The sequence below is a fragment of the Haloarcula marina genome, from assembly GCF_024218775.1.
In the GTDB taxonomy this organism is placed as follows: domain Archaea; phylum Halobacteriota; class Halobacteria; order Halobacteriales; family Haloarculaceae; genus Haloarcula; species Haloarcula marina.
The window spans coordinates 1,757,544-1,811,919 of record NZ_CP100404.1 but is presented as its reverse complement, the minus strand read 5'-3'; the positions used below and the strand labels follow the sequence as shown (position 1 = coordinate 1,811,919).

Here is a 54,376-nt window from a genome sequence, read left to right as displayed (position 1 = left end):
GGCCTCCTGTTCTACGAGGGCATCGCGAACCTCGTCGTGAACGCGCAGTACATCGTCTCGCTGTACGTCGTCGGCCTGTTCGGTATCATCCTGCTGGAGACCTACACGAGCGGCGTCAGCACGGCCGGATTCGTCCGACCGACGCTCGAACACGCCGAGTCGCCGACCGGTGACGACGCGTTCGACATGGTCGACGCCGAAGTTCGCGAGGAGACAATCGTCCGCAAGCCGGACAGGACGGTCGCCGTCGTCACGCAGGGCGTCTTCCCGTTCCTCGCTCGCGTGTTCGGCAAGAGTGCCGAGTTGAAGAACGTCGAGCAACTCCGGACTCGCGTTCCGGTCAGCGGAAAGTGGGATGAGATGTTCCTCGTCGACCCTGAGTCCCCGGAACTGCTGTTCTACGAGAAAGAGGGCTGGACGCTCGACTGGCCGCCACTGGACCGTGTTCACGCTGGGGAGTGGCTGGCTATCGGTGGCGCGGTCATGCTGGCCGCGGCGTCGGTCTACACTGGCGTCGCCTCGGCGGTAGCCATGACTGCCGTCACAGGCGGCGGTCTCCTCGTGTGGCTGGCGACCCCGACCGACGGGAAAGCCGCCGTCCGACCCGCGCCGGTTCACCTTCGGACGGCGTTCGCGACGATGCTCCAGTACGCGGAGGACGTGGACGACGCCAAGCGGTTCGACGAACTGAAACAGAAACTCGACGGCGAGCGGATGCGCAAACAGCGCGACGTGGACCGCGAAGTCGCGGCCCACGACCGTACGCTCGTCGAGGGGATGTACGACCCCGACGAGAAAGTCCCGGCCGCCGACCTCGATGCCGAGACCGACGACGAAGTCACCGAGGGGAAACGGGACACGCCGCTCTCTAACGGCGAGGTGGCCGACGATGACTGACGCCGCCCCAAAGCCGTACCGTCCGGCACTCGTCACCCTCACTGAGGACGTTCGCGAACTCACGACGGAACTCCAGCACGGACTTCGCTCGGAAAAGCGCGTGCTGACGTGGTTGCAGGAGATGACCATCCGGACGCTCGGACGGTTGGACACGCGCGTCTACTCGGACATGACGCGCCAGTTCCGCGGGTCCCAAGGCGTCCTGCTGGCCGCGCTCGTCGTCCCGAGCAAGCGCCGGGGCGAGATGACCGACCTCGACGAGCGGAGGGCCGAGCAACTCCGAGAGTGGTTTCTCGCTCACTACATCCACCCTGCCCACCGGAACTCGTTTCGGCGACTCCGAGGTGATGCAACGGAGTACATCGACGCCGCCGACGACGAGGACGCTCACGAAGCCACACGGCAACGCTTAGTCGCGATGCGGCCCGCTATCTCCGAACTCGAAGAGTGGCAACAGCGGGCGCTCGGGTCGCTTCTCGACGGGTTCGAGGAGCGCGCGGAAATCCTCGACTGGGGCCACGACGTGCTCCTCGCCACACACGGCGAACTCGGCAAAGAGTGGGTGACGCGCGTCTATCGCGAACAGTCCACCGTCGAGATTCTGACCGGCGAGTCCGAGAAAGATGCACAGGCACGCCGCCTCTTCGCGGCGCACTACCTTCTGCCGACGTTCCGGCGTGGCGTCCGTGTTCTGAGCGGCCGCGCCAAGGAAAGCCCCGACGTGGGGCAGACAGACGATACGGAGGCTCCGGACTGGTGAGACGATGAGTACGATAATCGACCCCAAAGCCGATACGCAGGCGAAGATACGCGAACAGCTACGAGAAGCCACTGAGCCACACGAGAAGTCGTGTCAGGCGCTCGGCAACGTCGAAGCGCCGAACCACAACGACGGCGAGGAGTTGCACCGACACTTCTCGATACCGCCGCTGCACAAGTACCTCGCGGCCGCCGAGCGGAACGACGCCGCGGTCGCGAAGTTCCCGCGGGCGTTCGTCGACGCGATCGTTCACACCGACGAACGCGACCTCGAACTTCTCGATGCGCTGGCGGGGAAGGTCGACTACGACTTTCGCGACCCGAACCCGTCCCACGAGGCACTTGAGAGATACCCGCGCTACCGAGCGAAAACGCTGGAGTGGATAGCCGACGACCCCGACCGCGTTCGAGACATACGCGCGGTGAAAGGCACGGACTTGTTCGTCCACGGCGAACCCGGCGGCGGCAAGAGTACGCTAGCGCTGTCGCAGGTTCTCTGGCGGATGGAAAACAACAACGAGACCTGCATTTGGGCGGAGTCAGTCGACGAGTCCGGTACGAACGAGCGGACTGAGTGGCTGGCGTTCGCGCCGTTCGCGACGCTCGCGATACCGGAAGGCATGGACACGCGTGTCCGTATCGTGCCCGAGGATGTGACCGTCGACGAGTTCGAGGTCCGCCCGGAGGCCATCGCCCGCGACGTGGTTCGCTACGAGTCCATACAGGACCTCGTCGGCCAGTTGATGCCGGGGCAGTTCTACGTCGTCTTTCCCGACCCGTTGCATCGGGGGTGTCGGGAGGTCTCGAAGTTCAACTACTTCGACTACCGCGAAGTGACGCCGGTCGACGAGGACGGGCCGAACCAGCCGACCGACGCCGACCAGTGGTGGTTTGCGTTCGTCGCCCACCGCATCTCGGGCGACACGTTTCCGCATCCGACGTTCATCAACTTCGACGAGGCCGGGAACCTGCTCGACCCCGACGCCGAGAAGGACGTTCACGAGCACTACGACAAACTCCGCTGGTTCCGGAACAAGTACGCCGACGCTCGGAAGAAACGCGTCTCGTTCGGCTATCAGGCCCACGCACTCTCTGAGGTCCACCAGTTCGGCCGACAGAAAATCCGCTGGCGGCTCACGATGAACGGGAACAAGCCGCCCATCGGCCGGACGCTTCCTGGCGACCGCTCGTGTCCGCTGAAGTCCGACCTCACCTCAGACATGGATGCGGGCGAGGGCGTCATCTGGAAAGCGCCGCACTTCGCGCCCATCAAGTGGCCGAATCTGAAGGCACAGGCGAAACTCGACGCCGAGGTCAGCATCGACTTTCGCAATTGGCAGGAGGCGGTCGGCGGTGTCTGAAACGAAGCTCATTCGCTCAGAAAAATTTAAAAAATCTGAGCGGATTCGGCCACGGGGTCGCTTCGACGAATCGGGGTCGAGCGACCGCCTCGCGCCGGTCGAGATTTCGCCTTCACACGCGCGCGTGCTTCAGATAGGACACGAGGGGGTCCCCCCGCGCGGACACACGCAGTTCTGCGGAGGTGCGCCCGCGTGATAGTCGTCTACGAACTCGTCCGTGCGGCCGCCGAGGTGGTCGCGCCGTTCGTCGGCGTCGAGGGCGCACTCGTCTCGGCACTGGCGGCGACCGCTGTCGGCCTCTACTACGCGAGAGAGGCCGCGGGCCTGCTGGTCGTCGTCGCTCGCTGGCTCCGTATCGCCTCGTTCGTCGTCGGCGCTGTCGCGGTCGTGCTGGCCGTCGGGACGTACGTCGGCGTCGTCGACCTCTCGGGCGGCTCGCTGGTCGCACAGGCACTCAACCAGATTTCGGAGGTAGTTCACTAGTGAGACAACCACTTCAAACTGCGAAAGTCGCACTGTTAGCCGCCCTACTGGTTGCATCCACGGTCCCCATGGCCGTCGGTGCGCCGACTGGTGGAGATTCCTTAGAGAGTTTCGAGGACTCGGTTAGCTGGTATTCCACGCCCGGCGGCAGATATGACGTAAACTCCGCTCCAGCGACGGAAGGGTCTGATTCGCTCCACTGGCAATATGACACCACTTCAGATAGTGGTGTACTCAATCTCCCACAGGGTCAATACACATCTGTCTCATACGATGTGTATTTCAAGAGCTTAGGCCCGTATGTGAACGGTATCGGGCAGTTCGGAGATACTTCGTCGGCAGACGATATAGCCGGACTCTCGAAAGATGGCGGTGTTATCTATTTCCAGAACGAGCAAAGTTACGAATCTGCTACATTTAATCCTGAAATGGACAAATGGTACACAATTCGGATAGCAAATATTGATTATACGAACAACACGGCAGATTACCAGATATGGGCGCACGATGGAGAATTGTTGTTTGAAGAAACGAGCAAGCCCTTTACGTTGAATCAAATCACGTCGTTGCAAACGGCGGGTCCCGTGGAAGCCGAGTACTTCTTAGATAACATCCGGGCGGAGACAGAGACGAAAAGCGAGGTCTCGGGCCGTGTCCTCGACGAGACCGGCGACCCACTCTCCGGCGTCAACGTCTCAACCGGGACCGGCGTCTCGACGACGACGAACGCGACGGGCTACTACTCGCTGTCGTTGAACGACGGTAATTACACGATTACGGCCGACTCCTCGGAGTACGGCAAAGCGTCGACGGACATCGAGGTTGCCGGGAGCGCCGCCTCGGGCGTCGACTTCTCGTACGGCTACGAGATGGCGTTCACACTGGAAGACCGGACGAACGCGACCATATTCGAGGACGAGGACCCGCGCCTGACTGTCTACGGAGAGGACGGAACACTGACGACGAGCTCGTTCAACCACAACGGCCGGGCGTTCGTCGGCATGGTCGACGGTCGCACCTACAACCTCACAGTGACGAGCGATTATCCGGCGGTGTGGGACACGTACGGTTTCATCGCCGTCGAGTCCATCCGCGAGGGGCCGCTCGTCATGGAGTCCGACCTGTGGGACGAGACGACCAGTCTCGGAACGCCAGCCGCGCCGACCGCGACCGGCGAGACGACCCCGACGCTCGACGAGCGGTTAGACGTGCGGTTCGCCGAACTCGAAGAGGACGACGGAACGTCGGTCACTGTCCGGTCTCCGGAGCCGGTCACCCGTGTCAACTACACGATTCGCGACGAGAACGGCACGGCGCTGTTCAACCAGACGCGCGAGTTCGACGAAGCGACGCGGTACTATCAGGCGCTCTTGAACGACAGCGTGACGAGCAACGCCTCGGATGTGGACGACTCGATGATGACGTACTCGGGCGAGTACGCGAACGGGTCGACGTTCAACGGGACGACGGACCTCTCGGCGTCGTTCGGGACTGGCGGAGCGTTCGGCGGCCCGACCGGGTCGGGTGGCGGGGCGTCGACGGGCGGCGTCGTGCTGTTGGCGGGCGGCGCGGCGGTCGCGGCGTATCGCTACCGGCGACCGCTCATCAACGCGGCGTCGAGTGCGGTCGGGAGGCTCTCGGGATGAGCGGGCCGTCGACGTGCCGCTCGTCGCCTGCGTACGATGTGCCTCAATGTCCGAACGCTGGTGTCCGGCGTGTGGACGTCTGAGAGACTGATATTGAGCAACCGTTGGCGTACTATCGAAGTTGCCAGAAAGTCTTGTCACCGTCGGCGAAAACTGAAAATTCGAATGTCCAATATAGCTTTCCACTTTGAGGGACTTCGTAGGCGATTCTTCCACGGCGGGACTCCCCATCAGGAATTGGTGAACCTTGTGAGAAGTCACGGTCTAGCTGTGAGGTGGCAGAAAGGCTTTGTGAGTAGTTGAAGCCCTGATCGTCTTTCGCGCCCATCTGAAGGAGTGTTGAAACAGACTGCTCTTCGCCGGTTTCGTTTGTAACAGAAATGTCAATGATAGCAAACGTGTTCCCGTCTTCTGCGTTTGCACCGAATTCTCCCCCAACCTGTGTAGAGTATTCCACGCCGTTGACCGTCGTAGTTGTTCCCTGGAATTCGATAGCGTCGCCGATGCCGTATATCTGGACCTGAAGATTCTGCGTTAGGTCATCAATTGGTGAATCTTCCTGAGAGAGATCAATGAAGACTTGCTCAAAATTGGTGAACGAGAACACTTCGAAATCGAATAGAAGTCTGAGTCCAGAGGATTCCTTTGGTACTTCGAACACAACATCCCCACGTGAGACTTCTCCAGGTGCTAACTGACCGTTCTGAAATGAGCTACCGGTAACAGCCAAAGTCGGATCATAGTTGAAATCCTCGTTGTCACTTAGTGTAGTCTGGAGGAAGCCGCTGAAATCTGCAAAGCGGTCACTGGTCGTATTCTTCACGGCAAGCCGAATAACTACGAAAGTGTTACCGGGGTCTGCCTGCTGAAACTCTCCTATTTCTGTCGTACGAGACACGTTTCGCACGACCATGCTGAGCCTCTCGCCCTCAACAACTTCTCCAATGATTGCTTCCGCGGTTGCTGGCTCCGATTCCTGTGTCGCTGTTTCAGTTCCCTCCTCTGTCGCTGTACTAGTCTCTTCCTCGGCCGTGCTATCAGTCTCTCTCGGCGTATCGGTACTCACCTGTTGAGGCTCACTATTGTCACTGCTGCAACCAGCGAGCAAGGTCATTCCTGCACCCAACAAACCAAGCAGATTCCTCCGTCTCATTATGACCTCTACAAATGCAATCCACTAAACATTTTACACTGTCATTATCTCTAGGTAGATCCAGTACAAATCCAGATGGAATCACATGGGCCGGTATTCAGAATGGGGTGTTTGAAAGGTAAGTAAGTGTAATCTGGAGTTCTGCAATAGCAGCTGTAGAATTCAAGATCCGGTAGTATTGCGGTCCGTGGTGCGTTGCGGGTGCGGCCCGACCAAAGGGAGGGGCGCGTATTTGGATTGTGTACCGTTCGGTACACTACCTAAGGGTGCCTTGCCCACCAGGTGCGAAAGAGAACGCGACGGCCGCCGCTGGCGGGGTGGGCGACCGGGAAAATTACGGCCCGTAACCGGCTGGAACGCGATTGGTATATTAACTAAACCGACCGCTGGACAGTGATGCCTCTCTGTTGGAGCCGCTTACCAGATGGGTCGGTCCACGTTGTGCTTACCGAGGAACCGCCCGTCGACGACGACGCGGCGGTCGCGTCGAACATCTCCATCGAGACCTTTCCAGTCGATGAGCGCGTCCTCGAAGCGGTCGGTCGGCAGTGGCGACGCCTCCGCGGCGTCGAGGCCGGAGCGGAGTATCTTCAGGATATCCTGTAGACTGACCGGTTTTCGTAGCTCCATCTCCAGTGGGTCGCTCGTCGAGTGGATAACGATACCGTGGCGGTTCGCCCACCGTTCGAGCGCCGACGGTTCGCCGTCATCGCGGCGAGAGAACGGCGAGGCACGGTCGGCGACGCGGCGGAGTGCGTCGGTCGTCGCGTCTTTCGTGGCCTGCCAGCGCTCGGCGACCTCGCGAATCTGGTCGCGAACGATACCGTCGCGGAATCGGACCATGCCGTTGTCGACCTCGATGATGTCACCGAACTTCTCGGCCGCGCGATACACCGTCGACGCCGATTTCCCGGCGTCCTCGGCAACCGCTTGATAGTGGCGACCGCCGCCGTCGGTCATCGCGACCAGGACGTCCCACGCGCCTTCCGTCGTCTCCGGACCAGCGAGTTGGTCGAGCGCATCGGCCCGTTCCTGCTGTTCGAGGTCAGGCATCGGGTTCGGATACACGTCGACAGCGTCGTCGGCCTCAACCGGTTCGAAATACGGGTCCTCGACCCACACGTCAGACTCCGGCGAGAAGTCGACGCCCGCCCAGTGGAGCGCGTTCACGATCGTTTGGCGGAACTCCGCAACCGCCGACTCGTAGCCCTGCCACTGAATCGCGGACTCGCCATTTGGGTAGTAGTCAGACCAGTACTGACATTCGATTTTGTGGTGATAGAGCGGGTCGTCACCCGTGTCCTCTGACCGAACCCATTTCGGTTGATACGCCTTCAGCCGCTTCGCGAGCGTCTGGTCGGGGAGAAGCCGCTGCCAGTTATTTGGTGACAGCGCGACAGCTTCATAGTGGGCTTTCACCTTCTCGTGGTCCCACTTGTGCTCGCCGCGACCGCGACCGTTCGAGAACTGCGCGAGGTGTTCGAGTACGCCGCCTTTCCCGCCGATACGCCCGGTCGCGACCTCGCGGAGGATGCGTCCGTACAGTTCGAGTGCGTAGATAGACGACCACTCGTGAGCGTCGACGAAGTATCCCGCGTCGATAGAGAGGTGCGACGCGAGCGACTGGAGCAACCCAAGCACCTGGAACTGCGAGAGATTCGTCGATTCGACCTGAACGCGGATGGATTCGGGGCACTGCGTCGGCATCCCACCGATGAGTTCGCCCGTCTCGACGTGCTTCGCTTCTGGAAACCCCGGTCGGAACGTGAAGTCCGCACCGAGTTCGTCGTTCTCGTCGTTCGCAGCATACACGCCGAGTTTGTACTCGTTCATCGCGCCGTCGAACGTGGCCGAAGGTGGGGTCTCTATCTTGCCGGTCCAATGCGTCGAGCGGACGACATCGTACTCCGTACCGTCGAACACGAACGTCTCCTCGCGGTCTTCGAGGTCGGGTTCGTACTGACTGACCACCGCCCAGTACGGAGAGAGACCACCCTCGTCGAACACAAGATTCGCACCGATGCGGTGTGGCTGGAGGTCGATGACCTCCTCGATGCTCGTCGAGACACCGGTCATCGCTCCTCACCGCCGTCGGTGGCATACTTGCCGAGCGTCGCGGTCTCTGTCTCCGGCGTCGTCTCATTCGTGTCGACACTGTCGGGCGACCACCCTTCCGTCAGCCGGGCACGCTCCTTCGCGTCACGTTCACGAAGGTCGGCGGCGGTCACGAACCCGTCGGCTTGACAGCATTCACAGGACTCGCGTGGTCCGAACGGGAGTCGGTCGGGACGCTCGCCCTGGAGGCGGAGTGTCTCCTCGCGCTGATCGAGGCGTTGCATAATCGCCGCCCGTGGCTGGTCGAGCGGGTTTCGGGCCTCGTCGGCGTAGCGCTCGTTCGCGAGTCGCTTCTCGACGGCACGCCACACTGTAATCCGTTCGAGACTGTCGATGCCGTTGATGAGTGAGAAGACGAGTTGCTTCCGCCCGGCGTTCCCCATGAGGTCGGCGTCCAACCAGCGGGCGGGGTCCTCGCCGACCTGTTCCAGGAGTTTTGGACAGCGCATCCGCTCGCGGCGGTCGCCTGCCTGCGTCGCCGACGGCATTACGCACCGTCACCTCCCCCACGAATCCCGGGGCATGGGAGTGACCGATATTCCTTTAGCGAGCGGCGGTGACACAGTTCGAGTAATGGTCCTCGACCTGCTCTTCCCGGCCCTGATTGGATTCGTCTTCGTGATGGCCGCCGCGTATGCTGGTACGCTCCGTGCGTTGGAGATATACTTCGACCCAGAGCAAGACAGCATCTTCCTCTCGGATGACTACGACGCACCGAATCGCCGATAACGACCATCTATCGCTCCCCTCCAAGGTCGTTGACCGCGCGAAACAGTCGTGCAGAGTCCTTCCCTGTCGAGCACTGTGGGCAGAGAGCCTCCGTCTCCAGTTCGCCCGTGTCGGGTTGGCTGGGCGGGAGGTAGCGCCTGCGCTTGTTCGTCGACGTCTCGTCCGCGCATCCGTCACATTCGAAGGTTTCCTGACCGCCGTCGGCGATGAGGCGTCCGTCGTTGAGGTCCAGAAGCTCGTGGAGTGAGCGGTCGCGGTTCAATCGCTCCCACTTGTAGCCGCCGTAGAGACAGCCGACGAACCACCCCAGGAAGACATAGACGAGGACGATACTGGCTGCCTCGCCGCCCGTCGGGTACAGCGTCATCGCGACACCTCTCGGTCAGCTAACATCGTGTCCAGCATCTACGCATCACCGCCCGTCGGCGAGTGCTGTCGGTCCCATTCGAACTGGTGGGCGACCTCTACCTCGTCGTTCAGCAGTCGCGAGGCGAGCGTCCGGTCGGGATTGTCGGTCCCGAACATGGATGTATCGGCCTCTTTCCCAGTGTCGACGCTCCGATGGAGTTTCCCACTCGAGAACCGGCCCAAGAGGAACGTCTCGACCCCAAACCTGGCGACGCTGTCCTCGCCGTTGGGGAAACACTGCCCGCAGTACTCGTGCCCGTCGACGCGGCGGGAGTCCGTTGAACAGGTGAGCCACTTCCCTTGCGTGAGACATGGCGTTTCGAGCGTCGGCGTCACTCTGACTCACCCCCGTCACGGGCGACACTCCGAGCGTCAGCGTCGGTGCGGACGATGTAGCTCGAAGAAACGCCAGCGGCGTCACGCTCTCGCGTCGCCGGGCTCGTGCAGTTGGGGCAACCGTGGAGGTCGCCGTCGTTGCCCTTCCGCGTGCGGTAATAGGTCGGCGAGACGTGTGCCCCGCAGTGGTCGCACGAGGGCATCAGGGCCGACACCTCCGGCCGTCGTCGGTTGCTGGACAGCGTTGCTCGTTGCCCTGTTCGATGACCTCGCCACAGAGGTCACAGATGAGTGGGAGCCCCGCTACAGAACGCTGATCGAGGCTCATTCAGCACACCCCCAAATAGGGGTAGAATCATCTCTGAAGCGGTGGGGAGAAAGCGGCAGAACGTGCCGCTTTACTTTTATACGGTATGGGGTCGGAGGGATTTGAACCCCCGATCGGCTGATATCTCCGTCCTGTGCCTCGGAACTCCAGAGGGTCATCGTCGCGAACCGATGATCAGTCGGTCGCTCAGTATATCAGCCCTTGGAGTTTCGTCCCAGGCACGTGGCCTCTGGAGTCAGCCGCCTTCCCGGACTAGGCCACGACCCCGCACTCCGGCGTAAGCCGAGTTGCATTAAAGGGATTTCGATTGCCGGACGGCGGTTACTCCCGGTCGGTGTCTGACCAGTCACACTCTTGGCACTTGTAGCCAGTGACGAACTCCAGCGCGGAGGGCATGTAGCCGACGGAGATGACGTTCTCGCCGCATTCAGGGCAGTCCATCTCGGCGTCGGTTATCGGTTCTGCGTCCATCACGCTCTCGCCTTCGATGAGTTCGGCGAGGCTCTGAGGGGTTTGCATCCGCCCTTGCACTACGCGGTTGTCGGCCATACAGGAGTGCGTCGCGTGAGACGCCTAAACGTTGCCCCTTAGCGTCAGAGCCACGGGGCGCGTTCCTCGTCGGGGTCGTACTCGACGGTTGCGCCGTCGTCGGTTCGCTCGTCGGCCGCGACGCCCTGTGAAGCCCCGCCGTCGGCGAACGCCGCGGTCAGGTCCACGGCGTCGGGGTGGTACTCGGTGTGGCGCTCGCGGGCGTTGTCAGGGTCGAACGAGAGGAGGCCGGTGACGGCGAGGACGGCCAGCGCGACGGGGGCCGTCGTGGGCATCAGGCCGAGAACGGAGAGGGCGAGGATGCCCAGCGCGACGGCGCTCCCGAAGCGGAAGCGGTCGATGTCGACAGCGTTACGGAGCCACGGGCTTGCGAGGGCGACCACGAGGGCGAAGGCGACGCCGATACCCGCCGTCGCCGCGGCGCGGGCCAGCGTCGCGGGTTCGAGCGCGACGACGAAGGACGCGCCGCTCGGGTCCACGCTCGCGAGGAGGCCGAGGCCGACGATGATGGCCGGGCGTGGCAGTATCTCGCCGATGCGGGCGCTCGCGGTCTGGGCCGCGATGGCCATGATGACGATACCCGCAAAGCGCTCGAAGACGGCGAGGTCCACGACGCCCGCGATGGTCGGGGCGACGGCCGCTTCGAGGACGGCGATGGGAATCAGTCCAGCGCCGATGAGGAGGACGGTTCGGGCCTGTTCACGGGGGCCGCCCTCCATCTCGGCGAGGACGACGGCGACCATCGCGGACCCCCCGAAGACGAGTAGGCCCACTTCGAGCATGCCGGTCCACGTCGTCAGCGCCCCAGCGAGGACGAGGACGGGGAAGATACCGTCGACTAACGGGAGACCCATGACGGTCGCGAGCAGTCGCCCGCCGCGACCGACCTGTCGCTCGAAGTCGAGTGCTACCGGGTGTCTGGAGCTACTCATGTCCGGTTACGGACGGGGATACCCCTGTTCCCGACGGGTGGCTTCCGTGCCGTCTCGACGGCGTCCTGCCCGCGGGAAGGTCCACTTCCCGAAACCCACCGAAAATGTCTTCTGAGCCGCCGAGAAGCACGTCGCTTGCTGACCGGTGGCCGCGCTGGTAGGTTCGGGGTGGCGCATATCTATAACTATTCCTCATTGCAGTATAAACGTTGTGTGAGAATGGGGACCACACGCCGCGAACCGTGTGAATTCGGCGCATAAACTGGACGGGTGTCCCGCTGACCGTCGAAATTCCGGACACGCTGTGCCACCACACACCAGAGCGATGCCGTCTCGCAACGTTTTTGCCCGGCGGTCATGGACGACTTACATGGCGAACGATTCCGAGCCTTTCTCCGAGAAACTCCGCGTCCCGGAAGCGTTGACCTTCGACGACGTACTCCTGCGACCGAAGGAGTCGCGCGTCGAACCCGACGAGGCCGACACCGGCACACGCGTCTCGAAGAGCGTCAGTCTCAACGTCCCGGTGCTGACCGCGGCGATGGACACCGTCACCGAGAGCGACATGGCTATCGCGATGGCCCGGCAGGGCGGACTCGGCGTCCTCCACCGCAACATGGACGCCGAGGAGATGGCGGCCGAAATCGAGCGCGTCAAGCGCGCAGACGAACTCATCATCCGCGACGTCGTCACGGCCAGCCCCCAACAGACGGTCAAGGAAGTCGACGAGATGATGGAGCGCCGCGGCGTCTCCGGCGCGCCCGTCGTCGACGAGGAGAGCGGCGAAGTGCTGGGTATCATCTCGGGCACCGACATCCGGCCGTACCTCGAAGTCGGCGAGTCCGACGCCGTCACCGAGGCCATGACCGACGAAGTGGTCACGGCCCCCGAAGACGTGACGCCGCGGGAAGCGCTCGAACTGATGTACGACCACAAGATTGAGCGCGTCCCCATCGTCGACCAGGAGAACCGACTCGTCGGTCTCGTGACGATGAAGGGCGTCCTCCAGCGCCGCGAGTACGACGAGGCCGCCCGCGACGAGAACGGAAAGCTCCGGGTCGGGGCCGCCGTCGGCCCGTTCGAGGTGGGCCGTGCCCAGACCGCCGCCGACGCTGGCGCGGACATCCTGTTCATCGACTGCGCCCACGCGCACAACGCGAACGTCATCGACAGCGCCCGCGAAATCAAAGCCGAAGTCGACGCCGACGTGGTCGTCGGCAACATCGGCACCCGGGAGGCCGCCGAGGCCGTCGTCGACTTCGCCGACGGCGTGAAGGTCGGTATCGGTCCCGGCTCCATCTGTACCACGCGCGTCGTCACTGGCGCGGGGATGCCCCAGATTACGGCCGTCTCGCAGGTTGCCGACGTGGCGAGCCAACACGACGTGCCGGTCATCGCCGACGGCGGGATTCGGTACTCCGGCGACGCCATCAAGGCCATCGCCGCGGGGGCCGACGCGGTGATGCTCGGGTCGTACTTCGCCGGGACCGACGAAGCACCGGGTCGCGTCATCACCATGAACGGCAAGAAGTACAAGCAGTACCGCGGCATGGGGAGCGTCGGCGCGATGAACGAAGGCGGCGGCGAGCGCTACCTCAAGGAAGACGACGAGAACGAGGAGTACGTCCCCGAGGGCGTCGAGGCCGCGACGCCGTACAAGGGGTCGCTCGCCTCCGAACTCCACCAACTCGTCGGCGGGATGCAGTCCGGCATGGGCTACGTCGGCGCCGAGACGATTCCGGAGTTCAAGGAACGCGCCGAGTTCGTCCGCGTCTCCGCGGCGGGCCAGCAGGAGAGCCACCCGCACGACGTGATGATTACGGACGAAGCGCCGAACTACAGCCCCGAGAGCTAATCGCCGCCGCTCGGCGGGTCGCTCGGGATTCTCTCAGTCGTAGTAGTCGTCGTCCAGGGGCAGGTCCACGTCGACCTCCCGCACCGACTCGACCGGCGCGGCCAGCGCCAACGTCGTGCTACACTCGGGACACACCGTAGCGACTTCCACGACCAGTCGGCCGTCGTCGTCGTCGTGGATAGCGAGCACGTCGGCGTCCGAGGGATACAGGTACTCGGCCGACACGTCGTGCTCGTGGTCGCTGACGTACTCGTGGGACATACAGGGGAGTGTACTCTGCCCGACACATAGATAGTTTCGGGCGGTGGTCGGGCCCGGAACGCAAGATACTCCGCGCCGACCGGCCAACGACCCCCATGGAATCGTACGACTGCCGCGTCGGTGACGACGCCGAACTCGGCGACCTAGCGCGGCGCGTCCGCCGGACGGTGTTCATCGAGGAACAGGGCGTCCCGGAGGCGGTGGAGATGGACGATAAGGACGGCGTGGCCACGCACGTCGTCGTCACCGACGGCGAGACACCGGTGGCGACGGCCCGGTTTCGCCTCGTCGACGATGCGACGGCCAAGGTCGAACGGGTCGCGGTCCTCGCGGACTATCGCGGCGAGGGCCTCGGTGTGCGGGTGATGGAAACGGCGGAGGAACGCGCCCGAGAACGGGGGGCGACGAAAGCGAAACTCCACGGGCAGACGCACGTTCGCGGGTTCTACGAGTCACTGGGCTACGAAGTCGTCGGCGAGACGTTCGAAGAAGCGGGGATTCCGCACGTCGCGATGGCCAAGCAACTGGACCACTGAGGCCGCCGTTCACTTCCGAACGACGAGGGCGTAAACGGCGACCACGATGAGGCCGGGAATCAGGCCGATGAAGAACCCGAGCGCCGTCAGGACCGTCCAGATGATGGCGTTGTCGTCGCCGCGTCTCGTCGCGTCCTTGTACACCCAGTAGGTCGCGAGGATGGACCCCACGAGTATCGCGAGACCGATGACCAATACGACCAGTACGATGATGAGTTCGGCGCCGCCGGGCAACTGCAACAGTGGGAGGGCAGGCATAGTCGGCCGTTCACGAGGCGGGCATAAATCTGTTTCCCGGGAACGTGTCAGATATTGCTTCGATTATAACCACGGTTACTCGGTTTGAAACCGCTTCGCTACCCAGTAGCGTCCTCGTGGAAAACGGGCCGGAAGGGATTTGAACCCTCGACCGACGGCTTAAGAGGCCGTCGCTCTGCCAGACTGAGCTACCGGCCCAGCGAATGTTTCTTGCGGAGGGGTTTGTAAATACGTTTCCTTTCGAGCCGAGAAATTCGCGTGACGGTAGCACGACTGACACCCTGAATCGACGGTCGAGGGTAACTGAGGGGGTGTGCCGACCAGCCACGTCACGGGTTGTACAGACCGTACGGGAGACGGTGTGATATAAGTATATCGCACCCACAGACAAACCCAATGAGTGCAGCCAGCGGCATCACGATGGCCTCGATGTCGACGTACGCTATCTTGGGATGCGGGAGTGTGGGCCACGCCGTGGCCGAAGAACTGGTCGAGGAGGGCAAGGACGTGCTCATCCTCGACGCCGACGAGGGTCGCGTCGAAGCGTTGCGCGACCAGGACCTGAACGCCCAGCAAGCCGATATCTCCGAAGAACACGTCGTCGAGACGGTCAGCGAACGCGACGTGGTCCTCATCATGTCCCCGGACGTGAACGCGAACGCCGAAGCCGTTCGGAACATCCGGGCCGCCGGCGGCGACCAGTTCATCGTCGCTCGGGCGGACGACCCGGTATCGGCAGACGAACTGACTGACTTGGGGGCCGACGTGGTGATCAATCCCTCCGCGGTCATCGCCGACTCGGCGCTTCGCGCGCTGGAGACGGGCGAACTGGAGTACAAGGCCTCGCAGTTGAGCGACGTTATCGACGCCACGGAGGAGCGCATGGCTATCCTCATCCAGCGCTCGCCCGACCCAGACTCCATCGCGTCCGCGGCCGCGCTCCGGGCCATCGCCGATAGCCGGGACGTCGAGGCCGACATCATCTACGAGGGAGAAATCGGCCATCAGGAGAACCGCGCGTTCGTGAATCTGCTGGGTATCGAGCTGTCGGCGCGCGAATCAGTCGACCTCGACGACTACGATACGTTCGCCTTGGTCGACGTGGCCAAGGGCGGGGAACCGGTACTCGACCGTGTCGACGTCATCATCGACCACTACGAGCACGAACACGAACACGACGCGACGTTCTCGGACATCCGACCGAACGTCTCGGCCACCTCGACGATTCTCACGAAGTACATTCAGGAACTCGACCTCTCGCTCGACCAGACCGTCGCGACGGCGCTACTGTACGGCATTCGGGCCGAGACGCTGGACTTCAAGCGCGACACCACCCCGGCGGACCTGACCGCGGCGGCGTACCTCTATCCGTTCGCCGACCACGACACGCTGGAACAGGTCGAATCGCCGTCGATGAGTCCCGAGACGCTGGACGTTCTCGCCGAGGCCATCCGCAACCGGGAGGTACAGGGCAGTCACCTCGTTTCGAACGCCGGGTTCATTCGCGACCGGGACGCGCTCTCGCAGGCCGCCCAGCACCTCCTCAACCTCGAAGGCATCACGACGACGGCGGTGTTCGCTATCGCCGACGACACCATCTACCTCGCCGCCCGGTCGAAGGACATCCGCATGAACATCGGGAAGGTCCTCTCGGACGCCTTCGGCGGGATGGGCGAGACGGCCGGACACTCGACGGACGCGAGCGTAGAGATACCGCTCGGCATCTTCACCGGGTTGGAGACGAACGACGACAACCGGGATACGCTGTTAGAACTGACCGAAGAAGCCGTCAAACGGAAACTGTTCGAGGCGATGGGTGTCGACAGTTCCAGCGGCGAGAGTGCGAACGGGAACTAGGCCGGGACTTCTTCTTCGTCCTCGTCGGTCTCCGGGCGGCGCAGTCGCTCGACGATGTCGTTGACGATGACCACGTCGCCGACTGCCTGCACCCAGCGGTACGGGAGGATGACGCCGCGGGAGGACTGCACGTCCGCACCGAACAGTTCGCTGTTCAGTTGGTGGAGGGCGAGACCAGTGACGGATTGCTTGTCGAGGTCCAGTCGGATGTCCTCGACTTCGCCGACGAACACGCCGTTGTTCGAGTACACCTCTCGCCCGACGAGCGTGGTAATCTCCTGTGGAATACTCTCTTTATCCATACAGCAGTTCTTGGTGGGACGGGTCTTAAAGCTTCATTGCGCGTCAGACGCTGGTTTCAGCGGTCCGTCCCTCGTATCCTCGGTGGTCGACCGGAAAATTCTGCTACGGGAACACACGGGAGGCTTTTCAGCAGAGAATCCGTACCGTCGAGCGATGCCGGAGGTCACAGCGACCGTCGACGTGTCAGCGCCGCCAACCGTCGTCTGGGCAGTCCTGACCGACGTGGCCGCGTACCCGCAGTGGAACACGCTCCTCTCGGTCGACGGCGAGTACGCCGTCGGCGAACGCGTCTCGGCGCGGCTCTCGGTCCCCGGACTGCCGACCGTCTCTTTCGCCCCGGAAATCACGGTCGTCGACCCGAGGCGCGAACTCCGCTGGCGCTCCTCGCTGTTCGGCCACGACGCCGAACACAGTTTCCGCTTGGACGAACTCGCCGACGGGGGCACCCGCTTCGTCCAACACGAAGTCATCGACGGCCCGTTGGCAGGTCCGGTCGTCGGCGCGATGGAACGCCGGATACGCCGCGGGTTCGAACAGATGAACGTCGGCCTGCGGCGGCGGGCCGCCGAACTCGCTCGCGCCGAGTCCGGTCGTGTACGCCCATAGCACATCGACAGAGCGGTTAAGCGGAACGGTGGCGTACGTGGGGCCATGAACGAAACGAACGAATCAGACGAGCGAGAGGCGATTCGAGCGGCCAAACGAGAGCGACTCCTCGACGAATCGGGGAAGCCAACGACCCCCGTTCACGTCGAGAGTCCGGTCCATTTCGAGGAGATCGTGGCCGACGAGGAGGTGGTCCTCGTGGACTTCTACGCCGACTGGTGTGGCCCGTGTAAGATGCTGGAACCCACGATGGAGACGCTCGCCGCCGATACCGACGCCGTCGTCGCCAAGGTGGACGTGGACGCCCTCCAGTCGCTGGCCCAGCGGCACAACGTGCAGGGAGTTCCGACGCTGTTGCTGTACGTCGACGGCGAGGTGGCAGAACGGCGCGTCGGCGTCCAAGACGAGGGCACCCTTCGAACGCTCGTCGAGCAGGCCGCGAACTGATTCGCGTCGGCAGTCGAACCGATAACACGCCGAGGGCGGGGTTCCGAAAGAGATTTTATTCCGCTATCTCACCACCACAGATATGTGGGGGATTTCAGACAGACGACAGAAGCTCGCGGTGGTGTTCGGTATCGTCGTCGTGGACTTACTCGGATGGGGTATCGTCGTGCCGATACTGCCGCTGTACGCACAGCACTTCGGAGCGTCGGAGTTCGTGGCTGGCCTCCTGTTCACGTCCTACGCGGGCGCACAGTTCGTGTTCGCGCCGTTGCTGGGTCGTCTGAGCGACCAGTACGGGCGGCGGCCCGTCCTGTTGGTCTCAGTGGCCGGGAGCGTCGTCGCGTGGACGTTGTTCGGTCTGTCTTCCGTCTTCGGCGGCTTGCTACTCCTGTTCGCCTCGCGGATTCTCGCGGGTGTGATGGGTGGCAACATCGCCGCGGCGCAGGCCTACATCGCCGACATCATGCCACCGGAGAAACGGGCGAAAGGACTCGGTCTCATCGGCGCTGCCTTCGGCGTGGGCTTCCTCTTCGGCCCCAGCATCGGCGCAGTCACCTCCTCGCCAGCGGTGGTCGATGCCGTCGGCGGCCTCAGCGTGATTCCCGCGTTCGTGCCGATTAACGAGTTCTCGCTCCCGGGATTCGTCGCCGCGGTACTCAGTCTCGTGAACCTCCTTGTGGGCATCGTCATCCTTCCAGAGACGAACACGGGCCAGAACGAGAGTGGGGCGGAGACGACGCCCGAGACGGGCCGCCTGGCGGCTATCCGTCAGGCCCTCGGGACGCCGGTGCTGGGCGGCCTGCTGGTCGCCTATCTGCTCGTCTGGTTCGCGTTCGCCTCGCTGGAGTCGCAGTTCGTGCTCTTTACCGGCGACATCTACGGGTACGGAACGGCCACGAACGGCTACTTGTTCACGTACCTGGCGCTCGTCGCGACGGTCGTACAAGCGACCCTCGTCGGCCCGCTCAGCGACCGCGTCGGCGTCCGTCGGTTGGCGGCGCTCTGTCTCGCCGTGTTGGCCTGTTCGTTCGTCGCACTCCCGTTCAGTCGGACTATCGCGACCGTCACGCCGTCGCTGGCGGTTCCTCTCGTCGGGACGACGTTGTCGGCCGACCTCGTGGCACTTGGGGGCGTCCTCACTCCGATAGCAGCCAGTTACGGCCTGTCGAGCATCCTCTTGGAGACGCTCATCTCGGGCTATACTGACGAGGGCGCACAGGGCGGGATGTTCGGCGTCGTCCAGAGCACGAACGGTCTCTCCCGGACACTCGGCCCGGGAATCGCCGGTGGCCTGTACACCGGTGTCGCGTACTGGGCACCGTTCGTGGCTGGCGGTCTCGCGCTGGTCCCGGCCACCATCGTGCTCCTTCAGAGCGAGGCCGCGGTCGACAGCCACGCCGACGGCGCGACGCCGAGCGACTGACCCGGCTACCGTCGGTCGAGTTCTACGTCGACCGTCCGACGCAACACGTCGTAGGTTTGCTCGTCGAGTGCGTCGGCGACGACTGCGTAGACGCCGCGGAGGTTTCGCTCGCGTGCGAGGCCCATGGTGTGGTCCAGAAACCGAAGTACGCGCTCCTCTCGCGCGTACATCAAGAACACGTTGAGATTGTCGAACATGACCCAGCCACGGTCGGCCTCTAGGCCCTGCATCGCCGTCGAGAGACGCATGCTCAACCCCGTCAAGTCGTCGGGGACGAGGGGGTCACAGGTCCACATCGGGCCGTCGTAGGAAATGTCCGACCCGGAGATGGGGATGTGGCCCACCGAACGCGGGTCCCGGTCGAGTGTCGCGAGTTCGTCTTCGAGGTCCGCCGGGGCCGTCGAAGAGACGACCAGCAGTGAGTCCGCGCCGCTCTGCGGAAGTTCGCTCAACGGTGACTTCAGCGAACCCACGGAGAGAAGCGCCTGCTGGCCCGCTTCCAGTGCTATCGACGGTGCGGCACGCTGGCCGTCCTCGCGAGTCACTGTACGCCCGCCCCACGGTCACCGGTCGACGCGTTCGAATACCTCTGTCCAACCACCACTGCACCCATTTTCGTTCACCCTGTGGCAGCACTAGCGAACGGCCGGTAAATAGACTCTGGTACGTCTCACCGCAACACTCATTTTCGTCCTGCCAACAGTGAACGTATGCCATCGCTGGTCGTCCACTACGCGTTCGTCGGGTTGCTGGCGGCGACGCTACTGGGCGCGGCGTTCGACCGGCGCTCGCTGTTGCTCTCCCTCGTGGTCGTCACCATTCCCGACCTCGACGCGTTCATCGCGCTGTTCTCCCAGTACGGCCACCGGACCGCGACGACGAACCTTGTCATCCCGGCGATTGTCGCGGGGGGCCTCGCGGTGGACCTCTACGTCCGGGATGAGTCGTACATCCGCAGTCGATGGGGGGCGTACGGTGTGCGCGTCGCGTGGTTCTGCGTCCTCGTCTACGCCGTCGGCCACGTCCTGTTCGACGCCGTCGCTGGCGGTGCGAACCTCCTGTGGCCTATCCACGACGAGTTCTACGTCATCCGGGGCAAACTCGAACTGTCGACCCAGCGCGGCATCGTCCAGACGTTCGTCGAGTGGGAGACGGAGGCGGCCGCGAGCGGTGGCAGTGGCGGCGGTGCCAGTCCGTCGCTTCGCTCGCTCGGCAACACGAGTACCGTCCAGATGGACACCGGCGTCGACCCGACGCCGGGGCAGGCCGAACCGGAGAACGTCGACCGTATCTTCCCGGTAGCCCGGGGCGGGTGGCAACTGTTCCTCCTCGTCTTCGGAACGTTGGCGACGGCCGCCCGACTCGTGATGGGGTACGACCTGCCCGAGGAGTGACCCGCTTTCGACTCTTTCATGTAGGCGGTCGCCAACCGGATACGCATGGGATTCGCGGTCCACCGCCGACTCAGTGTCGCCGACTCGGTCACCCTCGTCAACGCCGTCGTCGGGTTCGTCGCCGGGGCCGTCGCCTTCGCCGACCTGGGACTGGCCGCGCGGCTACTGCTTCTGTCGGTCATCGTCGACGCCTTAGACGGCATCGTCGCCCGTAGCGGCGACAGCTCCGAGGTGGGGCCGCTGTTGGACTCGATTACGGACGTCATCTCCTTCGGCGCGACACCGAGCCTCTTCGTCTACGTCCTGTTGACCGGGGCGTTCGGCGACATCACGGGTAGCCCGCCGCTCGTCTACGTCGGCGTCGCCCTCGTCGCCTCGCTGTACGTCGTCTTCTCCATCGTCCGGACGGCGTTTTACTCGACGTACTTCGACGCTCCAGACGAGCGCCCCGGGATGCCGAACTCGCTCGGGGCGATTATCTTGGCGACCGGCTATCTCGCGGGCATCACCGACCCAGTAATCGTCGCCGCCGGAACGGCGCTTCTGGCGGCGGCGCAGGTGTCGCCCTTCGACTACCCAAAGCCCGGTCCCAAAACTGTCGTTCCGATGGGCGTCCTCGTGTTCGCCTCCGTCGTCGCGCCGACGGCGCTCGACAGGGCCGCCCCGCGACTGATGCTCGCCGTGGGACTCCTCTTTTTCGCGCTCGGGCCGCGGTACTATTGGCTCGACTGAACGGTCACAGGTCCGCGGTGTCGAGGAACGACCGGACCGCCTCGTTGAACGCGCCCGGCCGTTCCAGCATGGCGAGGTGGGCGGCCTCGGAAATGCGCTCGAACTCGGCGTTCGGAATCTCCGCTGCCAGTCGCTCGTGGTAGGACAGGGGGGTCAGCGTGTCGTACTCGCCACAGAGCGCCAGCGTCGGGACCGAAATCTCGCCGAGCCGGTCGGCCACGTCGTAGGTGTGGCAGGTGAGGAAGTCCCGGCGGGTGACCCGTTGCCCGGTCGCCCGCATCTGCTCGCGGGACCGTTCCTCGACACCGGGGTCCGCGTCGTGGAACAGGCGGTCCTCGCCGTGAAGGAAGTCGACGGCTCGCTCGAAGTCGGTCGCCAGCCACTCGCGTAGTCCCTCGAACACCGGGAGCGTGGGGCCGGTGCCCGTCAGGACGAGGGCCGACGGCACCCACGCCGTCTCCAGCGCGGTCCACAGGGCCACGGCCCCGCCCAGCGAGTTGCCGACGAGCACATCGGCGTCCGTCGCTCGGGCGACGGCGACCACGTCCGCGGCGTAGGCCGAGAGCGTCTCGGTGCCCGCTCCCGTCTCGATGTCGTCGGATTCGCCGTGCCCGCTCAGGTCCACGGCGGCGGCGGGATGGGTCGGACCACCCGGCGCGTACTGATTGCCCCACACGCGCCCCGTCCCGCCGCTCCCGTGAACGTACAGCGTGGCCGGGCCGTCGCCGTCGTCGACGGCTCTGTACGCGGTCGTCCGACCGTCGTGACCGACTGTCTCCATGCCACGCCGTTCGTGAGCGTAGTGAATAAAAGGGTGTGGCGCGAACGCAGAGGTGTGAACCGCTTTCAAGCAATTACGTCGGTACCCGCCACTGTATAGCGAATTTTAGCGATAGGTTTTTATACTTGTCGCACTTACTCTTGGTTAGCATGAACTCAAACCAACAGTTGTTCGACGAGGCGTCACTCCGCCGGTACGAGTACGAAGACAGCACCGTACTCGCGGCGGACGTGGGGTTCGTCGGCGACGCCTCCGTGGACGTCGTCGACGGCACCGTCATCGTCGTCGCGGGCGACGAGCAGTTCGAGCAGGAGGTGCCTGAATCCGCTGGCGCACGAGCGTTTATCAACAACGGGATTCTCACTATCGAACTGTCAGCAGCGGAGGGAGATAACTGATGAAACTCAACGTCAAACCACTCAAACAGAAGGACGCTGGGCGCGGATTGGCGGCAATCGACCGCGCCGCGATGGACCAGATGGACCTCGAAAACGGCGACTACATCGTCATCGAGGGCAAGCAGGGCAACCGGGCCGTCGCGCGCGTCTGGCCGGGCTACCCGGAGGACCAAGACCGCGGCATCGTCCGCATCGACGGGCAGTTGCGGCAAGAGGCCGGTGTCGGTATCGACGACAGCGTCACCGTCGAGAAGGCCGAAGTGAAACCGGCTACCGCCGTCACCGTCGCGCTTCCCCAGAACCTGCGCGTTCGCGGGAACGTCGGCCCGATGATTCGGAACAACCTGAGCGGACAGGCCGTCACGAAGGGACAGACCGTCCCCGTTAGCTTCGGTCTCGGCCCGCTCTCCTCGATGTCGGGACAGAAGATTCCGCTGAAAATCGCGGACACGAACCCCGGCGGGACCGTCGTCGTCACCGACTCGACGGAGATTCAGGTCAGCGAAAAGCCCGCCGAACAGATTCGCGGCGAGAGTGGCTCGGCCGACCGTGGCTCTCCCGACGTGACCTACGAGGACATCGGCGGCCTCGACAACGAACTCGAACAGGTCCGCGAGATGATCGAGTTGCCGATGCGCCACCCGGAACTGTTCCAGCAACTCGGCATCGAACCGCCGAAGGGCGTCCTCCTGCACGGCCCGCCGGGCACCGGGAAGACCCTGATGGCGAAGGCCGTCGCTAACGAAATCGACGCGCACTTCACCACCATCTCAGGGCCGGAGATCATGTCGAAGTACTACGGCGAGAGCGAGGAGCAACTCCGCGAGGTGTTCGACGAGGCCTCCGAGAACGCCCCCGCAATCGTCTTCATCGACGAAATCGACTCCATCGCCCCCAAGCGCGGCGAGACCCAAGGCGACGTGGAGCGCCGCGTCGTCGCCCAACTGCTCTCGCTGATGGACGGTCTCGAAGAGCGCGGACAGGTCATCGTCATCGGGGCGACCAACCGCGTCGACGCTATCGACCCCGCCCTCCGCCGGGGTGGCCGCTTCGACCGCGAAATCGAAATCGGCGTCCCGGACAAGGAGGGGCGAAAGGAAATCCTGCAGGTCCACACCCGCGGGATGCCCCTCTCCGAGAAAATCAACCTCGACAGCTACGCCGAGAACACCCACGGCTTCGTCGGGGCCGACCTCGCCTCCCTGACCAAGGAGAGTGCGATGAACGCGCTCCGGCGCATCCGCCCGGAACTCGACCTCGAATCCGAGGAGATTGACGCCGAAGTCCTCGAACGTCTGGAGATTACCGACGACGACATGAAGGACGCCATGAAGGGTATCGAACCCTCCGCGCTCCGGGAGGTGTTCGTCGAAGTTCCCGACGTGACGTGGGAGTCCGTTGGCGGCCTCGAAGACACGAAAGAGCGCCTCCGCGAGACCATCCAGTGGCCGCTGGAATACGGCGAGGTGTTCCAGTCGATGGACCTCGAAGCGGCCAAGGGGGTCCTGCTGTACGGCCCGCCCGGCACGGGGAAGACCCTGCTGGCGAAGGCCGTCGCCAACGAGGCCGACTCGAACTTCATCTCGGTGAAGGGGCCGGAACTGCTGAACAAGTTCGTCGGTGAGTCCGAGAAGGGCGTCCGCGAAGTGTTCAGCAAGGCCCGCGAGAACGCCCCGACCGTGGTGTTCTTCGACGAAATCGACTCCATCGCCACCGAACGCGGCGGCGGGCAGACCGACTCCGGCGTCGGTGAGCGCGTCGTCTCGCAACTACTGACGGAACTCGACGGCATCGAGGAGATGGAGGACGTTGTCGTCGTCGCCACGACCAACCGGCCGGACCTCATCGACAGCGCGCTGCTCCGCCCGGGTCGCCTCGACCGGCACGTCCACGTGCCTGTCCCCGACGAAGAGGCGCGCCGCGCAATCTTCGGCGTCCACACGCGCGAGAAACCGCTCGCGGACGGCGTGGACCTCGACAGCCTCGCCCGCCGGACTGAGGGCTACGTCGGCGCAGACATCGAGGCCGTCTGCCGCGAGGCGTCGATGGCCGCGACCCGCGAGTTCATCAACAGCGTGGACCCCGAGGACATCGACGAGTCGGTCGGCAACGTCCGCGTGACGATGGACCACTTCGAGCACGCACTCGGGGAAGTCGGCCCGAGCGTCACCGAAGACACCCGCGAACGCTACGCGGAAATCGAGAAGCGGTTCGACACCGCCGAACCGGACTTCGAAGAGGACAAAGTCAGCCGGACCTTCCAGTAAGGTCGGCCGCGGTTTTTCCGAGCGGTCCCCCCGCGGGCCAGTTATTTAACGACGGCGAGCGCATCGTGTCGCATGGCCGAATCGACGGAAGTCGCCTCCGCACACGCGAGCGAGGGGGAACACGACGAACACGACCACCGGAGTCGGTGGCCCCTCGTCGCGGCCGTCGGGGCCGCCGGACTGTATCTCGGCGCGGGCCTCTTCTTCATCGGTCGGGACCTCGTCCCGACGCTCTTGCCGACGTCACTCGTCGCCGCCGGGGCTATCGGCCTCGTCGTCGGCCTCGCTGGCTGGGCGAACGAGGCGTTCATCGCGGGCTATCGGCAGGCGGCCGGAACTGGAACCCGGGACCTGTACACGAACGCGATGGTTCTGTTCCTCGTGTCCGACGTGGCGACGTTCTCCGCCGGATTCGTCTACTACGCGTTCATCAGGGCTGGCGCGTGGCCGCCGGACCCGCTTCCCGGCCTCCTCGGGTCGCTCGTCGTCGTCAACACGGCGCTGTTGCTCGCCAGTAGCGTCACCATCCACTACGGCCACGAAGCGCTCGAAGATGGCGACCGGCGGAAGTTCCTGGGACTCCTCGGCGCGACGCTACTGCTCGGTGTCGTCTTCCTCGGCGGACAGGCCTACGAGTACTACGAACTCCTCGTCGAGTCCGGATTTACGCTTTCGAGCGGCGTCCTCGGGAGCGCCTTCTTCGGCCTGACGGGTCTGCACGGCCTCCACGTCTCACTGGGGGTCGTCCTCATCGCTATCGCGTTCGGCCGGGCGCTTCGGGGACACTACTCGCCCGAGCGCGACACGGCGATTCGGACCACCTCGCTGTACTGGCACTTCGTCGACGCCGTCTGGATACTCCTCGTGGTCGTCCTGTACGTCGGGTCCGCCGTCTGAGAACGCTTCAGCCGTCAGCCCGCGCTCCGCTCCAACTCGACCAGTTTCCGGTACAAGGGCGGCGTGAGGATGCCGACGAGGCCCAGCGCGATGGCGAACACGCCCAACGGGAACTGGAGCGCCGCGGCGTCGAAACACGGGTTCTCCGAGACGACGGTCACGTAGTGTCGCTGGTCCTCGTAGACGACGATAGAACCGTTGCGGAAGGCATCACCGTTCGGGAAGTCGCCGTCGACGTGGGCTTCGCCGATAGGGTCGTCGAGGGCCTCGGTGAACGCCGTTTGTTCGGCCTCTGAGAGGGCGTCGAACTGGAAGCGGCGAATCTGGGGCGTCACCTCGCCGAAGCGTCGCTCCGTCTCCGCGGGGCCTTCGACGGCGATAGTCGGGTCGCCGCAGTTGCTTATCTCCTGTTGGATGAGCGCGTAGCCACCGGGGACGGCCCCGCCGATGCCCATCGCCACGAGGAGGACGCCGAGGAACGGCGCGACGTACGTGAACAGGATGGACTCCTCTGCCATCTTACTGTCCCCCGCGTGCCCGCCGACGCGAGCGGAGATACTGGAAGGTCACCGTCAGACCGAGGCCATACGCCCAGTGGGCGACGAGGCTGAATCCGAGATACCCCACCAGTGCGAGTCCGGACTGACCGGTGTAGAAGGCGATGGCGAACCCCGAGAAGATGAGCGTCGAGAAGACGAGGCCCGTCTCGAAGAGGAGTCGGCCGGGCAGGTACTCCTGGAACGCGAGGAACAGGAGCGGCCACGTCACCGTCCCGCCGACGAGGAACAGACCGGCCCCGATGAGGGGGTCAGCGGGCAGGCCGACCAACTCGGCGATTTCGCCGAACGAGGCGGGGTCGAGGACGCCGACGACCACGGCCGTCCCGATGCCGCCGGTCATCAGCACCGTGCCGACGAACCCGCCGATGGCCGCCATCGAGGCGTTACGGTAGACGTTTTCGACGACGCTGCCGACGCCACCGAGCAGTCCCAGCGGTTCCAGTTCGGGCGCGTAGGGGCGTCGCGTGCTGTCGGGTTCTGCCGGTTCGAGGTCGTACTTGTCCACCATCCGCTCCTCGAACCACTGCCATTCTCGGGTGAACTGCTGGGTGGCCTTCAGTCCCCAGGGGTCCGTCGTCTGGACCACGTCGCCGCGCCAGTACGAGACGAGCATATTGTAGAGCCACAGCAGCGCGCTCAGACCGATGATGTACGCGCCGACGGTGGCGATTTGCTGGGCGAGTTGGTACTCGACGGGGTAGATGGCCTGACGGCGCGGGAGGCCGAGACCACCGACGACCAGCAGGGTCATGAACGTCACGAACGACCCGAAGACGATGAGCACCGCCTGAAACTTCGCCAGCCGCGTGTCGTACCAGCGGCCGGTGATGAGCGGGTACCAGTAGTAGCTCGCGGCGATCATCAGGAACGGGATGATGCCGACGACGATGAGGTGGAAGTGGCCGACGACGTAGTACGTGCCGTGGTACAGCACGTCGATGGGGACGACGGCGAGGAAGACGCCCGTGACGCCGCCGACGATGAACGTCGAGATGCCGCCCGTACAGAGGATGAAGGGCGCGGACATGTCGATGTCCCCGTCCCACATCGTCGTTATCCAGTTGAACACTTTGATGGCGCTCGGAACGGCGATAGCGATGGAGATAGCCATGAACGACGCCTTCAGCCGCGGGTCGACGCCCGAGACGAACATGTGGTGCGCCCAGACGCCGAACGAGAGGACGCCCAGTCCGAGCGTCGAGTAGACGACGAACTTATACCCGAACAGTTTCCGCCCGACGAACTTCGGGAGGAGCGTGCTCATCAATCCCGAAGCCGGGAGGAAGAGGATGTACACCTCGGGATGGCCCCAGAACCAGAACAGGTGTTGCCAGAGGATGGGGCCGCCCCCGCCCGTCGCGAAGAACGTCGTCCCGAGGTTCCTGTCCAAGAGGAGCATCACGAGGGCGCTTCCCAGGAGGGGGAACGCGAACAGCGCGAGGCCGCTGGTCACGAGCATGTTCCACGAGAAGATGTCCAGATTGGCCCACGTCACGTCCTCCGCGCGCTCGTAGGCGACGGTGGCGATGAAATTGATGGCGCCTACCGTCGTCGCGATACCCGAGAGATGGAGGCCCAACAGGAGCATGTCTATCTGCGGGTTCGGTTGCTGGACTGACAGCGGGGCGTAGAGTGTCCATCCGACGCTGACCTCGCGGACGGTGAGAAAAAAGCGGATGGCGTCTTCGGGGAAGACGAGGCTCAGCACCTGCCCGCCGACCTGCACCAACAGGCCCATCCGAACGAGCAGCAGCGCCGGTGGGAGCAACCAGAAACCGATGGCGTTCACCCGCGGAAACGCCATGTCGTCGGCCCCGATGAGCAGGGGGAGGACGTAGTTGCCGATACCGAAGAACACGGGGAGGACGAAGAAGATGAGCATCGTCAGCCCGTGGGTCGTAAAGAGGGCGTTGTACGTCTCCGGCGTCCAGATGTCCGCGGGCGGGGTGAGCAGTTCCGTGCGGAGCATCATCGCGTCGACGCCGCCCCACAGGCCCGCGACGGTTCCGAAGACGATGTAGAGGATACCGATGTCGCGGTGGTTCGTGGTCGTCAGCCAGCGATAGACCTCCGATTGGAGGCGCCCGATTTCGAACCGTATCTCCTCGCGGGTGGTGTAGCCGCCGTCGCTCTCCGGGCGAACGGTATGACGGCTGTAGAACCAGAGGGCGAGAATCGCAGTCGCAAGCAGGGCCAGTGCGGACCCTTCGACGACGGCCCGATTCATCGTTTCTCGGGGGTTGAGGCCACGACACTCGGCGACGACACGGTGGCGGTAGTCATTGCCAATCACTGGTAGTGCCATTCAAATAAAACTACGCGAGAATCGACACGCATCGGCCCGCAGTCCTTCCGTTGGCCAAATTATATGTGCCAGCCAGCAGAACCGAGTGACAATGCGTCACAGTCGCCGGTTCGCGTGGCTCTGTCTCTTCGCCGCCGGAGTCTGCCTGTTCGCGACGCCCGCCGCCGCCCAGTCGGTCAACCGGGCGGCCATCGACGACCTAAACGAGCAGTTGCTGTACGTCGCGTTACCGTTGACGTTGTTCGTCGAACTGACGCTCGTCTACGCCATCTATCGCTTCCGGAACAACGACCGACCGCGTCCCACCATCGACGACCCCGCGCTGGAGATTACGTGGACGGCGGCGACGGGCGCGATTCTGGTCTTCGTCGGCGTTTCGGCCTTCTTCGTCCTCTCGAACCCCTACATCTCACCGGCCGCGGCCGGGCCGACGGAACCCGGCGGCGAACTCGACGACGACATGGAAATCGAGGTATTGGCCTACCAGTGGGGCTGGGAGTTCCACTACCCCGACGCGAACGTGACTACCCAAACGCGACTGGTCATCCCGCGGGACACCGACGTGCGGTTTTCACTCCGGTCGACGGACGTGATTCACTCCTTTTACGTCCCGCAACTCGGTATCAAACAGGACATCTTCCCCGCACAGACCGCCGTCGCGCGAACGAACGCGACGCAGAACGGGACCTACCGCCTCTACTGCGCAGAGTTGTGCGGGTCGGGTCACAGTCGGATGCACGGCAGTGTCGTCGTCCTGAACCAGTCCGCCTACGATGACTGGGTGGCCGACCAGCGAGACAACGCCACGACGGCGGCACGTGTCGCACCGCCCGCCTGACCGGCCTCCCCGACAGCCTCGCCCGATTGGGTCGCCTATTCGAGGTAGCCGAGTTGCCGGAGGTGTTCGTCCGTGTCTACCTCGCGGTCGCGCTCGGGCGGTTCGAGCGTCGGTTCGAACGTCCCCTCGTCAGTCGCCGTCGTCTCGGCCCACGGGACGCGCCTGACCTCGGGCACGGGGACGGCGTACCGGTGCATGTACATCCCCCACTCGCCGTAGGCGTTGCCGTGGTCGGCGGAGAGGACGACTTTCTCCGCGTCGAGGTTCTCCAAGAGCAGTTCCACCTCGTCTAACACCCACCGGAGGTTGTCCAGATACGCCTCCCATACCTTCTCGTAGTCGCCGCCGTCTTTCAGGTAGTCGAAGGGCTTGCCCTCCCACGGTTCGAGTTCCTCGCGGCCCTCTCGAATCGCTCGCGCCGTGAAGGGGTGGTGTGGCTGTTCGTAGTGGACGACGAGGCGCCCGGGGTCGAACTCCCGGCCGACACTGATAGCTCGTTCGGTGACCGGACGCGGGAGCGTCAGTCCGACCGGCGGCGGGTCGGCGTACTTCCACGGTTGGTCGACGTACAGGAAGTCCTCGTGGTACAGCGTCTGCCAGTTCGTGTTCGAGATGCCGCGGCCGTTCTCGGGGAACTCCCGGTTCTTCATCACTCGCTCGGTGAACGCGTTCGCGGAGACCAGCGCCGTCTGCGCCACTTCGTCCCGGTGGCGCTCGGTGAACGTCTGCGCAATCCACTCGGCCGACGCGGACCCGACCGACCAGATGCTGTCGACGTCGCCGATGAAGTCGTACTCCGGCGCCACTTCTCGGAGCGCGTCCACGCGGCACGTATCGAGGATTACGAGCGCGTCCCACTCCCGTTCGTAGACGTTGGTGCCGACGGGGTAGCGCGAGAGAATAGACATCGCCGTCCCGACGTACTGGTAGTAGGCGCGTTGCAGTAGCGACATGACACGGAAACCTCTGCGAACAAAACGCATTGTTAGACGGAGTATGCGTCACGTAGCCTCTCCCTAGCCCTCTGCGATGTCGGTCACCGACGACGACCGGATGTCACAACCCACATTATCGCCAGCCCCCAAGATTCGGTATGTTCGACGTTCGCGACCGAGTCCCCGCGCTGACCGGCGTGCTGACCGTCGTCTCACTGGCGCTCGTCTTCGGTGCCGTCCTCGGCGCTATCCCCAGCGCAGCCATCCCGTCGGCCCCGGACGCCGTCCTCGCGGCGATACCCCACGCCAACGCGTTCATCAGCGCCACGGCCATCGGGACTATCGTCCTCGGCGTCCGCGCGATTCGCGACGGGAACGTCGCTCGCCACCGCCGACTGATGCTCGCGACGTTCGCGTTATTCGCGACGTTCCTCGTCCTCTATCTCTACCGGGTCACGCTCGTTGGGCCGACCGACTTCGCGGGACCGGCCGTCGTCGAGTCCTACGTGTACCTGCCGCTGTTGGCCGTCCACATCCTGCTGGCTGTCGTCGCCATCCCGGCGGTGTACTACGTCCTCTTGCTCGCGGCGACGTACCCCGTCGCCGAGTTGGCACAGACGAACCACCCCCGCGCCGGGAAACTCGCCGCGACGATGTGGCTCGTCTCCTTCTCGCTGGGTATCGTCGTCTACGCGATGCTGTATCTGGTGTGGTAAGGCCCCGGTTCCATTCCAGAGGGGTCGAGATTCGGCCACGCCTAACGCTGGTCACGACTCGCGTTCGCTCCCCGTTCGAAATAATCGAGGGCCGCGCTCGGCGCGCTAGTCGTCGGCGATGGTCGGTTCGCTACCGATTTGCGGGCGGGCCACGTCCCGGTCAGTCTCCTCGCCCTCGATGTCGTACGGATACTTCCCGGTGACACAGCCCAGACAGAGGTCGGCCTTGCTCGTCTCCAGCGTCTCGGCGATGGCGTCGATGGAGAGGTACGACAGGGAGTCCGCCTCTATCTCCTCGCAAATCCCCTCGACGGACTGGTCGCCCGCGATGAGTTCCTCGCGCGAGGCCATGTCGATGCCCATGTAACACGGGGCGACGATGGGCGGGGCGCCGATGCGGACGTTGACTTCCTCCGCGCCAGCGTCCTTGAGCAACTGGATGAGTTGCGTCGACGTGGTCCCGCGGACGATGGAGTCGTCGATGATGGTGACTTTCTTCCCCTCGATGGTCGACTTGATGGGGTTGAGTTTCAGGCGGACGGCGCGTTCGCGTTCGTCCTGGGTCGGCATGATGAACGTCCGGCCGACGTACCGGTTCTTCATCAGACCCTCGGCGAACTCGATGTCTGAGCCGTCGTCCTGTGCGGCCTCGGCGTATCCGGAGGCGAACGCGCGCCCGGAGTCGGGCACGGGCAGGACTACGTCGGACTCGACGCCGGACTCCTCCCAGAGTTTCCGGCCCAGTTCGCGCCGGACTTCGTACACCAGACTCTCGTCGATGGTGGAGTCGGGGCGCGCGAAGTAGACGTGTTCGAAGAAGCAGTGGGCCGTGTTCTCCTGTTCGATGAGTTGGTAGGTGTCGTATCCCGTCCCGTCGGGGTGGAGGACGACGAGTTCGCCCGGTTTCACGTCGCGGATGAGTTCGCCGTCGAGCGTGTCGATGGCGGCGGATTCGGACGTGAGGACGTAGCCGTCGTCCAGTTCGCCGATACACAGCGGGCGGTTCCCCTGCGGGTCCCGCACGCCCAGCACCGTCTCGTCGTGCATGATGGTCAGCGAGTACGACCCGTGGATGCGCTCCATCGTCCGCTTGACGGCGCGGACGAGGTCCTCCTCCAAGAGGTTGCGCGCCAGGTCGTGGGCGATGACTTCGGTGTCCCCGTCGGAGGTAAAGGCGTGGCCGAGGTCGGCCAGTTCGTCGCCGATTTCGTCGGCGTTGACGAGGTTCCCGTTGTGTGAGAGGCCGAGCGACCCGGACTTGAACGACACCGAGAACGGTTGCGCACAGCAGGCGTTGACGCTGCCCGCCGTCGGATACCGGACGTGGCCGATACCGTTCGACCCGTTCAGCGATTCGAGGTCGTCGTTGTCGAACGCGTCGCCGACGAGGCCCATCTCGACGTGGCTGTGCTGCTGGAAGCCGTCGTGGGTGACGATGCCAGCGGACTCTTGGCCGCGGTGCTGGAGAGCGTAAAGGGAGTAATAGAGGGGACGGGCGGCGTTACGGTCCTCGAGAGAGATGCCAACAACGCCGCACTTCTCGTGCATGGTTTGGTGTTATTCGCCTGCTTTCGACTGCCACTCGTAGTCTCGTCGTTTCGCCGATTTGCCGAAGCCACACGACGAACAGACCTTCTTCTTGGTGTGATACGACTTGTTGCCACACCGGCGACACTTCGTGTGTGTCGTGGTGTTCTTCTTACCCTGGCTCGGGGTTCCTGCACCAGTCATGGGTTAATCGAGACGACGTTATCCCCGCGTATAATCGTTGTGTCTTCGTCTTCCACGACGAGGTTCATGTGCTGGTCGTACCCGGTTAGCGTCCCTTCGAATATCTCGCCGCCCTTCAGTTGTACGGTGACTTCTTCGCCGAGCGAGGCTTCGAGAACGTCCAGCGGTCGTCCACTCATATTCGGTTGGGATAGTGACTGCCGCTTAAACGTACCGCTTGCGAGGCCCATTATTCACCATTCAGACAGCAGTACCGCCAGTCAGGCCGCGTCAGCGTCGGTCGAATCGGCGTCGTTGGGGTCGTCACCCCCCTCTTTCGCCGGGGGTTCCGGGGGGACGCCGACCGGGCGCGTCCGCGGTCTGTCGACCAGTTCCGGGACGACGATTTTCGCGAAGTGAAAGATCAGGACGAGCAACAGGGGCCCGAGAAAGAGGCCGTACCACCCGAAGAGGAGCGGGCCGATGATGTACGCAATCATCACGAGGCCGACGTGGAGGTTCCGGCCGGAGACGTACGGGCGGAGGAGGAGGTCCGGGATGAAGTCGATGAGGACGATGGTCGCGACGGTGAACGCGATGGGGAACCAGAGCGGGTCCCCCCTCAGCACCGCACGGCCGAACAGTCCCAGCGCGACGGGGACGTAGACGAGTTTCATCCCGACGACCGGAACGAGGCTCGCGGCCCCGGCGAGGACGCCGATGAGCGCCGGGTACGGAATGCCTTCGTTCGGCGCGAAGAGGTTCAACACGGTGTAGACGACGACGGCGACGACGACGATGAGGAGCGCGTTGAGGATGTTACCGAAGAAGACGCTCCCGAGGTCTTCGTCGACGGCGCGCGTGTACCTCGCGAGGACGCTCTGCCCGTTTCCGAACGTGTCTCGGAACCACTGGCTGAGGCGGGGACCGTCTCGGAGGAGGTAGAAGGCCAGCGCCAGCGAGAGGAAGAGATTGACGAGGAACGTCCCCACGAGCGGAACGTAGTCGAGCGTGCCCTGTGCGACTACCTGTCCCGCCGAGACGAGGTCCGGGTTCTGGAGGAGCATCTCGGGGTCCTGCACGACTGCCGAAATATCGAGATACGGGTCGATGCGGTCCGCGACGGGACCGAGGTCGACCGTCCGCTGGAGGCGACCAAGTTCCTGTCCCGCGATGGCGAACGTGTAGGCGACGAGGAGGACGATTGGGACGGCGAGCAACAGTAGCGCCGTCGTCGCGGCGATGCTCGGTCGCAGCCACCGGAACTTGTTCAGGCGTCGGTACGCCGGTCGGGTGACGTAGTACAGGAACAGGCCGAGGACGACCGTACCGACGTACTCGAACAGCACCCACGAGACGACGGCGGCCACGCCCGCCGCGACGACCCACCACGCCGCCCGCCCTCGCGAGACGGGAAAGTCCATATTACCGACCGACACACCCCGTTCTGTCTGGGGTAGTGGAGCGTGTCGAGGCTGACGGTCGGGCGGCGCGAGACATACGGAACTCGTGACCAGCGACGGGGTTCGTTATGACCCGGATACCAACGCCCAGTCAGTCGGTCGACCGGGTTAGACGTCGACTGCGAACGGGGCCGACTCCGAGGCGCGAACGGCGAACCCGGCCAGCAGTTCGGCCAGCGAATCGAGGTCCGCCGGGTCGATGACTTCGACCGGCGTGTGCATGTATCGGTTCGGTAAGCCGACGTTGACCGACGGAGTGCCGCCCCGGGAGGTGTAAAAGGCGTCGGCGTCGGTCCCGGTCCGGATGCCCGCCGCCTGCAACTGCACGTCGATTTCTGCCTCCTCGGCCGTCGCTCGCAGAGCGTCGACGACGACGGGGTGGTTGGCGCTCCCGCGCGCGACGACCGGCCCGCCGCCGAGTTCGATACCGTTCGAACGCTTCCCCGGGGCGTCCGGGGCGTCCGTCGCGTGGGTCACGTCGATGGCGACGGCCGCGTCCGGGTCGAGGTCGAACCCGACCATCTTCGCGCCCTGCAAGCCGATTTCCTCCTGGACCGTCGACACGGCGTGAACCGTCGCGTCCGTCCCGCGCTCGGCGGCCCGTCGGAGCGCCTCTGCGGCCGCCCAGATGCCGATTCGGTTGTCCATCCCGCGGGCCGCGATGCGGCCGTTTTCGAGGTCCGAGAGCGCCTGCTGAAACGTTATCGGGTCGCCGCGGTCGACCAGCGCTTCCAGTTCCTCGCCGTCCGCGGCACCCACGTCGACGTGCTGTTCGGCAATCTCGGGGACGCTCTCGTCGTCCTGGTCCCGGAGGTGGATGGCCGTCTGCCCGACGACGCCCGAGAGGGGGCCGTCGGCGGTGTGAACCGTGACGTGTTGGCCCCGCGAGACCGTCTTGTCCGACCCACCGATGCGCTCGATACGGAGGAAGCCGTCGTCGGTCAGGTCACGGACGATGAAGCCGATTTCGTCGCCGTGACCTGCTAACGCGACGGCGGTGTCGCCGCCGTGGACCGTCGCGACGGCGTTGCCGTACTCGTCGGTTCGGACCTCGTCGGCGAACTGCTCGACGTAGTCTATCCAGACCCGCTGGCTGTCGGCCTCGTAGCCCGAGGGAGCGGGCGTGGTCAACAGCGCTTCCAAGAACTCGCGTCGTCGCTCGTCCATACCGCCGCGTATGCCGTCCCCACTGATGAACTTCCGGGGTACTGGCAACCGAAAATTACGAAGGGAGGGCACGACGGAGGTGCGCCCCTGCGCCGACCGTCGGTCGGATACCGCCCCGGCACAACGGATAAGCGTTCGGAGAGAAAAGTATCAGCATGGCGAAATTCACACTGCTCGAACTGCACATGGATGGCGCGGAGTTCACGGCCAACGCCCCCGGGAGCGGCGCGGGTGCGGCCGATGGCGAATCGCTGGACGACGCCGCGGAGACTGGTAGCGCGGGCGGGAAGAAGGCGGGACTGCTCGCCCTCCTCGCGTTGCTTCTCGTCGTGGGCGGCGTCGTCGCCGCCAAGAAGCGACGAGGCGGGGGGTCGGACGACGACATCGAGATGTAGCAGACGGCGACGGGGTCGCGCCGATTCGAGGGGCGGTGAGGGGAGAAAACCTTTGCGTGCTGACCCCCTTCTCGGAGTATGGGACTGTATCACAGCGTCCGCGCCGTCGCGTCGGCCTCCGGCGACGGTCCGATAGATTGGACTGCCGTCGCAGAGGCCGCGAAGGCGTCGACGGACGCGGGCGACCTCGACGTGTCACCGGCCGAACGCGAGGGGTACGCCACCGACGTTCGGGACGCCCGAAACCGCGTCCGTGCGGTGGGCGAACTGGACTTCGACCTCCCCGAGACAGTCGAGATTCAGCACCGCCACCACTGGATAGACGCCAACGTCGCGACGTTCCGGCGGGTGATGGCCCCACTCGAACAGCAGGCGGAGTTCGTCCCCGGCGTCGCGCGCGTCGCGAACACCGGGTCGATGGCGTTCGCCCTGACCTTCCTCGCGAACAACGTCCTGGGGCAGTACGACCCGCTCCTCCTGGCCGAGAGCGACGACCACGCGCTGTACTTCGTGCGACCGAACATTCAGAAGGTCGCCCGGCAACTCGACGTCGACCACGACCGATTCCGCCGCTGGATAGCGTTCCACGAGGTGACCCACGCCGCCGAGTTCGGCGCGGCCCCGTGGCTCTCAGAGCACATGGAGACGACGATGGAAGACACCATCGAGCGCCTGAGCAACGGGAATCTGGACCGGTCGTCGCTCGGGAAACTCGACACCACGATGACTGCCGTGGAGGGGTACGCGGAACTCCTGATGGACCGCGCGTTCGACGACGAGTACGACGACTTGCGACGCAAAGTCGACGAGCGACGGCAGGGCCGCGGCCCGGTCGCCGAACTCGTCCGCCGCGTCCTCGGACTGGGGATGAAGCGCCAGCAGTACGAGCGCGGGAAGGCCTTCTTCGAGGCCGTCGCGGACGAACGGGGGGTCGCCGCCGCCGGACGAGTGTGGGACTCGCCGGAGACGCTGCCGACGGACGACGAGATAGATAATCCGAGCCTATGGATACAGCGCGTGGACCCCTAACCGGAACCCTCACTCGACTGAACCGACGATAACCGCACTTTTCGGACCGCGAATAGACTGTCCGTGTCCGCTGAAAGCCGTCAATAACCTTACCCACACTTCGAGTAGGCGGGTCCAGATGGGACTGCTCAGTCGCGACACACTCGGCGGTCAGGTCGACGGAGCGTTCGGGGCACCCGAATCCGCCCTCGACCTGCGGGTGTGCGAGTCGGTTCAGTCGGTCGGTCGCGAGCGGTGGAACGCGGTCGTGGAGCGGGCGAGCCGCGGGAGCGTCTTTCACCGCCACGAGTGGATACGGGCAGTCGAGTCCGGATTCGGCTACGACGCTTGCCACCTCCTCGTCGAGAAAGACGGGAACCTCATCGGCCTCTTTCCGAACGTCCTCGCACCCCTCGACGGTGCGGAACAGGCGCCGTTCCGACGGTTGACCTCGCTGGACCCCGGATTCGGCGGGCCAATCATCACCACCGACACCGACGCGGCGCTCCGAACGATGCTGTCGACTCTCGACGACCTCGTCGCGGGCCGGACAATCGTTCACGAGATACGCGCGCTCGACTCCAGTTACCTCCGCTATAACACCTTGCTCCAGTCCCACGGGTACGAACCGAACCGGCGGCGGTGCCGGTTCCTGCTTCACCTCTCGCGGGGCTACGACGACCTGCTCAGTCGGATGAGTCGGTCGCGGCGCAAAGGGGTCGAGAAGGGGCGCGATAACGACTGCGAGGTGTCCGAAACCGAGATTACCCGCGACAGTATCGAGCGGTTCTACCGGGCCTACGAGGACGTGATGGACCGGGTCGGAACGACCCCGTTCCCCTTCGAATTCTTCGAGGAACTGCTGGAGATGCGCGACCGGTTGCTACTCGTCACCGCGCGGGTCGACGGCGAGTACGCTGGCGGGGTGTTGGAGATACTCGACGACGAGCAGTCGTCCGTCCACGGCTATCTCGCCGCCATCCCGAAGCAGTATTACAAACACCACGCCTCGGAACTGCTCTACGACTACGTCGTGCGCTGGGGCATCGACCACGGTTACGACTACTACGACCTCGGGTCGACGAAACCCGACTACGACAGCGGCCAGTTCCAGTACAAGGAGGGATTCGGCGGACAGGTCGTGCCGACGCTGGTGTGGGAGCGCGGCGACGGGTCGGCGTGGGACCTGTTCCGACGCTGTCGCTCGCTGTACCTCAAGCATCTCGGTTGACGGCCCGCGTTACTTCGAGTCCGAGCGCCGACCATCGCCGTCGGTTGCTCGCTCGAACTCGTCGTCGCCGCTCCGACGGCGTCGGGTCCGCGCACCGGGTTTCGGTCCGCGGTCCAGCGTGTCGTCGTACGGCGTCTCGGCGATGCTGTCCGGGAACGTGTAGTGAGCGAGAAGGCCACCCACCGCCGTCGCGCCGAAGACGGCCACCGCCGCGACGAGGAGAGTGCCTCCGCCCCAGAGCGTGACCAGTCCCATCGACCCGCCGACCAACAGGGCGAAACCGATTTTCAACTGCACCAGAAACCGCTTGCGTTCGTCCGCGCTGATGGAGGGGCCGACCATCAGTCGCCACCCGATCCGTCGCTCGCGTATGTCGGTGTCATCGGCATCAGTAGAATCCTCGCTCGACGTCTTCGTCGATGATGTCCTCGAACTCCGCGTCGAGCAGTTCCTCGGCTTCCTCGAACGTCTCGGTCAACTCGTCCATCCGCTCGGGGCGGTCGTACTGGTCGAACTCCATCGGGCCGTACGCGGGTGAGTCGACCGCGTCTAGCACGTCTTCGAGCATCGCCCGCGGCGTCGTCGGCGCGTCGGCGTGCGTCTCGATGACGGTTTCGAGGTTCTTCGCTTTCTGTTCGGCGTCGTCCTCGTCTTCCGGTGCCTGCTGGACGCCGAACAGGCCGCTTCCCTCCGTGGGAAACAGCGGATCGATGTCCTCGTCGATGCGCCGTGCGACCTGTGACCCGACTCCCTGTACCTCGAAGGGGTTCTTCGCGTAGGTCTTCAGTTGGAAGACGCCCGCCGACGGATGCCCGATGTAGATGTCCTCGCCGATGCCGTTCGCGCGGTCGCCGCCGACAGCGCGCCACCCGCCGGGGTCGGCACCGCTGTGTATCACGTCCTCGACGATGTCCTGCCAGTCACGAACGCGCATAGTCGGTTCCTGCTTGGCGTCGGGTCAGAATGAAGGCATCGGTCTCCGCCATCTGCGGACCCCGTCGAGGTACCGCTCGACGGTGCGACGGGGAGCCGAACGCCTTTACACCGACGGCCGATGGAACCGGTATGGAGAGCGAGACCAACGTCCTCGGCGCCGAACTCGAAGGCTGTTCGATGGACCCCGTCACGGGGTTCATGCGCGACGGCTACTGCTACCCGCTGGCCCGAGATCCCGGGAGACACGAGATTTGCGCGGTGCTGACCGAGGAGTTCCTCCAGTTCAGCAAAGCACAGGGAAACGACCTCGTGACCCCGCGGCCGGAACTGAACTTCCCCGGCCTCGAACCGGGCGACCGCTGGTGTCTGTGCGTGCCGCGGTGGATAGAAGCCCGGGAAGCGGGGCACGCACCCCCGGTGGTCCTCGCCGCGACGAGCGAGGACGTCCTCGAAGACGTCTCGCTGGAGACGCTTCGGGAGTACAGTCACGAGAACTGAGAACCGCGTATCTCGACCGGCCTCACCGCCAGTCGACGAGGGCCGCCGACGCTGTCGTCGGCATGGAGAGCCACACGTCGTCCGCCGAGATGTCGGCGATAACGACCCGCTCCTCTCCGTCCGTGTCGTCGAGCGCCGTGACGACACGTCGACCCTGACCGACCGTACTGCCGAGCGACTGCGGTTCTACGCTCATACACTCCGTTTCGAAGGGGAGTAAATGAATGTATCGAAATGGGGTGCAGATGTAAACTATCGGAACTTGCGTGGAAAATTTCGACAACTATGGGTACTATTCTCCGATATTCTTAAACTTTCAGTCTTGACGATATGTGTTTTTTCCACGCGTATTTTATTGTATGATTCGTGGTTCACTGCGTGGTTCAGATGTCCCTTCTGCGAACGCACGTGTGCGGCGAGGGGCGCGCGCCGTCGTCGAATCACAGGTACCGACAGCGTTTTTCCCGGGCCGGTCGTGGGCAGTATCGTGCAACTTCGCGGCGTCGTCGTCGACGTGTCCGACCCGAAAACGGTCCAGACGCAGTACGGCGAGAGCGACCTCTGTGAAGTGACCGTTCGTCCGGACCGGGGGGCCGGAGAACCCACCGACGTGACCCTGTGGGGGAAGTGGACGGAGACGGCCGACTACCTCGAACCGGGGATGGAACTCGCGGTGTACGACGCCGACGAGCGACAGTACCGCGGCGAGACGCAGTACTCCGCCGGTGGCGACGCCACCGTCGTCGTCGAACCCTCGTTCCTCGTGGACGTGACCGACGTCCGGGCCTGGGTCCAGTGTCCCCGGATGTACTACCTTCGGAAACTCGACGGCGCGGACCTCGCGTACCCGCTCGTGAAAGGGACCGTCGTCCACGAGGTGTTCGGTGACCTCCTTCGCGGGCGTGACGTGGAGACAGCAATCGACGACCAAATCGAGGCCGCCGGACTGGACATCGGTCTGTTGGGCCGCGGGGCCGACGAGGTGGCCGGCGACGTGCGCGACCACGCGAAGGCCATCGAGGGGTGGCTACAGCAAGGGACGCTCACGGAGTCCGACGACTGGCGCTCGGAGATGACGCTCATCTCCGAACGATACGGGATGAAAGGACGGGCCGACGCCGTCCGCCGGGGGATGCCCGTGGAACTCAAGACCGGCAAGAACACCAAGCGCGAACCGCGCTTTCAGGACAAGATTCAGGCGACGGCGTACGCGCTCATGTTGGGCGAGCGGGCGGCCAACACGCTCGGCGCGAGCGAGGTGATGGCGGGTGACGGCGGCGCGACACAGACCCCCATCGACGCCGCGCCCGATACGGGCACGCTCCTCTACACGAAGAACGCCGCCGTCGACCGCAACGAGGAGAGCGGCGACCTCTCTCCCGCAAAGGAGTTCTCCATCGGCGCGGGCCTGCTGAAGTACGTCATCCGCACCCGGAACGCCATCGCGGCGATGGAACACGACACGGGCGTTCCCACCGGCTACGAGGCCAACGCCAAGTGCGAGTACTGCTTCGAGCAGGACACCTGTATGGCCGTCTCGGGTCGCCTCGACCAAGAGTCGAAGGCCGGGCAGGTCGGCGTCGCGATCCCCCACGAGGAACGGGAGTACTTCGAGCGCTTCTACGACGCCATCGAGGCCGAACGGCGCGCGACCCACCGCGAGTACGCGAAACTGTGGGAACAGTCCCCGCAGGAACGGGCCGACGACGACCGGGCGCTCGTCGACCTGGAACCGACCGGACGACGGCAGTTAGACGACGGCCGCTGGGAACTCTCTGCCCGCGGCACGGGGGCCGTCTCGAAGATTCGCGAGGGCGATTACGTGATGGCCAGCGACGGCGACCCGGTCCGGGGCGACGCGGAACTCGGCCGGGTCGAGCGCATCGGGAAAGGGGAAGATGAAGGCGAGGGAACTGCTCCGGACGCTGGCGGCGAGACGATACTCGTGACGACGGACGAACCCCTCGAACTCCGCCGCCTCGACGTGTACCCATCGGAACTGACGACCGACCGCCTGGAGAACGCGCTCCACGACGCCCTGCTCACGCAAGCGCCCGAGCGAAAAGACGTGCTGTTCGGACGGCGGGACCCCGAGTTCGAAGCGGTCGAGGAGACGTACATCGGCAACAACGAGGCCCAGAACGAAGCCGTGCAGTTGGCAGTCGGTGCTGAAGACTTCGCGCTGGTCCACGGGCCGCCGGGGACCGGCAAAACGTACACGCTCGCCCGGATGGTCCGGGCGCTCGTCGAGCGCGGGGACAGGGTCCTCCTCTCGGCGTTCACCAACCGCGCCGTCGACAACGCCATCGAAGCCCTCGAAGAGCAGGGCTTCACCGACATCGTCCGCGTCGGAACCGAGAGCGGCGTCCGCGACGACATGCAGAAGTATCGCTTAGAGCAGTCCGGCGACCCCGAGGAATGTGCAGGGACGCTCCAAAGCGCGCCGGTCGTCGCCGCGACCACGGCGACCTGCGGCGGGACGGCAATGCAGAGCCAGTCGTTCGACGTGGCCGTCGTCGACGAGGCCGGACAGTTGACAGAGCCCGGAACGCTCGCCGCGACGACGCTGGCCGACCGGTTCACGCTCGTCGGCGACCACCAGCAACTTCCGCCGGTGGTCCAGTCGGAGGACGAGACCCTGTCGACCTCGCTGTTCGAGCGACTCATCGACGCCCACCCCGAGGCGGGCGTGATGCTCGACCGGCAGTACCGGATGGCCCAGCACATTCAGGCGTTCGCTTCCCGGGAGTTCTACGACGGGCAGTTACGCCCCGCCACCGGCCAGGTGGCAGCCCAGCGCATCGACGATATAGACGGTGTGTCGATGGACGCTCTCCCGCCACACCTTCGGGACCGGGTCGCGTTCGTCGACCCCGACGGCACGCAGCGGGGCAACACGAATCCCGCGGAGGCCGACGCCGTCGCAGACGTGGTCGCCGCCTACCGCGACGCTGGCGTTCCGCCAGCGGAAATCGGCGTCATCGCGCCGTTCCGCGCGCAGGTATCGGAACTCAATCGCCGCCTCCCCCAGGTGGCCGTCGACACCGTCGACCGGTTTCAGGGGTCCAGCAAGTCCGTCATCGTCGTCTCGTTCGTCGCCACGGGCGACCTCTCGGGACCGCTGTTCGAGGACTACCGACGTATCAACGTCGCGCTCACGCGGGCGAAGAAGGCGCTCGTGCTGGTCGGCGACGCCGACGCCCTCGCAAGCGACGAGGTGTACGAGCGCATGGTCGAGTGGGCGCGCGGGTGAGGATACCGACGTAGTTAGTGGGTGGAATTAATACACCGGTTGTGTAAGACGAATCAATGGCAGATTGCCCAGACTGCGGTTTTCCCCTCGCGGCCGAACAGGAACTTTCCGACGGAATACTGTTCAGTTGCCAGCAGTGCGGAAAGCGGCACGTCGAGTGAGTCGGTTCGAGGGGTGATGTTGTTGCTGGCCGAGCGACTGCCACCCATCGGCCACGTCGGTTTTTACCCGTCCCGTTCCGATGCCGCCTTCCGAGCGAGGAGGTCGGCGTACAACCGCGTTCGCAGTTTCTCTCTGAGTTCCGCCCCCGTTCCTTCGTCGACGTCGTAGGCCCGCGCGGCCCCGCCCAAGACGCTTCTCGTACTGGCCGTGTCGGCGGTCACCGTGGCGAGATTCCGGCGGCGTTGGAACGGCGAGCGACGAACGAAGACAGTCTGGATGCGGTAGTACGGCACGATTCGCGTGGTACGCCGCCAGAACCCGCTTCGCGTCGCGAACGCGTCGTCGTCGACTGCGAACCCGCGGTGTCGCCACCGGAGGTGCGCGGCGACGGGGGCCACCACCAGCAACAGCGACGGAAGCCACCAGTAGCCCGTGTCCAGAACGAGCGAATCGACGCCGTAGGCGAGTCCGGTGAGTGCGGCGACGGCGACGCCGAATCGAGCGGCGTAGCGCCGTCGGGCGCGGGTCGGCGGTCGTTCGAAGTCGAGGTCGTCGAACGGTTCGATGTCTCGGGCGAGTTCGTACACCACGGAACGCGGGGCCATCGGGACGGCGACGCCGTGTGACGACTGCTGATTGCCGCCGCTGTACCCCGCCGTCTCGACGGTGAGTGTCGCGAACCCGAACCGGCGCATCAGGACGTTTTCGCTGACGCTCACTGTCTGGACTTTCGACAGCGGAATCGTGCCGCTGTACCGCCGGATGAGGCCCCGCTGGTAGCGCAGGTCGTCCCCCTCCCGAAACAGTCGGAAGTCGTAGTACTCGACGATGGTCAACGCGACGCTGACCGCCAGCGCGGCGAGCAAGAACTCCACGCCGGTCAGGAGAACGAGCGCGACCAGTCGCGGCGGCCCGACCGCATCTAGCACCGAGAGCGAGGGGGACGCCGCGGCCCCGACGATGTCGAGGTTGAACTGCAGGACCGCACCGACGAGGTCACCGCCGAGCGGTAACCCCACGAGGGTCAGCACCAGCGCCGCGGGCCGGACGGAGACGACGGCGTACGTCAGGAGGTCCCGCCACGTGAAGGCGAACAGTTCCGTCGTCTCCTCGGCGTCGGCGACTCCGGCAGACCCACCGCCCGCCAGTCCCGTCGGTGACTCCGTCGGAGCCTCGTCCGCTGTATCCGTCCCGCGCTCTCGCCGCTCCGCGTCCGGGTCGTGGCGCTGGACGAGTCGGCGGAGTCGGTCCGCCTCTCCCTCGTCGACGGCGTCGAGGGTCGCCTCCGTGGTACTGCCCCCGGCCGTCTCGAAGGCGACGATAGTCAGTCCGAGCAACCGGTTCAACACGCCCTGTCGCAGGTCGACGTTCTGAATCCGGCCGAGCGGAATCTCGCGGGATTGCCGGGCGAACACGCCTGATTCGACGGCCAGCGTGTCCCCCGCGATTTCGTACTGAAACCGGTAGTACCGGGCGAGGGCGAACCCGCCCGCGAGGATGGCCCCGACCGGTGCGAGCGCGGGGACGGCCCACGCGGGTAGTCCGAGCGCGCCCGCGAGCGCCGTGCCGACGAAGAACCCGAAGATACCGCCCTGAAGGACCCCACGCCCGACCTGAACCACCGCGCTCAGGGGGTGGAGCCGTTTCATACCGCGTCGGTCGCCTCGCTCTCGATGGCGAGGTCCCGCAGTCGTTCGCGGAGTTCGGTCGCCCGTTCCGGTCGCAGTCCGGGGATGGTGATGTCCGCGCCGCGCGACCCGGCGGTGTAGACGACGACGCTGGCGAGACCCGCCGCCCGTTCGACCGGGCCGCGCGTCGTGTCGACGTGCTGGACCCGGACGTAGGGGACCGACGTGTCGGTTCGCGTGAGGACTCCACGGACCAGAAACAGCGCGTCCTCTTGGAGTGCGAACCGCCAGATTCGGTGCGCGAAGACCGCGTGGACGGTCCCCAGTACGACGAGGAGCAACCAGCCGACGCCGACAATGCTCGACGGGACCGAGACGACGAACCGGTCAGCGACGAGGGCGAGGCCTGCGAGCACCGAAGCGGCGACCGCCGTCCGGACGGCCCACAACAACCTGACTCGCGGGTGCAACGACTCCATACCTCACCGAATGGCCGTGAACCGGATTAATCATGGGGCTGGCGTCGGACGCCTGTCGGCGACGCTGCGGGTGGTTGTTCGGCCGAGCGAGATACTGATGACGGGATTGTGAGACTACTGGTCGATGAGTGAGACCGTATCCACGCTGGCGGCGGGCTACGACTCGCTCGGAAACTACACCTATCCGACACTTACTTTGTTCGGCGTCGACCACGTGACGGCGGGCTGAGAGCGGGGCGTCGAGTTCGGTGCGAATAACTATCCGTTATCGGACACGTCACTCGACCGGTGGAGCAACCACCGTGGAGCGATGCCAGACACAGAACCACACAGGGAAGTCTCGCGGCGGGGCTTCCTCGCGCGAGGGGTCGTGGCGGGTGCGGTACTCGCCGGGAGCGGACTGGTCGTCGGAGGAACGACCTTCACGCGGGCGACGACAGCACATCCGAAACCCGAGACACACGACGTGGTCTGGGGGGACGACATCGACTATCTGGACGGCGTTGTCCGGACCTACGCGACCACGAATCCGCAGGGGAACCTCTCGTCGCTGGGCGTGTACATCGACGCCGACGCGATGGCCGCCTTCGACGAGGACGAACTGGGGGCACACCTTCACCTCCCCGAGGGAGTGGCGACGCACCAGTTCACTTTCCTCGCGTTCCACTACAACCCCGAGGGACACCCCCCGCCGGACGTCTACACGGTGCCGCACTTCGACCTCCACTTCTACACAGTGCCGGAATCGACCGTCGAACCGATTACGACCGGCCCGGCGACGTACGCGCTTCCCGACGCACAGATACCCTCGGGGTACCAGCGAATACCGCTGGTGGACACCGACGGCGACGGGGAACCCGACGCGCCGTTGGTCGAAGAGGAGATGGGCGAACACCTCGTCGACCCCTCGGGTCCCGAGTTCCAAGCGGACGGGGAGTTCACGCACACGATGGTGTACGGGGCCTACGACGTCGACGGGAGCGGCACCGGGCGACTCACCTTCCTCGAACCGATGGTGACCAACGAATTCCTCGGCGGCCTCACGGAACCGGTTCGTAACGAGTTCGAGACCCCCTCCGTGTACCCGACCGCGGACGAGTACCCGGCGGAGTACGTGATGCGACCGTCACTGACCGGCGGCGTCTTCGTCTCGCTCGACGGGTTCACCGCGTTCGAGGGGGCCGACGAGTAGGCGTCGCCGACCGTTCGGACGGGGTCATCCCCGTTCGTTCACGCGTTCGGCCACGCGCTCGCCCGGTCGGCGGAGGTGGCCGCTCTCGACTTCGTAGACGTAGCCGCTCACGGTGACGGCGTCCGGTATCAGTTCGTGGCTCCGGAGGTACTCGACCTGTGCCGCACACGCCTCGTCGATGTCGTCCGTCATCCGAACCCACTCGGCCACCGAGTGGTCACCGATGTTCAGGTCCGGCAGCGACGGGTCGATGTCCACGCGGTCCAAGTCCTTGTCAGCGGCCGCCTCCAGCCCCGCGACGACATCCTCGTCGCTCGCGCTCATCATCCCGCAGTCGGTGTGGTTGACGACGATTATCTCCGTCGTATCGAAGAACTGCGTCGTCAAGGCCGCCGACCGAATCACGTCTCCCGTCACCTTTCCGCCCGCGTTTCGAAACACCTGTGCGTCGCCGAGTTCCAGTCCCAGCGCCTCCTCCACGGGGATTCGCTCGTCCATACAGGCCACGACGAGCAACTGCTTGTCCGTGGGGATGCCCTTCTGGCGGCGTCGCGCCCAGTCGTCCCGAGCGTCCACGTCGGCGTCGACGGACTCGTGGACGCGTCCCGGTTCCGGTTCCGCACGCTCCGTGCCATGCGTGTGATGTGGCATACTGTCACACTACCCTCGACCGCTCCTTCGTTCTGTTCAATTAGGCAACAAGTGTCGGTGTCTACGACGCGACTCACTCCGAGGGAATGGCACTCACGACGAGTCCCGTTCCGAGAACGCCGAGGATTAGACCAAAGAGCGGGAGCGGCAGTATTCCCTCGAAGAACGACCACGAGCAGTCCGAACAGCGTCATCTGGACCCTAGCCGGTCCGAAACTGGTGACGACCGCACGGAAAACACCCCACGCTCAGTCGTCCGTTGCCACTGCGCCATCCCCGTCCGTCTCACCCTCAATCTCCGCCATGACCCGCCGGTGGAACTCTTCGAGGACGGCGGACTCGTCCTCGGCGAGGACAACGTCGCTCGCCATCAGCGTCGCGAGGCCGAACGCCCGCGGCGACGGGGAGTCGACGCGGACCGAGGTCACGTCGACGGCCCCGCGCTCGAGGTCCGTCAGCACGTCCTCGATACCGGCGACGTTGAGTTTGTCCTCCAGAATCTCGCGGTACGTCTCCTCGACGACGGCGAAGTCTCCGAGGTCCTCGGCGAACCCGAGCAACATCTCCGACGACACTTGCTGTTCGCTGGCGGACTTCTCGTAGCCCTTGTACCGCTTCAGAATCATCAGCGAGCGCGTCGCGTTGATGCGGAAGTACCGCTGGAGGAGGTCCGTGCCGTCGAGACTCGCTCGCAGGTCGTCGCGTACGTCCGCGGGGTCGATGCCTTCGAGGATGCGTCGCAGGTCGACTTTCCGGTTCAGCGGCATCGACAGCGAGAAGCCGTTGTCGGCGACGGCGACCTGCACGTTGGCGTTTGCCTCCTGTGCGACCCGGTACGCGAGGAGGCGCGAGAGGCCGTCGTTGAACCGGCGGCCGTAGTTCGAGTGGACGTAGTAGTGGCGCTCGTACTCGTCGTGGTCTTTCGCCTCCTCTATGACGAGTCGGTGGTCTGTAGCGACGCTCTCGGCACCGGCGTAGGCCACCTGTTCGCGGAACATCCGCGCGATGGCCCGGACGCTGTTCTCGTCGATGGGGAAGGTTCGGAGCCAGTTTCGCACTTCGGACATCCCGCCGCGTTCGAGGTTGTCGAGCAGTTCTCGCTGTACCGTCAGAATCTCCCGGCCGAGGTCGTACGACAGCGGTAGTCGCTCGGAGAACCACGAGGGGACCGTCGGCCGGGCGCTCGTCGGGTCGACGTACACCTTCGACCCGCGGCGGTAGCGGTACTCGTAGTTCGACCCACCGAGGACGAACACATCGCCCTTCTCCAAGGTGTCGAGGTAGGACTCGTCCAACTGTCCAACCCACTCGTCACCGCCGCGGATGAGCACGTCGCAGGTGAACGAATCGGGAATCGTCCCGAGGTTGGTCATGTAGATGACCCGCGCGAGGCGGCCCCGCTTGCCGATGAGTCGCTCGCCCACGTCGAACTCGTCGTAGTGGTACTCGCCGTCGGGCGGGTCGTTCTCGTCGCGCCAAATCTTCGCGTAGACGTTCTTGTCCTCCATCCCGGGGTAGTCGGCGGTGAGGTAGCGACACAGGCGTTCCCAGTCCTGGTCGGTGTAGTTCCGATATGGGTACGCCCGTTCGAGGACGGCCCGGACCTCCAGTTCCGGGCGGACCCGATTGATAGCCATGCCGTAGACGTGCTGTGTCGCCACGTCATGCGCGTTCTCGGGAATGAACACCCGGTCGACGAAGCCGTCCTCTGCCTTCTTCAGCATCACCGCGCACTCGACGAGTTCGTCGCGGTCCAGGGCGACGACGCGACCCTGGACCGTCTCGCCCAACTGGTGTCCGGCGCGGCCGATGCGCTGGAGCAACGAGGCGACGGACTTCGGCGACCCCACCTGCACCACGAGGTCGATGTGAGGCATGTCGATGCCCAGTTCCAGACTCGTCGACGTGGTGACCACGTCCAACTCGCCGTCTTTCAGCGACTGCTCTATCTCGTGGCGCTTCTCCTTCGAGAGCGACCCGTGGTGACACCCCGAGTTCGTCTCGTCGTACTCGGCGAACGTCTCGCGGAGGTTGTGGAGGACGCGTTCGGCCCCGGAGCGGGTGTTCGTGAACACGAGGGTGTTCGTGTGTGACTGGATGTGGTCGTGGAGTTGCCGGTAGAACCGCTCGGTGACCACGTCCCGCGGCGTATCGATGAGGTCGTCTGTCGGACAGGACAGTTCCACGTCGAAATCGCGGGCGAACCGGGTGTCGACGATTTCGTAGGGACGAGCGGGGCCACCGGGTTCCTCGCGGCCCACGAGGAACTCCGCGACAGTGTCGAGGGGTTCGACCGTCGCCGAACAACCGATTCTGGTCGGCGGCTCCTCGACCATCTCCTCTAACCGCTCTAAGGACACCGAGAGGTGCGTCCCGCGCTTGTTCTCGGCGAGGCTGTGAATCTCGTCGACGACGACGTACTCGACGGTCTCTAACTTCTCTTTGAACTTCGGCGAGTTGAGCAGGATGGCGAGCGTCTCCGGCGTGGTGTTGAGGATGTGCGGCGTCGTCTCCAGCATCGCCTGACGCTCGCTGTCGCTAGTGTCGCCGTGGCGAATCGCGTGCCGAATATCCACGTCTTCCCCTCGCTCGTCGAGTTTCTCCGTGATGCCCGCTAGGGGAACTTCGAGATTCCGATGGATGTCGTTGGCGAGCGATTTCAGCGGCGAGACGTACAGGCAGTAGACCGAGTTCTCCAGTTCTTCCTCGCGGGCCTTCGCGAACAGTTCGTTGATGATGCCGGTGAAGGAAGCGAGCGTCTTGCCGGACCCCGTCGGCGCGCAGATGAGCGCGTTCTCCCCCTCGTGGATGAGCGGGATGGCCTCCTTCTGTGGCGGCGTGAAAAAACCGCCGTTGCCGGGGACGAACTCGCCGAACTGCTCGACCCACCACTCTCGGACGACGGGCGCGAGGCGGTCCAGCACGTCGGCGTCGTCGATGTCGACCGCGTCGGCGTCGAACGACGGGTCCGTCGCCGCGAGGCGCTCTCGTCCACCCATTGTCGGCTCTTACCGAAGCGTGGAACCGGACGGGCAAGTGGGTTCCGCCCAACTCGTTTGGGAGGACTGAGGGGCTAGTTACGACGTCGACAGTGAAAATTCCGTCACAGTCTCCACGAGATTCATTACGGTGGAATTCGCTCACTGTAAGTATATGTCCCTGCTGCCCTCGCGTGGCCCCGACGCGAGTACGTCTCAGGACGGGGAACTCCAAATCGTCGGCGTCGACGAAGACGTTTCCTCCGTCCTCGACGCGCTCTCCTCCGAGACGGCCCGTGAAATTCTCAACGCCGTCTATAGCGACCCCGGCACCCCCTCCGAACTCGCCGACCGTCTGGGAATGTCCATCCAGAAGGTCTCCTATCACTTAGAAAAGCTCGAAAACGAGGAGTTGATAGCAGTCGCCGGGACCCAGTACTCCGAGAAGGGCCAAGAGATGAAGGTGTACGAACCGCCCGAGGACCCCCTCGTGCTGTTCGTCGGTACGCGCGAGCGAAAGCGGTCCCTTCGCTCGCTCGTTCGCCGTCTCGTTCCCGTCGTCGGCCTGCTCACCGCGGCCAGCGTCGTCGTTCAGATACTGCTCGGGAACGTCCCGCTCCCGATAGGCGCGACCGGGTCTGCCGGTGGGGCCGACGGCGCGGAAGGCGGAAGCGGGGGTGCCGTGAGTCAGGCGTCGGAAGCGACGCCAGAGAGCACCCCGACGGCCACGCCCCAAGCGACCGAAACCGCGACGGCCGCCGAAACCACGTCGGGGGACGGCGGTATCGGCATCGCGGAAGCCACGGAGACGCCAGCGGCCACCGCGGAACCGACGGCGACGCCCGCGCCCGAACCCACGTCGACACCGATACCGACCGAGGAACCGACACAGACCGTCGAGATGGCCCGCGAGGCGACCGAGATGGCGACCGCGGCCAGCGGCGGCGGGTTCGAACTCGCGCCGGGACTGGCGTTCTTCCTCGGCGGCCTACTGGTCGTCGTCATCGTCGGCGTGATGTGGTACTACAACGACGCGTAAGCCCAGCCAACAACGACTTTGGGTCGTTCAAAACGAGTTTTGAGCCTCAGAACCACTTTTTATATCCCCCGTCCAAGGTGTAACTGCGCCGTCGCGGGACGCCCCGGCTTGCCCCGCCCTGTTCGGTGACATCGCGTCGCCGACCACCGCCCCGCTGACGGCCGTCCGGTCGCCCCCACCGGACTCCGCTGACAGCCCTCCCCGCTGTCCCCAGCGGCTTTCCCCACCGCCCGCCCCCGCTGACGCCAACGCCTTTGGCCCTCCCCTCGATTGTGGTGACTATGCGACTCACGTTTCTCGGTACGGGTAGTGCGATGCCGACCGGCGAGCGCTCCCAGTCCGGCTACCTCCTCGAAGCCGACGGTGAGACGCTGCTCGTCGACTGCGGGAGCGGCGTCCTCGACGCCCTGGCGCGGACCGGCCCCGGATACGAGGGTGTCGACACCGTGTTGCTGACTCACCACCACTTAGACCACATCTCAGACCTCGACGTGCTGATGAAGGCCCGTTGGTTGGCGGGCGAGACGGACCTCACCGTCGCCGGACCGCCCGGGACCGCAGAACTCGTCGAGGACCTCCTCGCCGTCCACGAGTACATGCAGGACCGCCTGTCGCTGACCCTTCGCGACCTCGACGAAGCGCCGTTCTCGCTCGCCGGGTTCGACGGGGACGCCGTCGAGACGCGCCACTCGATGCAGTGTTTCGCGTACCGACTCGCCCCCGTCGGCGGCGGCCCGACGATGGCCTTCAGCGGCGACTCAGAGGCGTTTCCCGAACTCATCGAGTTCGCCGACGGCGCGGCCGTCCTCGTTCACGACTGCTCGTTCCCCGACGACGTGGACGTGTCGAATCATCCCACGCCGTCCTCGCTCGGCGCGGCCCTCGACACGGCCGACGCCGAAGTCGGCCGGGTCTATCTCACGCATCTCTACCCGCACACGGAGGGCCATCACGATGAGATGTCCGCCTCGCTGGCAGCGCGATACGACGGCGACGTTCGATTCGCGAAGGACGGTCTGACGATTACCGTTGGAAAAGCGTGATTCAGAGACGCCGGAGCGTAACTCGGAAGTCTGCACCGCCAGCCTCGCTCTCTCCGACCGTGACACTGCCCCCGTAGGACTCCACCAGCGCCCGCACGAAACCGAGGCCGAATCCGCTTCCGGAACTGTCCGGTCCCTTCGCGCCCATCTCGAAAATCTGCTCGCGCACGTCTTCCGGGATGCCGCTTCCGTCGTCGGCGAACCCGACCACGACCTCCTCAGGACTCGATTCTACCGCGTAAACGTCCACGTGGACGTCGCCCTCGTTGTGGACCGCGGCGTTCGAGACGACGTTGGTGAACACCGAGTCCAGTAGTTCGCCGCCGTACACGCGGTAGTCGAACTCCGCGGCGTCGTACGTGACCGACAGCGACTCGTGACTGTGCTCGACGTTGTCGAGCGTCTGTGTCAGTAGCGGAGCGAGGGCGCGCGGTTCGGGTTCGTCCTGTCGTTCGAGCGTGGAGACGAGATTGCCGACGCGTTCGATGAGGTCGGCGGAACTCCGGGCGGCGCGCTGAATCTTGCCGACGTACTCTTCGGCCTGTCCGTCGACCTCCATCTGGACGGCGTCGGCGAATCCCGCGATTATCTGTAGGTCGTTCCCGAGGTCGTGGCGAAGGAGACGGTCGTACATCTCGATCATCTCCTTGCGCGTCTCCAAGTCCTGTCGCGCCCGTTCTAAACGCTCTCGGGACCGGATGTTGCTGACGGCGGTGGCGGCGTGCGAGGCGAGAATCTCTAGCGGTCGGCTCTGTTCGTCGCCGAGCGAGTCGGTCGAGGTCGACCGCGTGACCAGAATCGCGGTCACTTCGTCACCGACCTGCGCGGGGACGGCGAGCGTCGCCCGCACGTCCGACTCCGGGGCTATCCCCGCTCGCTCGTCGCTGGCGATGACCGTCTGTCGGGTTTCGAGCGCTTCTTTCGCGACGGCGCTCGCCTCGTCACCGCTCGATAGCCGCGGATTCGTGCTGTGGACGACGCGAGGGCCCCCCTCTCTGACCTCGATAAACGTGGAGTAAGAGAACTCGAAGAGCAGCGACATGGCTTCGAGCGTGAGCGAGACCACCTCCTCGACGGTCTCACACCGGTTGAGTGCCTGACCGTACTTGTTGAGGTCGGCCACCTGTCTCGCGAAATCCGGTTGTTCTTCGAATGACATTCTCCAACCCGCCCACCACGGACTACTCCAACATGTGAGAGTCTGCCAAAAAACCGTTTCGGACGTTATCCGAGCTGATACGTTCTGGAGCGACGGACGGTATCGGCGTGGACACTCCTCAGTCGAGGCGGTAGCGCAGGAGCGCCGCGATACCGCCGAGGTTCGCCAGTTGTTGCCCGGGTGCGAACTCCGCCGAGAAGACGGTCACGTCGCCGCCCTTCTGCTCGCTCGTCTCGATGAGGCGGTCCACGTCGATGTCCCACTCGCCCTCGCCCGACCGCTCGACGCGGAGGCGTTCGTCGAGGACCAGTAGCGTCTCGATAGCGCCGTAGTCGGCGGCTTTCGCCACTTCCTCGGGGCCGTAGGCGACTTCCGCCCCCTCGCCGATGCGGGCCATCAGTTCGTCGATGAGGTCGGCCTCCTCGGCGATGCGGGTCTGCTGTTGCACGTCCTCGACGGCCCCGCGCTTGAGCACCTCGTGAACGCCCCTGTCGCCGACGCTCGCGGTGTCGACGACGGTCATCTGCTCGGCGATGTCGGGAATCTCCTCGCGGAAGTAGTCCAACGCGTCCTGTTTCGTGAATCCCGGTCCCGCGAGGATGTACGCGTCCACGTCCTGCCGCCGAACCACGTCGGCGAGTTCGGCGAACAGTTCCTTGCGGGGACGGGCGTACTCTCCCTTCCCCGTCGTGGAAGTGAGCGACGCCCGTTCTTCAGTGCCGTACTGGGCGACGGTGTGGACGTGCGCTTCGCCCTCTTCGACGGTGACGATAGCCACGTCGGGGTTCTCAGTCGCCTCGACGGCTTCGGCGAGGCGGTCTTCCTGGTCGGATTTCCACCGTTTCTCGATAGTCAGTTCGGTGTGTTCCTCGACGTTCAGCGTGTGGTGAAAGCCCAGTTGGTCCTCGCGCGAGCAGTCGACGATTTCCCCGCCGACGCGGAGGCGGTTCGCGAACTTCGCGAACTCCACGTCCGTGACTTCCAGTTCGAGCCACAGGTGTTCGCGCTCGCCGCCCTTGTCCCGGAGGTTATCGTCGTTGCGCTGGATGCGCCGCGTCGTATCGCCGGAGACGTGGTCGCCGGGTTCGACGACGTGCGAGAGGTGCCAGAGGTCGTCGAGCGTCTCGGGGACCACCTCGACGCGTTCGCGACCCTCGCCGGTGGCTTCCCGGCTCTTAATCTGCATGGATGGACCTCCATCGCCCGCCCACAAGTGCCCTGCTATTCAGACCGCTGCCTGACCGGTCCGCGCGTCCTCGTCGGCACGGCCGGGGACGTCGATGTCCGAGACGCCGACGCCGATGGCGTACGCCCCCGCG

The 54,376-nt window shown here is 64.7% G+C and carries 58 protein-coding genes and 2 tRNA genes (2 of these 60 only partly in view); 27 read left to right on the top strand and 33 right to left on the bottom strand.

The window, feature by feature from the left end:
• From NJQ44_RS09415 to NJQ44_RS09395, 5 genes are all read left to right on the top strand, one after another.
• Nucleotides 1-897, top strand: partial view of a hypothetical protein gene (locus NJQ44_RS09415; RefSeq protein ID WP_254271091.1) — the 3' portion only. The gene continues 789 nt to the left of window position 1, outside the view; only the last 897 of its 1,686 coding nucleotides appear in the window; its start codon lies off the left edge, out of view; the stop codon is at nt 895-897.
• Nucleotides 890-1,657 carry a hypothetical protein gene (locus tag NJQ44_RS09410; RefSeq protein WP_254271090.1) on the top strand — a complete coding sequence of 256 codons (768 nt, stop codon included), beginning with the start codon at nt 890-892 and terminating at the stop codon, nt 1,655-1,657. Before NJQ44_RS09415 ends, NJQ44_RS09410 begins: the two co-directional genes overlap by 8 nt.
• Nucleotides 1,658-1,661: 4 nt before the next feature.
• Entirely contained in the window at nt 1,662-3,017 is a 1,356-nt protein-coding gene (locus NJQ44_RS09405; protein WP_254271089.1) for an ATP-binding protein, read from the top strand.
• Nucleotides 3,018-3,209: 192 nt separating this feature from the next.
• A complete protein-coding gene (locus NJQ44_RS09400) occupies nt 3,210-3,500 on the top strand; it encodes a hypothetical protein (RefSeq protein WP_254271088.1) in 291 nt (96 codons plus the stop codon).
• Nucleotides 3,501-4,084: 584 nt separating this feature from the next.
• Nucleotides 4,085-5,146 (top strand): carboxypeptidase-like regulatory domain-containing protein, encoded by a 1,062-nt coding sequence (locus NJQ44_RS09395; protein ID WP_254271087.1) that lies wholly within the window; start codon nt 4,085-4,087, stop codon nt 5,144-5,146.
• Nucleotides 5,147-5,258: 112 nt separating this feature from the next.
• Here NJQ44_RS09395 and NJQ44_RS09390 read toward each other — a convergent pair whose 3' ends face one another.
• From NJQ44_RS09390 to NJQ44_RS09380, 3 genes are all read right to left on the bottom strand, one after another.
• A complete protein-coding gene (locus tag NJQ44_RS09390) occupies nt 5,259-6,212 on the bottom strand; it encodes a DUF4352 domain-containing protein (protein WP_254271086.1) in 954 nt (317 codons plus the stop codon).
• Between the two features lie 504 nt (nt 6,213-6,716).
• Complete coding sequence (locus NJQ44_RS09385; RefSeq protein ID WP_254271085.1) at nt 6,717-8,375, bottom strand: DUF7845 domain-containing protein; 1,659 nt, start codon at nt 8,373-8,375, stop codon at nt 6,717-6,719.
• Nucleotides 8,372-8,902, bottom strand: a complete 531-nt coding sequence (locus tag NJQ44_RS09380) for a hypothetical protein (protein WP_254271084.1) — start codon at nt 8,900-8,902, stop codon at nt 8,372-8,374. Before NJQ44_RS09380 ends, NJQ44_RS09385 begins: the two co-directional genes overlap by 4 nt.
• Before the next feature lie 85 nt (nt 8,903-8,987).
• Here NJQ44_RS09380 and NJQ44_RS09375 point away from each other — a divergent pair, with 85 nt between their 5' ends.
• The gene (locus NJQ44_RS09375; protein WP_254271083.1) at nt 8,988-9,143 is read left to right on the top strand and encodes a hypothetical protein; all 156 of its coding nucleotides are present in this window, start codon (nt 8,988-8,990) and stop codon (nt 9,141-9,143) included.
• Between the two features lie 7 nt (nt 9,144-9,150).
• Here NJQ44_RS09375 and NJQ44_RS09370 read toward each other — a convergent pair whose 3' ends face one another.
• The 6 genes from NJQ44_RS09370 to NJQ44_RS09345 form a co-directional block, all read right to left on the bottom strand.
• Complete coding sequence (locus NJQ44_RS09370; RefSeq protein WP_254271082.1) at nt 9,151-9,510, bottom strand: hypothetical protein; 360 nt, start codon at nt 9,508-9,510, stop codon at nt 9,151-9,153.
• 38 nt (nt 9,511-9,548) lie between these two features.
• Nucleotides 9,549-9,887 carry a hypothetical protein gene (locus NJQ44_RS09365; RefSeq protein ID WP_254271081.1) on the bottom strand — a complete coding sequence of 113 codons (339 nt, stop codon included), beginning with the start codon at nt 9,885-9,887 and terminating at the stop codon, nt 9,549-9,551.
• Nucleotides 9,884-10,090, bottom strand: a complete 207-nt coding sequence (locus NJQ44_RS09360) for a DUF7563 family protein (RefSeq protein ID WP_254271080.1) — start codon at nt 10,088-10,090, stop codon at nt 9,884-9,886. The genes NJQ44_RS09365 and NJQ44_RS09360 overlap by 4 nt, the downstream gene beginning before the upstream one ends.
• Nucleotides 10,091-10,301: 211 nt before the next feature.
• Nucleotides 10,302-10,482: transfer RNA gene (locus tag NJQ44_RS09355), tRNA-Trp, on the bottom strand.
• Between the two features lie 54 nt (nt 10,483-10,536).
• Nucleotides 10,537-10,764 (bottom strand): DUF5795 family protein, encoded by a 228-nt coding sequence (locus tag NJQ44_RS09350; protein WP_254271079.1) that lies wholly within the window; start codon nt 10,762-10,764, stop codon nt 10,537-10,539.
• Between the two features lie 44 nt (nt 10,765-10,808).
• Nucleotides 10,809-11,696: a DUF5794 domain-containing protein gene (locus NJQ44_RS09345; RefSeq protein WP_254271078.1), complete on the bottom strand. Its 888-nt coding sequence runs from the start codon at nt 11,694-11,696 to the stop codon at nt 10,809-10,811.
• A 370-nt stretch (nt 11,697-12,066) separates the two neighbouring features.
• On the opposite strand from NJQ44_RS09345, the gene guaB reads away from it, so the two are divergent.
• On the top strand, nt 12,067-13,551 hold the full coding sequence (gene guaB, locus NJQ44_RS09340) for an IMP dehydrogenase (RefSeq protein ID WP_254271077.1): 1,485 nt from the start codon (nt 12,067-12,069) through the stop codon (nt 13,549-13,551).
• A 33-nt stretch (nt 13,552-13,584) separates the two neighbouring features.
• On the opposite strand, the gene NJQ44_RS09335 is transcribed toward guaB, so the two are convergent.
• Nucleotides 13,585-13,812: a hypothetical protein gene (locus NJQ44_RS09335; protein ID WP_254271076.1), complete on the bottom strand. Its 228-nt coding sequence runs from the start codon at nt 13,810-13,812 to the stop codon at nt 13,585-13,587.
• 95 nt (nt 13,813-13,907) lie between these two features.
• Between NJQ44_RS09335 and NJQ44_RS09330 the strand changes: the two genes are divergently transcribed.
• Nucleotides 13,908-14,348, top strand: a complete 441-nt coding sequence (locus tag NJQ44_RS09330; RefSeq protein WP_254271075.1) for a GNAT family N-acetyltransferase — start codon at nt 13,908-13,910, stop codon at nt 14,346-14,348.
• Nucleotides 14,349-14,357: 9 nt separating this feature from the next.
• On the opposite strand, the gene NJQ44_RS09325 is transcribed toward NJQ44_RS09330, so the two are convergent.
• Both NJQ44_RS09325 and NJQ44_RS09320 read right to left on the bottom strand, forming a co-directional pair.
• Nucleotides 14,358-14,606, bottom strand: coding sequence for a hypothetical protein (locus NJQ44_RS09325; protein ID WP_254271074.1), 249 nt, complete (start codon nt 14,604-14,606; stop codon nt 14,358-14,360).
• Between the two features lie 124 nt (nt 14,607-14,730).
• A tRNA-Lys gene (locus NJQ44_RS09320) sits at nt 14,731-14,804 on the bottom strand.
• Between the two features lie 198 nt (nt 14,805-15,002).
• Between NJQ44_RS09320 and NJQ44_RS09315 the strand changes: the two genes are divergently transcribed.
• On the top strand, nt 15,003-16,463 hold the full coding sequence (locus NJQ44_RS09315) for a DHH family phosphoesterase (protein WP_254271073.1): 1,461 nt from the start codon (nt 15,003-15,005) through the stop codon (nt 16,461-16,463).
• On the opposite strand, the gene NJQ44_RS09310 is transcribed toward NJQ44_RS09315, so the two are convergent.
• Nucleotides 16,460-16,765, bottom strand: a complete 306-nt coding sequence (locus NJQ44_RS09310; protein WP_254271072.1) for a PRC-barrel domain-containing protein — start codon at nt 16,763-16,765, stop codon at nt 16,460-16,462. The genes NJQ44_RS09315 and NJQ44_RS09310 overlap by 4 nt on opposite strands.
• Nucleotides 16,766-16,919: 154 nt before the next feature.
• Here NJQ44_RS09310 and NJQ44_RS09305 point away from each other — a divergent pair, with 154 nt between their 5' ends.
• From NJQ44_RS09305 to NJQ44_RS09295, 3 genes are all read left to right on the top strand, one after another.
• Nucleotides 16,920-17,372: an SRPBCC domain-containing protein gene (locus tag NJQ44_RS09305; RefSeq protein ID WP_254271071.1), complete on the top strand. Its 453-nt coding sequence runs from the start codon at nt 16,920-16,922 to the stop codon at nt 17,370-17,372.
• Between the two features lie 45 nt (nt 17,373-17,417).
• Nucleotides 17,418-17,819: a thioredoxin gene (gene trxA / locus NJQ44_RS09300; RefSeq protein ID WP_254271070.1), complete on the top strand. Its 402-nt coding sequence runs from the start codon at nt 17,418-17,420 to the stop codon at nt 17,817-17,819.
• Between the two features lie 82 nt (nt 17,820-17,901).
• Nucleotides 17,902-19,242 carry an MFS transporter gene (locus NJQ44_RS09295; protein ID WP_254271069.1) on the top strand — a complete coding sequence of 447 codons (1,341 nt, stop codon included), beginning with the start codon at nt 17,902-17,904 and terminating at the stop codon, nt 19,240-19,242.
• 5 nt (nt 19,243-19,247) lie between these two features.
• On the opposite strand, the gene NJQ44_RS09290 is transcribed toward NJQ44_RS09295, so the two are convergent.
• A complete protein-coding gene (locus NJQ44_RS09290) occupies nt 19,248-19,787 on the bottom strand; it encodes a DUF7504 family protein (RefSeq protein ID WP_254271068.1) in 540 nt (179 codons plus the stop codon).
• Nucleotides 19,788-19,952: 165 nt separating this feature from the next.
• On the opposite strand from NJQ44_RS09290, the gene NJQ44_RS09285 reads away from it, so the two are divergent.
• Together NJQ44_RS09285 and NJQ44_RS09280 are read left to right on the top strand one after the other, a co-directional pair.
• Nucleotides 19,953-20,636, top strand: coding sequence for a hypothetical protein (locus tag NJQ44_RS09285; protein WP_254271067.1), 684 nt, complete (start codon nt 19,953-19,955; stop codon nt 20,634-20,636).
• A gap of 45 nt (nt 20,637-20,681) precedes the next feature.
• The gene (locus NJQ44_RS09280; RefSeq protein WP_254271066.1) at nt 20,682-21,368 is read left to right on the top strand and encodes a protein sorting system archaetidylserine synthase; all 687 of its coding nucleotides are present in this window, start codon (nt 20,682-20,684) and stop codon (nt 21,366-21,368) included.
• A gap of 4 nt (nt 21,369-21,372) precedes the next feature.
• Here NJQ44_RS09280 and NJQ44_RS09275 read toward each other — a convergent pair whose 3' ends face one another.
• The gene (locus NJQ44_RS09275; RefSeq protein ID WP_254271065.1) at nt 21,373-22,149 is read right to left on the bottom strand and encodes an alpha/beta fold hydrolase; all 777 of its coding nucleotides are present in this window, start codon (nt 22,147-22,149) and stop codon (nt 21,373-21,375) included.
• Between the two features lie 149 nt (nt 22,150-22,298).
• Between NJQ44_RS09275 and NJQ44_RS09270 the strand changes: the two genes are divergently transcribed.
• The 3 genes from NJQ44_RS09270 (at nt 22,299) to NJQ44_RS09260 (ending at nt 25,711) form a co-directional block, all read left to right on the top strand.
• Nucleotides 22,299-22,547 (top strand): DUF7127 family protein, encoded by a 249-nt coding sequence (locus tag NJQ44_RS09270; protein ID WP_254271064.1) that lies wholly within the window; start codon nt 22,299-22,301, stop codon nt 22,545-22,547.
• On the top strand, nt 22,547-24,814 hold the full coding sequence (locus NJQ44_RS09265; RefSeq protein WP_254271063.1) for a CDC48 family AAA ATPase: 2,268 nt from the start codon (nt 22,547-22,549) through the stop codon (nt 24,812-24,814). The genes NJQ44_RS09270 and NJQ44_RS09265 overlap by 1 nt, the downstream gene beginning before the upstream one ends.
• 72 nt (nt 24,815-24,886) lie before the next feature.
• Nucleotides 24,887-25,711, top strand: coding sequence for a cytochrome c oxidase subunit 3 (locus NJQ44_RS09260; protein WP_254271062.1), 825 nt, complete (start codon nt 24,887-24,889; stop codon nt 25,709-25,711).
• Between the two features lie 14 nt (nt 25,712-25,725).
• On the opposite strand, the gene NJQ44_RS09255 is transcribed toward NJQ44_RS09260, so the two are convergent.
• Together NJQ44_RS09255 and NJQ44_RS09250 are read right to left on the bottom strand one after the other, a co-directional pair.
• Nucleotides 25,726-26,229, bottom strand: coding sequence for a DUF7979 domain-containing protein (locus tag NJQ44_RS09255; RefSeq protein WP_254271061.1), 504 nt, complete (start codon nt 26,227-26,229; stop codon nt 25,726-25,728).
• Nucleotide 26,230: 1 nt separating this feature from the next.
• Nucleotides 26,231-28,498: a DUF6789 family protein gene (locus NJQ44_RS09250; RefSeq protein WP_254271060.1), complete on the bottom strand. Its 2,268-nt coding sequence runs from the start codon at nt 28,496-28,498 to the stop codon at nt 26,231-26,233.
• Nucleotides 28,499-28,667: 169 nt separating this feature from the next.
• Between NJQ44_RS09250 and coxB the strand changes: the two genes are divergently transcribed.
• Complete coding sequence (coxB, locus tag NJQ44_RS09245) at nt 28,668-29,414, top strand: cytochrome c oxidase subunit II (protein WP_254271059.1); 747 nt, start codon at nt 28,668-28,670, stop codon at nt 29,412-29,414.
• A gap of 35 nt (nt 29,415-29,449) precedes the next feature.
• On the opposite strand, the gene NJQ44_RS09240 is transcribed toward coxB, so the two are convergent.
• Entirely contained in the window at nt 29,450-30,367 is a 918-nt protein-coding gene (locus tag NJQ44_RS09240) for an alkaline phosphatase family protein (protein ID WP_254271058.1), read from the bottom strand.
• 140 nt (nt 30,368-30,507) lie between these two features.
• On the opposite strand from NJQ44_RS09240, the gene NJQ44_RS09235 reads away from it, so the two are divergent.
• The gene (locus NJQ44_RS09235; RefSeq protein WP_254271057.1) at nt 30,508-31,065 is read left to right on the top strand and encodes a DUF420 domain-containing protein; all 558 of its coding nucleotides are present in this window, start codon (nt 30,508-30,510) and stop codon (nt 31,063-31,065) included.
• A gap of 105 nt (nt 31,066-31,170) precedes the next feature.
• Here the strand turns inward: NJQ44_RS09235 and purF are convergent, their stop codons facing one another.
• From purF to NJQ44_RS09210, 5 genes are all read right to left on the bottom strand, one after another.
• The gene (purF, locus tag NJQ44_RS09230) at nt 31,171-32,613 is read right to left on the bottom strand and encodes an amidophosphoribosyltransferase (protein ID WP_254271056.1); all 1,443 of its coding nucleotides are present in this window, start codon (nt 32,611-32,613) and stop codon (nt 31,171-31,173) included.
• A gap of 9 nt (nt 32,614-32,622) precedes the next feature.
• Nucleotides 32,623-32,796: a 50S ribosomal protein L37e gene (locus NJQ44_RS09225; RefSeq protein ID WP_220587618.1), complete on the bottom strand. Its 174-nt coding sequence runs from the start codon at nt 32,794-32,796 to the stop codon at nt 32,623-32,625.
• Nucleotides 32,793-32,975, bottom strand: a complete 183-nt coding sequence (locus NJQ44_RS09220; protein ID WP_254271055.1) for an LSM domain-containing protein — start codon at nt 32,973-32,975, stop codon at nt 32,793-32,795. Before NJQ44_RS09220 ends, NJQ44_RS09225 begins: the two co-directional genes overlap by 4 nt.
• 81 nt (nt 32,976-33,056) lie before the next feature.
• Nucleotides 33,057-34,199 carry an AI-2E family transporter gene (locus NJQ44_RS09215; RefSeq protein ID WP_254271054.1) on the bottom strand — a complete coding sequence of 381 codons (1,143 nt, stop codon included), beginning with the start codon at nt 34,197-34,199 and terminating at the stop codon, nt 33,057-33,059.
• A gap of 147 nt (nt 34,200-34,346) precedes the next feature.
• Nucleotides 34,347-35,405, bottom strand: coding sequence for a M20/M25/M40 family metallo-hydrolase (locus tag NJQ44_RS09210; protein ID WP_254271053.1), 1,059 nt, complete (start codon nt 35,403-35,405; stop codon nt 34,347-34,349).
• A 155-nt stretch (nt 35,406-35,560) separates the two neighbouring features.
• Between NJQ44_RS09210 and NJQ44_RS09205 the strand changes: the two genes are divergently transcribed.
• The 3 genes from NJQ44_RS09205 (at nt 35,561) to NJQ44_RS09195 (ending at nt 38,039) form a co-directional block, all read left to right on the top strand.
• Entirely contained in the window at nt 35,561-35,800 is a 240-nt protein-coding gene (locus NJQ44_RS09205) for a hypothetical protein (protein ID WP_254271052.1), read from the top strand.
• A 78-nt stretch (nt 35,801-35,878) separates the two neighbouring features.
• Nucleotides 35,879-36,829, top strand: coding sequence for a zinc-dependent metalloprotease (locus NJQ44_RS09200; protein WP_254271051.1), 951 nt, complete (start codon nt 35,879-35,881; stop codon nt 36,827-36,829).
• A 118-nt stretch (nt 36,830-36,947) separates the two neighbouring features.
• On the top strand, nt 36,948-38,039 hold the full coding sequence (locus NJQ44_RS09195) for a lipid II:glycine glycyltransferase FemX (RefSeq protein ID WP_254271050.1): 1,092 nt from the start codon (nt 36,948-36,950) through the stop codon (nt 38,037-38,039).
• Between the two features lie 9 nt (nt 38,040-38,048).
• Here the strand turns inward: NJQ44_RS09195 and NJQ44_RS09190 are convergent, their stop codons facing one another.
• Together NJQ44_RS09190 and NJQ44_RS09185 are read right to left on the bottom strand one after the other, a co-directional pair.
• Complete coding sequence (locus NJQ44_RS09190; RefSeq protein WP_254271049.1) at nt 38,049-38,381, bottom strand: DUF8527 family protein; 333 nt, start codon at nt 38,379-38,381, stop codon at nt 38,049-38,051.
• A gap of 46 nt (nt 38,382-38,427) precedes the next feature.
• Nucleotides 38,428-38,973, bottom strand: coding sequence for a hypothetical protein (locus tag NJQ44_RS09185; RefSeq protein WP_254271048.1), 546 nt, complete (start codon nt 38,971-38,973; stop codon nt 38,428-38,430).
• Nucleotides 38,974-39,104: 131 nt separating this feature from the next.
• Here NJQ44_RS09185 and NJQ44_RS09180 point away from each other — a divergent pair, with 131 nt between their 5' ends.
• The gene (locus tag NJQ44_RS09180) at nt 39,105-39,473 is read left to right on the top strand and encodes a DUF2237 family protein (protein WP_254271047.1); all 369 of its coding nucleotides are present in this window, start codon (nt 39,105-39,107) and stop codon (nt 39,471-39,473) included.
• Nucleotides 39,474-39,495: 22 nt separating this feature from the next.
• On the opposite strand, the gene NJQ44_RS09175 is transcribed toward NJQ44_RS09180, so the two are convergent.
• Nucleotides 39,496-39,669: a DUF7556 family protein gene (locus NJQ44_RS09175; protein WP_254271046.1), complete on the bottom strand. Its 174-nt coding sequence runs from the start codon at nt 39,667-39,669 to the stop codon at nt 39,496-39,498.
• Nucleotides 39,670-39,960: 291 nt separating this feature from the next.
• Here NJQ44_RS09175 and NJQ44_RS09170 point away from each other — a divergent pair, with 291 nt between their 5' ends.
• Nucleotides 39,961-42,726 (top strand): AAA domain-containing protein, encoded by a 2,766-nt coding sequence (locus NJQ44_RS09170; RefSeq protein ID WP_254271045.1) that lies wholly within the window; start codon nt 39,961-39,963, stop codon nt 42,724-42,726.
• 224 nt (nt 42,727-42,950) lie between these two features.
• On the opposite strand, the gene NJQ44_RS09165 is transcribed toward NJQ44_RS09170, so the two are convergent.
• Both NJQ44_RS09165 and NJQ44_RS09160 read right to left on the bottom strand, forming a co-directional pair.
• Nucleotides 42,951-44,537 (bottom strand): PH domain-containing protein, encoded by a 1,587-nt coding sequence (locus NJQ44_RS09165; protein ID WP_254271044.1) that lies wholly within the window; start codon nt 44,535-44,537, stop codon nt 42,951-42,953.
• On the bottom strand, nt 44,534-44,995 hold the full coding sequence (locus tag NJQ44_RS09160; RefSeq protein ID WP_254271043.1) for a PH domain-containing protein: 462 nt from the start codon (nt 44,993-44,995) through the stop codon (nt 44,534-44,536). The genes NJQ44_RS09165 and NJQ44_RS09160 overlap by 4 nt, the downstream gene beginning before the upstream one ends.
• A 310-nt stretch (nt 44,996-45,305) precedes the next feature.
• Here NJQ44_RS09160 and NJQ44_RS09155 point away from each other — a divergent pair, with 310 nt between their 5' ends.
• Nucleotides 45,306-46,187, top strand: a complete 882-nt coding sequence (locus tag NJQ44_RS09155) for a hypothetical protein (RefSeq protein WP_254271042.1) — start codon at nt 45,306-45,308, stop codon at nt 46,185-46,187.
• A 24-nt stretch (nt 46,188-46,211) separates the two neighbouring features.
• Here NJQ44_RS09155 and NJQ44_RS09150 read toward each other — a convergent pair whose 3' ends face one another.
• Together NJQ44_RS09150 and NJQ44_RS09145 are read right to left on the bottom strand one after the other, a co-directional pair.
• On the bottom strand, nt 46,212-46,838 hold the full coding sequence (locus tag NJQ44_RS09150; protein WP_254271041.1) for a beta-class carbonic anhydrase: 627 nt from the start codon (nt 46,836-46,838) through the stop codon (nt 46,212-46,214).
• 248 nt (nt 46,839-47,086) lie between these two features.
• Complete coding sequence (locus NJQ44_RS09145) at nt 47,087-49,837, bottom strand: ATP-dependent helicase (protein WP_254271040.1); 2,751 nt, start codon at nt 49,835-49,837, stop codon at nt 47,087-47,089.
• 154 nt (nt 49,838-49,991) lie between these two features.
• Here NJQ44_RS09145 and NJQ44_RS09140 point away from each other — a divergent pair, with 154 nt between their 5' ends.
• Nucleotides 49,992-50,855, top strand: coding sequence for an ArsR/SmtB family transcription factor (locus tag NJQ44_RS09140; protein WP_254271039.1), 864 nt, complete (start codon nt 49,992-49,994; stop codon nt 50,853-50,855).
• Between the two features lie 281 nt (nt 50,856-51,136).
• On the top strand, nt 51,137-51,898 hold the full coding sequence (locus tag NJQ44_RS09135) for an MBL fold metallo-hydrolase (RefSeq protein WP_254271038.1): 762 nt from the start codon (nt 51,137-51,139) through the stop codon (nt 51,896-51,898).
• A 1-nt stretch (nt 51,899) separates the two neighbouring features.
• Here NJQ44_RS09135 and NJQ44_RS09130 read toward each other — a convergent pair whose 3' ends face one another.
• The 3 genes from NJQ44_RS09130 to NJQ44_RS09120 all read right to left on the bottom strand — a co-directional run.
• Nucleotides 51,900-53,057: a sensor histidine kinase gene (locus NJQ44_RS09130; RefSeq protein ID WP_254271037.1), complete on the bottom strand. Its 1,158-nt coding sequence runs from the start codon at nt 53,055-53,057 to the stop codon at nt 51,900-51,902.
• A 118-nt stretch (nt 53,058-53,175) separates the two neighbouring features.
• Nucleotides 53,176-54,243 (bottom strand): mRNA surveillance protein pelota, encoded by a 1,068-nt coding sequence (locus tag NJQ44_RS09125; protein ID WP_254271036.1) that lies wholly within the window; start codon nt 54,241-54,243, stop codon nt 53,176-53,178.
• Nucleotides 54,244-54,282: 39 nt separating this feature from the next.
• On the bottom strand, nt 54,283-54,376 hold the 3' end of the coding sequence (locus NJQ44_RS09120; protein WP_254271035.1) for a DUF4013 domain-containing protein. Its footprint extends 638 nt past the window's final position; only the last 94 of its 732 coding nucleotides appear in the window; its start codon lies off the right edge, out of view; its stop codon occupies nt 54,283-54,285.

Coding starts and splice junctions, on each gene's coding strand:
- NJQ44_RS09375 (WP_254271083.1), top strand. CDS start 8,988: ATGGTCCTCGACCTGCTCTTCCCGGCCCTGATTGGATTCGTCTTCGTG.
- trxA (WP_254271070.1), top strand. CDS start 17,418: ATGAACGAAACGAACGAATCAGACGAGCGAGAGGCGATTCGAGCGGCC.
- NJQ44_RS09135 (WP_254271038.1), top strand. CDS start 51,137: ATGCGACTCACGTTTCTCGGTACGGGTAGTGCGATGCCGACCGGCGAG.
- guaB (WP_254271077.1), top strand. CDS start 12,067: ATGGCGAACGATTCCGAGCCTTTCTCCGAGAAACTCCGCGTCCCGGAA.
- NJQ44_RS09330 (WP_254271075.1), top strand. CDS start 13,908: ATGGAATCGTACGACTGCCGCGTCGGTGACGACGCCGAACTCGGCGAC.
- NJQ44_RS09380 (WP_254271084.1), bottom strand. CDS start 8,902: ATGCCGTCGGCGACGCAGGCAGGCGACCGCCGCGAGCGGATGCGCTGT.
- NJQ44_RS09185 (WP_254271048.1), bottom strand. CDS start 38,973: ATGCGCGTTCGTGACTGGCAGGACATCGTCGAGGACGTGATACACAGC.
- NJQ44_RS09190 (WP_254271049.1), bottom strand. CDS start 38,381: ATGGTCGGCCCCTCCATCAGCGCGGACGAACGCAAGCGGTTTCTGGTG.
- purF (WP_254271056.1), bottom strand. CDS start 32,613: ATGCACGAGAAGTGCGGCGTTGTTGGCATCTCTCTCGAGGACCGTAAC.
- NJQ44_RS09310 (WP_254271072.1), bottom strand. CDS start 16,765: ATGGATAAAGAGAGTATTCCACAGGAGATTACCACGCTCGTCGGGCGA.
- NJQ44_RS09175 (WP_254271046.1), bottom strand. CDS start 39,669: ATGAGCGTAGAACCGCAGTCGCTCGGCAGTACGGTCGGTCAGGGTCGA.
- NJQ44_RS09295 (WP_254271069.1), top strand. CDS start 17,902: ATGTGGGGGATTTCAGACAGACGACAGAAGCTCGCGGTGGTGTTCGGT.
- NJQ44_RS09350 (WP_254271079.1), bottom strand. CDS start 10,764: ATGGCCGACAACCGCGTAGTGCAAGGGCGGATGCAAACCCCTCAGAGC.
- NJQ44_RS09235 (WP_254271057.1), top strand. CDS start 30,508: ATGTTCGACGTTCGCGACCGAGTCCCCGCGCTGACCGGCGTGCTGACC.
- NJQ44_RS09305 (WP_254271071.1), top strand. CDS start 16,920: ATGCCGGAGGTCACAGCGACCGTCGACGTGTCAGCGCCGCCAACCGTC.
- NJQ44_RS09145 (WP_254271040.1), bottom strand. CDS start 49,837: ATGGGTGGACGAGAGCGCCTCGCGGCGACGGACCCGTCGTTCGACGCC.
- NJQ44_RS09255 (WP_254271061.1), bottom strand. CDS start 26,229: ATGGCAGAGGAGTCCATCCTGTTCACGTACGTCGCGCCGTTCCTCGGC.
- NJQ44_RS09215 (WP_254271054.1), bottom strand. CDS start 34,199: ATGGACTTTCCCGTCTCGCGAGGGCGGGCGGCGTGGTGGGTCGTCGCG.
- NJQ44_RS09180 (WP_254271047.1), top strand. CDS start 39,105: ATGGAGAGCGAGACCAACGTCCTCGGCGCCGAACTCGAAGGCTGTTCG.
- NJQ44_RS09200 (WP_254271051.1), top strand. CDS start 35,879: ATGGGACTGTATCACAGCGTCCGCGCCGTCGCGTCGGCCTCCGGCGAC.
- NJQ44_RS09410 (WP_254271090.1), top strand. CDS start 890: ATGACTGACGCCGCCCCAAAGCCGTACCGTCCGGCACTCGTCACCCTC.
- NJQ44_RS09335 (WP_254271076.1), bottom strand. CDS start 13,812: ATGTCCCACGAGTACGTCAGCGACCACGAGCACGACGTGTCGGCCGAG.
- NJQ44_RS09285 (WP_254271067.1), top strand. CDS start 19,953: ATGCCATCGCTGGTCGTCCACTACGCGTTCGTCGGGTTGCTGGCGGCG.
- NJQ44_RS09250 (WP_254271060.1), bottom strand. CDS start 28,498: ATGAATCGGGCCGTCGTCGAAGGGTCCGCACTGGCCCTGCTTGCGACT.
- NJQ44_RS09225 (WP_220587618.1), bottom strand. CDS start 32,796: ATGACTGGTGCAGGAACCCCGAGCCAGGGTAAGAAGAACACCACGACA.
- NJQ44_RS09155 (WP_254271042.1), top strand. CDS start 45,306: ATGCCAGACACAGAACCACACAGGGAAGTCTCGCGGCGGGGCTTCCTC.
- NJQ44_RS09210 (WP_254271053.1), bottom strand. CDS start 35,405: ATGGACGAGCGACGACGCGAGTTCTTGGAAGCGCTGTTGACCACGCCC.
- NJQ44_RS09315 (WP_254271073.1), top strand. CDS start 15,003: ATGAGTGCAGCCAGCGGCATCACGATGGCCTCGATGTCGACGTACGCT.
- NJQ44_RS09405 (WP_254271089.1), top strand. CDS start 1,662: ATGAGTACGATAATCGACCCCAAAGCCGATACGCAGGCGAAGATACGC.
- NJQ44_RS09270 (WP_254271064.1), top strand. CDS start 22,299: ATGAACTCAAACCAACAGTTGTTCGACGAGGCGTCACTCCGCCGGTAC.
- NJQ44_RS09240 (WP_254271058.1), bottom strand. CDS start 30,367: ATGTCGCTACTGCAACGCGCCTACTACCAGTACGTCGGGACGGCGATG.
- NJQ44_RS09360 (WP_254271080.1), bottom strand. CDS start 10,090: ATGCCCTCGTGCGACCACTGCGGGGCACACGTCTCGCCGACCTATTAC.
- NJQ44_RS09325 (WP_254271074.1), bottom strand. CDS start 14,606: ATGCCTGCCCTCCCACTGTTGCAGTTGCCCGGCGGCGCCGAACTCATC.
- NJQ44_RS09125 (WP_254271036.1), bottom strand. CDS start 54,243: ATGCAGATTAAGAGCCGGGAAGCCACCGGCGAGGGTCGCGAACGCGTC.
- NJQ44_RS09160 (WP_254271043.1), bottom strand. CDS start 44,995: ATGGAGTCGTTGCACCCGCGAGTCAGGTTGTTGTGGGCCGTCCGGACG.
- NJQ44_RS09385 (WP_254271085.1), bottom strand. CDS start 8,375: ATGACCGGTGTCTCGACGAGCATCGAGGAGGTCATCGACCTCCAGCCA.
- NJQ44_RS09140 (WP_254271039.1), top strand. CDS start 49,992: ATGTCCCTGCTGCCCTCGCGTGGCCCCGACGCGAGTACGTCTCAGGAC.
- NJQ44_RS09165 (WP_254271044.1), bottom strand. CDS start 44,537: ATGAAACGGCTCCACCCCCTGAGCGCGGTGGTTCAGGTCGGGCGTGGG.
- NJQ44_RS09150 (WP_254271041.1), bottom strand. CDS start 46,838: ATGCCACATCACACGCATGGCACGGAGCGTGCGGAACCGGAACCGGGA.
- NJQ44_RS09205 (WP_254271052.1), top strand. CDS start 35,561: ATGGCGAAATTCACACTGCTCGAACTGCACATGGATGGCGCGGAGTTC.
- NJQ44_RS09370 (WP_254271082.1), bottom strand. CDS start 9,510: ATGACGCTGTACCCGACGGGCGGCGAGGCAGCCAGTATCGTCCTCGTC.
- NJQ44_RS09130 (WP_254271037.1), bottom strand. CDS start 53,057: ATGTCATTCGAAGAACAACCGGATTTCGCGAGACAGGTGGCCGACCTC.
- NJQ44_RS09345 (WP_254271078.1), bottom strand. CDS start 11,696: ATGAGTAGCTCCAGACACCCGGTAGCACTCGACTTCGAGCGACAGGTC.
- NJQ44_RS09220 (WP_254271055.1), bottom strand. CDS start 32,975: ATGAGTGGACGACCGCTGGACGTTCTCGAAGCCTCGCTCGGCGAAGAA.
- coxB (WP_254271059.1), top strand. CDS start 28,668: ATGCGTCACAGTCGCCGGTTCGCGTGGCTCTGTCTCTTCGCCGCCGGA.
- NJQ44_RS09260 (WP_254271062.1), top strand. CDS start 24,887: ATGGCCGAATCGACGGAAGTCGCCTCCGCACACGCGAGCGAGGGGGAA.
- NJQ44_RS09195 (WP_254271050.1), top strand. CDS start 36,948: ATGGGACTGCTCAGTCGCGACACACTCGGCGGTCAGGTCGACGGAGCG.
- NJQ44_RS09265 (WP_254271063.1), top strand. CDS start 22,547: ATGAAACTCAACGTCAAACCACTCAAACAGAAGGACGCTGGGCGCGGA.
- NJQ44_RS09275 (WP_254271065.1), bottom strand. CDS start 22,149: ATGGAGACAGTCGGTCACGACGGTCGGACGACCGCGTACAGAGCCGTC.
- NJQ44_RS09280 (WP_254271066.1), top strand. CDS start 20,682: ATGGGATTCGCGGTCCACCGCCGACTCAGTGTCGCCGACTCGGTCACC.